We start from the raw sequence: 49,467 nt of genomic DNA on the forward strand, positions 1-49,467 counted from the left end.
GTGAGGACGACCGGGCGCTTCACGATCGCACCGGTGCCGACCATGGCTGCCTGCGGCGGAACCAGGATCGGGGTGTCGGTCAGGGCGCCCTCGGAACCGATGTTGGTGATGGTGAAGGTGCCGCCGGCCAGGTCGTTCGGCTTCAGCTTCTTATTGCGCGCGCGGTCAGCGATGTCCGCGATGGCCTTCGCCAGCTCCGGCAGGCTCAGGTCCTGGGCGTCGTGGATAACCGGGGAGAGCAGACCGTCCTTGGTATCCACCGCGATGCTCAGGTTCACGCGGTCGTGGTAGGTCATCTCCTTGGTCTCAGCGTTGTAGGACGCGTTGACGTTCGGGTGGGAGATGAGCGCCTCGACGGCAGCCTTCGCGAAGAACGGCAGGAAGGTCAGGTTCACGCCGTGGGCGTCCTGGAAGGCCTTCTTAGACTTCGCGCGCAGGTCGGCGACCAGGGTCATGTCGACCTCGTGGACCTGGGTGAGCTGCGCGGAGTTGCGCAGGGACTCCAGGGTGGTGCGTGCCGTGATCTCGCGGATGCGGTTGACCTTCTGGGTCGTGCCGATCAGCTCCTGCTTATTCGGGTCGACCTTGTGCGCGGACGCACGCGGGCCGGCCGGCAGGTTGGTCTTCGCGCCGGTGGTGATGTTATCGCCCTCGGCGGCAGCCAGGACATCCTGCTTGCGGATACGGCCGCCAACGCCGGTGCCAGTGACCTTGGAGAGGTCCACGTTGTTCTTCTCAGCCAGCTTGCGGACCAGCGGGGTCACGTACGGCAGGTTATCGCCGGACGGCTCGCCAGCGGAGCCGGACTTCTCGCTGCGGTCGGCGACGTTCGGGCGTGCGGTGGTCTCCGCAGCCTTCTCGCGCGCAGCCTCACGAGCGGACGCGGCCTTGTCCTTGCCGGAGTCCTTCTCCTCGGACTTCTGCTCGTCCTTCGACGCAGCCTTCTCGGAAGACTTGTCCTCGGACTTCTCCTTCTTCGGCTCTTCCTTCTTGGCCGGCTTAGCCTCGCCGTCGCCGATGCGTGCGATGACGTCGCCGACCTCGACGGTGTCGTCCTCGTCAGCCAGGATTTCGACCAGGGTGCCTGCGACCGTGGATGGGATTTCGGTGTCGACCTTGTCGGTGGAGACCTCGAGCAGTGGCTCGTCGACCTCGACCTTGTCGCCGACGGACTTCAGCCACTGGGTGATGGTGCCCTCGGTGACGGATTCGCCGAGCTCCGGCATGGTGACGTCCTCGCCCTCACCGGAACCCTCGGAATCGGAATCGTCAGAAGACTCGTCAGAATCCTCAGCAGCGTCCTCGTCGGAGCTGTCCGCAGCCTCGTCCTCGTCGGAGGAGTCGTCGCCCTCGTCGTCGGAGGAAGGAGCTTCATCCTCCTCGCCGATCTCAGCGATGATGGAACCGACCTCGATCGTGTCGTCCTCTTCGGCCATTACCTTCAGCAGAACGCCGGCAACAGGGGAGGGGATCTCGGTATCAACCTTGTCGGTGGAGACCTCGAGCAAAGGCTCATCCACCTCGACCTTGTCGCCAACCTTCTTCAGCCACTGGGTGATGGTGCCCTCAGTGACCGATTCGCCCAACTCGGGCATTTCGACGGACTGCGCCATGGTGTTGAAGCTCCTCTTGAAACGCGAAAACTAGCTGTGGTCGAGTTTTAAAGACCAGTTACTCAACAATTGTACGCTCTCAAGCAAGTTTCGACGCGCCCAGCCCCGACCGAAAATCCGACTGCCTAGAATAGTGAGCTGTGTTCAATCTTTTTGGCCGATCCGGCAAGAATCAGACCAAGCCACCGCGTGCGCCCGGAGACACCATTCGCGCACGTGATTTGGAGTACCTGAGCACCTGGTCCGCGCAGCATGGCGGCCAGGCAGGTGGGGTGGAGGGCTTCGTGGAACCCGAGACCCTCATCAACGAGATGTCGGTCGTTCTCGTCGACGGCTCTGGCGACTGGACGCGCCGCAAGATCGGCGGGCCGAAGGGCATCGACGTGGTCGCCAAGAAGCTCGGCATCCCCCTCTACTTCGCCGAAGAGACCGGCTACCCGCAGCGCATGCGCGACCGCATCGAGCGCGACCGGTTGATCAAAAAGCGCCTGGAACAGCGCGAACGGCGCGCCCGCATGGAGCAGGCGCGCCGCGAGGAAGAGGAGTCTTAGCCCTCCGGGGGAGACCCTGGCCCCGGGCAGTTCTAGCCCAAGGGGGACCAGGGTTTGGGGCTTAGCCCTCCTTGGTAGTCCCTGCCAGGTGGCGCAGGGTCGCCAGAATCGTGCGCACCGGCACGCCCGTGCCGCGCTTCGGGGTGTAGCCGAACGCGCCCTCGGTGTTATACGCCGGGCCGGCGATATCGATGTGCACCCACTCCACGCCCTCGGTCACGAAGTTGGCCAAGTAGTGGCCAGCCACCGACATGCCACCCCAACGGCTGGGGGAGATATTGCGCAGGTCGGCCACATCGGACTTCAGCGCCTCGCCGAGCTCAGGCGGCAGCGGCATAGCCCAGCCGTTCTCGCCGACCTCCTGGGAGAGCTCCGCCACCTTGTCGCGGAAGGCGATGGAACCCATGACACCCGGGGTGCGGTTGCCCAGCGCCACCATCTGCGCGCCGGTCAGGGTTGCGGTCTCGATGAGGTAATCCGGCTCATCCTCGCAGGCACGTGCCATCGCATCTGCCAGGATCAGGCGGCCCTCCGCGTCCGTGTTCAGCACCTCAGTGGTCAGGCCGTTGTAGTGACGCAGCACGTCACCCGGGCGGGTTGCGGTGGAGCTCGGGGTGTTCTCTGCCAGCGGAATCGTGGCGATGACCTTCATCGGCAGGTCCAGGCGCGCAGCCGCCACTATCGTGGCGACGACAGCCGCGGAGCCACCCATGTCCGAAATCATGTCCCACATATTCGCGCCCGGCTTCAGCGAGATACCGCCGGTATCGAAGGTCACGCCCTTACCGACCAGCGCGACCTGCGGTGCCTCGTTATCCGCGGACGGCTCGTGGGTCAGGCGCACCAGGCGCGGTGCGTGCTCGCTGCCCTTACCGACGCCGACGATGCCGCCGTAGCCCTTTTCCTCCAACTCCTTTTCATCCAGGATTTCGACGCCCAGCCCGACGGCCTCGGCGATCTCGCGGATCGTGTTGGCATAGGTCTCCGGGTACAGGAAATTCGCCGGGGTATTCACGAAGTCACGGGCCAGCGCAACCGCGGCGGCGTCAACCTGAGCCTGGGCCAGCAGGGCGGCGTCCGCCTCGCGGGCGAGCACCGTGATGGTGGCGGGGGAGTCGGAGGCGTCGGCGTCCTTGTCCTCGGACGCTGCACCCTGGCCAGCGGCGTCCTTGGCGGAAGCTCCCTTGAATCCAGCGAAACGGTAACCACCCAGGGCGTGACCGACCAGCGCGGCCTCCGGGGAAATCAGGCCGAGGCTAGAGACGACCTTCGAACCCAGCCCCGCAGCGCGGGAGGCCACGCCCGCGAGCTCGCGGATGTCCTCGTCCGTGGACTCGTCGATATCACCCAGGCCCAGGGCCAGGATCTTCGTCGCCGGGGCCTTGCCCTCAGTGGCCAGCAGCTCGCCCGGCACCGGGGTGAGCTCCTCGCGCTTACCGGTGGCGCCCACACTGGTGAGCACGCGCCACAGGGTGATCTCCTGCTCCTTGCTCAGCAGGCCCGAACCCGTGGCGGCCAGCTCCAGGCCATTAGCGCCCTGGAACACCGGGACGATCAGCGTGTCCACCTCCGCATCTGCCGGAAGCTCCGCGACGAGGTCAATCGCCGGCATCGTGCCACGGTTCGGCAGGGCGGAATAAGTCTGGACGGGATCCAGCGCGATCGGCTGGCCTGGCTGAGTCGACATGATCGAAAATCAATCCTTTCGCAACGCAGATTCTCACTAATGCACCATCAACTGTACTCACAATTTTTCGAGGAACTATGGTTGTAAGCATGAGCGAAAGCACACCGAACACCACCGCACCAAACACCAATCTGAGCTTCACCGTCACGCCGAACGAGAACCGCACCTCCTCGGCGGATATCGCCAAGGTCCTCGAGAACCCGGGCTTTGGCGTCCACTTCACCGACCACATGGTCCTCATCGACTACGACGAGGAGATCGGCTGGCACAACGCCCGCGTCGAGCCCTACGGTCCGCTGACCATGGACCCGGCCAGCATGGTCTTCCACTACGGCCAGGCCATCTTCGAAGGTATTAAGGCTTACCGCCAGCCGGACGGCAGCATCGCCACCTTCCGCCCGGAGCAGAACGCCCAGCGCATGGCGCGCTCCGCTGAGCGCCTGGGCATGGCCCCGCTGCCGGAGGAGCTGTTCCTCGAGTCCCTGAAGCAGCTGGTCGCCATCGACCACGAGTGGGTGCCAGCGGCAGGCGGCGAGGCCGCGCTGTACCTGCGCCCGCTGATGATCGCTCGGGACGTGCACCTGGGTGTCCAGCCGTCCAAGACCTACACCTACATGGTCATCGCCTCCCCGGCGGGCGCCTACTTCACCGGCGGCATCAAGCCGGTGAGCGTGTGGCTGTCCACCGAGTACGTGCGCGCCGCGCCCGGCGGCACCGGTGCCGCGAAGTGCGCCGGTAACTACGCCGGTTCCCTCATGGCCCAGGCGCAGGCCGCCGAGCAAGGCTGCGACCAGGTTGTGTGGCTGGACGCCGTCGAGCGCAAGTGGGTCGAGGAGATGGGCGGCATGAACCTCATGTTCGTCTTCGGCGAGGGGGAGAACGCCGAGGTCATCACGCCAGAGCTCTCCGGCTCCCTGCTGCCGGGGGTCACCCGCGACTCCCTGATCCAGGTCGCCCGGGACCTGGGTTACAACGTCAACGAGCGCCGAATCTCCATCGAGGAGTGGGAGCAGGCCGCGAACTCCGGCATGCTCTCCGAGGTGCTGGCCTGCGGCACCGCCGCCGTGGTCACCCCGGTGGGCTCCGTGAAGTACGCCGGCGGTGGGTACGACATCAACGGTGCTCAAACCGGCGAGGTCACCATGCGCCTGCGCGACCACCTCACCGGCATCCAGCGCGGTGCCGTGGAGGACAAGCACGGCTGGCTGCACACCCTGGTTCCGGCTGAGGACCTGCAGTAACGCAGTAGCTCCGTAGGCGCCTCGCGCGGTGGTGGAGAGCGCTTGAGGCCCCGGGCCACCATCTTTCGGTGGGGCCGGGGCCTCAAGCGTTGGCAGATGTGGGCCCTTGGGCTGCCCGTTCTGCCGTGCAGCCGGGCGTAGCGCTGATCAGGGGAGTGCGGCTAGGCCTCGCCCTCGGCGAACTGCGTGGCCAGGCGCAGGTGCGGCAGCGCGAGCAGCGTGCCCGCGCCCTGGCCCAGGCCGATACCGGTCGGCAGGATTGGGCTTAAGCCCAACGCACCGAGCGCCGGCACGATCGCCGGTTCCGTGCCAGGGGAGGCCGGCTGCCACCAGTCGCGAGCGGTGGGGGCAAGCATCTGCGCGCACAGCGCGGCCGCCGCGCAGCCCGCTCCGTCGAAGATCACCGGCGTGCGGCGGATCGCGGCCTGCGCGAGGACCCCGGTCAGCACCCCGATATGGGGCGTTGCCGCCCGGGCGAGGATCTCGCGGGGCTCGGTGCGCACATCCCGCACCGCGAACATGCCATCGCGGATCTGGGCAACCTTGCGCCGCCAGCCCTGGTCATCAATGCCGGAACCCCAGCCGATGACCTTGACCGGCTCGATCCCGCAGATCGCGCCGATGATTGTCGCGGCCGCGGTTGTAGTGCCCGGACCGAAGTCGCCGAGCAGCAGCAGCTCCGTGCCCTTATCCGCCTCCGCGTCCGCGAAGGCCGCACCGGCCGCCAGCCACTCCTCGATGCCGAACTCCGCCCCAGGGGATTCCGTCTCGGTGGAAAGCTGATCGGCGGCCGCGGCGTTGGCGTCGATAAACTCCACCCGAACATCCTGGGCCACCGCAGCGGCGGCGACGGGGGAACGACCCGAGGCATACAGCTCGCCCACCTGGGCCAGAGAATCCTCGGGAAGAATGGACACGGCAGGCGTCGTGGCTGGCTCACCAGCGACGACCGCCAAGGTCACGCGCCCCAGCGCGGCGGGCAGCTCCCGGCCCTGGCAGGCCGCCAACCAACCACCCCAGGCGGCCAGCTCCCCCAAACTCGCACGGCCACCGCCGGCAGCCATCGTCGTCGCCTCCAACCGGCGGGTCGCCTCTGCAACCCGCGTCGGATCGACTGCTTCCACGGCCGAGAAGTCCACTGCCATCTAGCGAACGTCCTCGCCGATCTCCACCTGCGGGGCAGGGTTGCGCATCTTGCGGATCATCGTCGCGCGGCCGAAGGCGTACATGCCCAGGCCGAACTTACCCAGCGTGGTATCCGGGTACTTCTCGCGCACCAGGCGGTTGACCTTGCGGCCCAGCATGATGCCCTCGATGACCATGAGGATCAGGATGCCGAACATCACCAGGGAAGCGGTGTTCGCCAGCATCGGCTTGCGCAGGCCGATCACCATGATTAGGACCACGACCAGCGCGATTGGCATGAAGAAGTTGCCGAGGTAGCGGTGGGAATCCACCCAGTCGCGGACGAAGCGGCGCTCCGGGCCCTTATCGCGGTCCATGAGGTAGCGCTCGTCGCCGGCCATCATGCGCTCGTTGATGTGGCGGCGCTCGGCCTCTCGCTCCCGGCGCTCCTTGGCCTTGAGCTCCTTGTACTCCTCCTTGGACATGGAGGTCTTGAGCTCCTTGCGGCGCTTGCGGGCCTCGGCTGGGGTCTCCGGGCCCTGATAGGGACCGCGGCGCACGCCGGCCTGGCGCTCCTGCTCGTTGCGCTTCGGGGTCGGCCGGCCCTTCGGCGGGGTGAAGGCCTTGTTGCTCGGCTGCTTGTCCTCAGCTTCCGGGGTGGCCTCGGCGGATGCTGCGACGGTGCTGGCGGCAGCGTCGGTGGATGTGCTCTTCTTACGCGACTTTTTCACGCCTCTTAGGCTAGAGCAGAATCAGGGGGCTATCAAAAGGATGGAATAGTTTTGCGGTGCTGCCCGTTGTAACGGAGGACGGAGCGTGAAGTTGTGGAATTCGCACCGCTTCGCGAGTAACCTAAACGAGCATCGAAACCATCCTTAATGAGGAGGAAATATGACTGCCCCAGAGAAGGTCACGGGTGTCGAGCTGACCGACGCCGCTGTGTCCAAGGCAAACTCCCTGCTGGCCCAGGAGGGTCGCGACGACCTGGCGCTGCGCATCGCGGTTCAGCCAGGTGGCTGCGCTGGCCTGCGTTACCAGCTGTTCTTCGATGACCGCTCCCTGGACGGGGACCTGAAGGACGAGTACGACGGCGTGAACCTGGTCGTCGACCGCATGTCCGCCCCGTACCTGATGGGCGCGAAGATCGACTTCGCGGACACCATCGAGTCCCAGGGCTTTACGATTGATAACCCGAACGCCAGCGGCTCCTGCGCCTGCGGCGACTCCTTCTCCTAAGCCGAAGAAGCCCCCTCGACCCCGCGGCTGCGGGGTAGCGAAAGAGGGAAGACGGCGAAAACGCCGCGGCCCCACGATGAGTGGGACCGCGGCGTTTTGTATTGCAGGGGGAGGTTCAGCAGCCAGAGGAGCCTGACCGAAGGGCTGGACCTATGCGCCGGGGAAGCAGCCGCTGGCGCCGGGGAGGAGCTTTAGGGCCGGGGGGATTGCCCTAGACCCCGGATTCCCCGGGACGCAGCGGTCTTAGATCTTCACCGGGTAGTCCTGCTCGCTGATGCCCGGGTCGATGCGCTTCTCCACGAAAATGCCGTGCCAGATCATGAACGCCAGCACCGTCCACATGCGGCGGGAGTGATCCGGGCCGGAACCGGAGTTCATCGCCGTGCGGTGCTCCTCGAGCATCGCCAGCACCTCGGCCTTGTTGAAGATGTGATCCGTCTGGGAATCCTCGATGTGCTTCTTCGCCCAGCCGTAGAGCTCCTCGCCGGCCAACCAGTGGCGGATCGGCACCGGGAAGCCTAGCTTCTTGCGGTTGAGCACGTGCTCCGGAACGATGCGCTCCATCGCCTTACGCAGCGCGTACTTCGTCGTCCCGTGGGAGATTTTCATATCGATCGGGAGGGTCTCCGCGACGTCGAAAACGACCTTGTCCAGGAACGGGACGCGCAGCTCCAGGGAGTTTGCCATCGTGATCTTGTCCGCCTTGACCAGGATGTCCCCGCGCAGCCAGGTGAACAGATCCAGGTGCTGCATGCGAGCCACCGGATCCATGTCCTTCGACTTCGCGTAGATCGGGGCGGTCACCTCGCGGTGATCCCACTCCGGGCGCACCTCGCGCAGCACGCGCTCCAGCTGCTCGTAGTTGAAGGAGCGGGCGTTACCGTAGTAACGCTCCTCCATGGACATCGTGCCCCGCTGCAGCAGCGACTTACCGCGCACGCCCTCCGGCAGTGCGTCGCCCAGCTTCGCCAGCACCTTATTAATAGGGCTAGGAATCTTCTCGAACGGGGCGAGGCTCAAAGGCTCCTTATAAATGGTGTAGCCACCGAAGAGCTCGTCCGCGCCCTCGCCGGAGAGCACAACCTTCACGTGCTTGCGGGCCTCCGCTGCCACGAAGTACAGCGGCACCAGCGCCGGGTCGGCGACCGGGTCGTCCAGGTACCACATGATCTTCGGCACCGCGTCGGCGAACTCTTCTGGGCTGACCACCTTGACGATGTGCTCCGCGCCGATCGCCGCAGCAGACTCCGCAGCGACGTCCACCTCGGAGTAACCCTCGCGCTGGAAACCGGTGGTGAAGGTCAGCAGGTCCGGGTTGTGGCGCTTCGCCAGGGTAGCGATGGCTGTGGAGTCGATGCCGCCGGAGAGGAAGGAGCCCACCGTGACGTCCGCGCGCATGTGCTTGGCCACGGAATCCTCCAGGGCCTCGGCGATGCGCTGGAAGAGGGCATCCTCGCCGCCCGCCGGGACCTTGGCCACCGGGAACTTCGGCTCGAAGTAGCGCTCCTCCTCGATGGTGCAGCCGCCTTGCGCGCCCTCCGCTGGGGGAGTGACGAACGCGCGGGAGCCGGACTCCAGACGGAAGATGTTCTTGTGCAGACTCTCCGGCTCCGGGACATACTGCAGATCCGTGTAGTGAGCAATAGCCCGCGGATCCAGATCGAGGTTCAGGCCGATGGCGTCCGCAAGGGAAAGAATGCACTTCTTCTCGGAGGAGAAGACCGTCGCCTTATCCGTCGACGCCAGGTACATCGGCTTGATGCCGAACGGATCCCGAGCGAGGAACAGGCGGCGCTCCACCGAATCCCAGATCGCGATGCCGAACATGCCACGCAGGTGGTTGACCACATCGGCGCCCCAGTGGTGGAAACCAACGACGATCGGCTCACCGTCGCCACCGGTATTAAAGGAATAACCCAACTTCTGGAGCTCCTCGCGGAGCTCGACGTAGTTGTAGATCTCGCCGTTGAAGGTCATGGAGTAGCGGTTCGGCTGATCCGAAGGGCCCCACTGCAGCGGCTGGTGGGAGTGCTCCAGGTCGATGATGGACAGGCGGTTGAAGCCGAAGACCACATCGTCGTCATTCCAGGTGCCGCTATCGTCCGGACCACGGTGACGCATGCACGGCAGCGCCTCAGCGACCGGGTCGGTGAAGGTGTTGGCAGTGCCGTCGGCGGACAGTAAACCAAGTAGGCCACACATAGGGTGCTTTACTACTCCTGAATCATCGGGGACTATATAAACTGACGCGCGGGGCAGAAGCGGTCGCGAGCCAGGTCGGTTAGACTACAAACTACGCGCTCGGGGGCGCTCGTCCTAGCTGGCGCGCGGGGCAGAAAACGGGCAAGTTGCCCCGGACGGGGGGAGGGGCTCACAGGAAACCCCCAAAAAGTGGCACCCACCGCAACGAATAGTGGCAATTCGCTGTATATGGTCTAAAGTTCTCTAGTGAAGCAGTCTTGGGCGCAACAAGCGTGCGCTTACCACGAGCGATAACGCCGAAAAACCCAAGGCTATGAACGTGTGAACGAGGAAGGCATAATCGCGTGGAACAGCGAAAAGTGCACGGTATGACTCGCCGTATTGCTATGGCAGGGACGCTCGGCCTGTCCGGCCTCGCCCTTGCTGGTTGTAACGTCGCGCCCCCGGAGAACGGCTTTTTCCATGCTCTCCGCATGGGCTGGCCGATGGGTATCACCCCGGAGGCTGAGCAGATGGGCAACTACTGGGTCTGGGTCTGGGTGACCGCCTGGATCATCGGTATCATCATGTGGGCCCTGATGTTCTTCGTCATGGGTCGCTACTCCAGCAAGGCTCGCTCCCGTCGTGGTGACAACGAGGAATTCCCACGTCAGACGGGCTACAACGTCCCGCTCGAGCTGGTGCTCACCACCGTTCCGGTTCTGATCGTCATGGTCCTGTTCTTCTTCAACATCCAGACCCAGGACAGCGTTACCGCCCTGGATAAGGACCCGAAGGTCAAGGTCGACGTCACCGGCTACCAGTGGAACTGGAAGTTCGGTTACGGCGAGATCAACGGCGAGCTGCTGGGCGGCCAGGACTACGAGGGTGTCGACAAGGAAGCTCAGCAGCGCGCTGAGGACTCCAAGTACGAGATCCGCTCCAACACCAACCACGGTGTCGGTCCGATCCACGGCCGCTCGAAGGAAGACTACAGCTACCTGAACTTCAACAAGATCGAGACCGTCGGCTCCACCGACGAGGTTCCGGTCCTGGTTGTTCCGTCCAACACCGCAATCGAGTTCAACCTCGCTTCCGCGGACGTTGCACACTCCTTCTGGATCCCAGAGTTCCTCTTCAAGCGCGACGTGTTCCCGCACCCGGAGGCAAACCAGTCTGAGCGTCGCTTCCAGATCTCCGAGATCAAGGAAGAGGGAGCATTCGTCGGTCGCTGTGCCGAGATGTGCGGTACCTACCACTCCATGATGAACTTCGAGCTGCGCGTCGTCTCCCCGGAGAAGTTCGCGGACTACGTCAAGTTCCGTCAGGACAACCCGGAGGCCCCGAACTCCGAGGCTCTGAAGTCCATCGGTGAAGCTCCGTACTCCACCTCTACCCACCCATTCGTTTCCGACCGCACGGCTACCCGTGAGGCCGGCGAGAACATGACGGACCGCAACGCCGCCTAAGGGCACCGCGCGAGTTCCTAACTAGAGAAAGAGGTAAAGATGACTTCCGGAGCAAAGCTTTTCTACGGCCTCGCCGTGTTCTTCTTGGTCATGGACGTCGCGTACATCCTGGGCACCAAGTACCTGGTCGAGACCAACCGCGTGCTGGGTACCGAGTGGGCTGGTGTCACCGGCTTCACCCTGGCCCTGCTGCTGTCGCTGATGCTGGCGGTGTACCTGCACCTGACCGACAACAAGACTGACATCGGCCCGTCCGACTGGGAGATGGCTGAGATTGAGGACGGCGCTGGCGTGCTGGGCTTCTTCTCCGCTGGTTCCATCTGGCCGCTGCAGCTGACCATCGCAGTCATGATGGTTGCTTACGGTCTGGCCTTCTGGCACTTCTGGCTGATCGTGGCCGGCGTAATCTTCCTGATCTGGGGTGCTGTCATGATGAACCTCCAGTACGGTGTCGCTCGCGACGACCACTAAACGCTTAAGCGTTCACACGCTTTAAGTCCGCGGCCGGGATCCCTCGACGGGAACCCGGCCGCGTTCTGCATTTCGGAACCTGGCCCTGAATTTCCAGGTTCCCTGGGACTCGATGTTGGCAACGTCGCTGTGCTCGATTCGATGGCCAGGTTTGATTCGAGGGGTCGTCCTGCGCGCGAAGTTCGACAGTCAGTGCCCGGGGAGTACCTGTACCGAAAAGCAATGAAAAAGACCCCAGGGTCAGGCTTTAAAGCTTGACCGAGGGGGTTAATGGGGAGTGATGAGGCTCCTAGCGGGCGATCATCGCTTCCATCTTCTTCAGGGCTGCACCGGATTCCAGGCTCTCGCGGGCGCGGTCGATGTTCCGCTTGAGTGTGGCCTGCAGGCCATCTTCCTCCCAACCCTCGACGGTGGCCAGCGCTGCGGCGGCGTTAAGCAGGACGGCGTCCTTAATCGCGCCCTCGAGCTCGCCGCGGAAGAGCTTGCGGGCGATCTCGGCGTTGTACTCGGCATCTCCGCCGCGCAGGGCGTCCTCCTCGTAGAAGTCGAGGCCCAGGGAACGCGGGTTGATGATCTCCTCGCCGGTCTGGCCGTGGGCATCCACCGTGACCACGTCGGTTGGGGCGCACACGCTGATTTCGTCCATGCCGTCCATGCCACGAACGACGAGCACGCGGCTGCCCTGGTGGGCGAAGGCGCCGCCGATGATCGGCATGAGATCCTTGAACGCGCAGCCGATGAGGCCGAAGCCGGGCTTTGCCGGGTTGGTCATGGGGCCGAGCAGGTTGAAGACGGTCGGAACCTTCAGCTCGCTGCGCACCGGGCCCGCGAAACGCATGGCCGGGTGGTAGGCCTTCGAGAACAGGAATGCGAAGTGAGTCTCCTTTAGGTCCTCCGCTACGGCCTCGGGGGAGCGTTCGATGTTCACGCCGAGCGCCTCGAGCATGTCCGCGCCACCACACTGGGAGGAGGCCTTGCGGTTACCGTGCTTGACCACGTTGGTGCCCGTGCCCGCGACCACGAAGGAGGCCATCGTGGAGATATTGACGGTATTGCGGCCGTCGCCGCCGGTGCCCACGATGTCCACGATCTTGTCCACGCCCGAGAAATCCACCGGGGTGGCGAAGGAGCGCATGGCCTCCGCTGCAGCGGCGAGCTCCGCGGCGGTGATGCCCTTCACCCGAAGGCCAAAGGCAAAGGCGGAGATCAGGACGTCGCTGGCGCGCCCAGCCATGATCTCGTTCATCGCCCAAGCGGTCTGGGACTCACTGAGCTCCTCGCGGCGGCCCAGACGGTCCAGCAGGCCCGGCCAGGTGAAGTAGGACTCCGGAAGCTGCTCGGCGCCCAGTGCATGAGCGGTAGAGGTGAATGTGCTGTGTTCGGTTGACTCTGTTGCCACCTGTTGGCTCCCTTCCAAAGCTGTTTCCTTTAAATAATACGGAGGAGGTTAGTGTTGCCTGTGAGCGGGTGGCGTGGATCACCACTGTGAACCAAATCTCGGCGACTTCTGCGGGGGAGAGGTGAGGTGCGAGCGCGCTCCGGAGGCATGGCTCGAGCCCAAGATGGGGGAGGGGATGGTGCATTGCTGGCTGAATCCTGTGAACAAAATCGGGCCTTTGCTCAGCAGGAAACCGCTGCCGCTCATGCGCTGACCAGCCACGATGAGGTGCGTCGGATAGCGGTTCCCAAAAGTTCCGGCTATCCCCCAAAGGGGGGGTGCTGGCAGGTTTGTCCAAGGTTTGACCTGCTGTTTTCCAGTCCGCTTTGAGCTTTCACGCGTGGGGAATCGACTATCTGCCAGAAAACAGCCATACTTAGACACGTGACAAGCGCAGTTGAAAACCCAGGTATGGCAGCACCACATCGTGTTGCGACGCTGAACCGACCGAACATGGTCAGCGTCGGCACGATCGTGTTCCTGTCTCAAGAATTGATGTTTTTTGCTGGCCTGTTCGCGATGTACTTCGTGTCCAAGGCCAACTCGGGAGGCAATTGGCCATCCGAGCCAACCGAGCTGAACGTGCCTTTCGCGGCGACGATTACGATCATCCTGATCTCCTCGTCCGTGACTGCGCAGTTCGGCGTGTTCGCGGCTGAGAGGGGGGATGTCTTCGCTCTTCGTCGTTGGTACGCACTGTCGGCGTTGCTGGGAACCGTGTTCCTTATCGGTCAGGGATACGAGTACTTCCACTTCGTCCAGACTGGAACCACGATCCCGGGCTCCGTTTACGGCTCGGTGTTCTTCATCACGACCGGTTTCCACGGCGCACACGTGCTGGCCGGTGTGATTGCGTTCCTCGTTGTGTTGCTCAGGACGTTCAAGTCCAAGTTCACCCCGGCGCAGGCAACCGCTGCCGTCGTCGTGTCTTATTACTGGCACTTCGTCGACGTTGTCTGGATCGGCCTGTGGATCACGATTTACTTCGTTCAATAGGCCGTTAGCGCCAACTCAGGTTGGCCGACAGCCCATCGCAATTCCATTGACGAGTTAAAGGGAACAAGATGGATACCTCTAACAACAACGCGAGCACCGGTGCAGCAACCGGCGCACAGCGTTCCCCAGGGGCCGCACGGCGGCGCCGCAAGCTCCGCAAGGTGCTTGCCGGGGCATTCGCTCTCGTCGTCGGACTGACCGGCGCGGGATTCCTGGCTAATGCCCTCACTCCGGACCCGAACACTGCTACGGCACAGCAGGACGAGACCGCACTGGTCCAGCAGGGTAAGGAAATTTACGAAGTGGCATGTATCACCTGCCACGGTGCCAACCTCCAGGGCCAGGAGGGGCGTGGTCCTTCGCTGATCGGTGTCGGCGAGGGCTCCGTGTACTTCCAGGTCCACTCCGGCCGCATGCCGATGCTGCGCAACGAGGCGCAGGCAAAGCGTAAGCAGCCGCGTTACTCCGAGCAGCAGACCCTGGCTCTGGCGGCATACGTCAACGCCAACGGTGGCGGCCCGGGCATCGTCCGCAACGAGGACGGCTCCATCGCCATGGAGTCCCTCCGCGGTAAGAGCACCGCCGACGGTGAGATCAACCCGGCCGACGTGGCCCGCGGTTCCGACCTCTTCCGTCTGAACTGTGCCTCCTGCCACAACTTCACTGGCCGTGGTGGCGCACTGTCCTCCGGTAAGTTCGCTCCGACCCTGGACCACGCGAACGAGCAGGAGATCTACCAGGCCATGCTGACTGGCCCGCAGAACATGCCGAAGTTCTCTGATCGCCAGCTGACCGCTGACGAGAAGAAGGACATCATCGCCTTCGTGAAGAACGCGAAGGAAACCCCGAACCCGGGTGGCTACGGCCTCGGCGGTCTGGGTCCCGTTAGCGAGGGCATGCTGATGTGGTTCGGAGGCATCATCGTGATGATCGCCTTCGCGATGTGGATTGGAACCCGGTCATGAGCGAATTGAAGAATAAGTACACTGATGCCGAGCTGGCACAGATGAGCGAGGAAGACCTCGCCCGCCTCGGCACCGAGCTGGACGGCGTGACCGTCGCTTACCGCAAGGAACGCTTCCCGATCGAGAACGATCCGGCTGAGAAGCGTGCCTCCCGTCGGGTTGCCACCTACCTGATCCTCTCCATCGTCCTCGGCCTGGCATTCGTTGCCATCTACCTCTTCTGGCCGTGGGAGTACAAGCACATGGATGAAGAGGGCCTGTGGTGGTACACCTTCTACACCCCGCTGCTGGGTATTACCTCTGGTCTGTCCATCACCCTGCTGGGCATGGGTGTTGCGGCCTACACCAAGAGCTTCATTCCGGAGGAGATCTCCGTTCAGACCCGCCACGACGGCCCGTCTGACGAGGTCGACCGCCGCACCCTCGTGGCCCTCCTGAACGACTCCTGGAAGACCTCCACCCTCGGCCGCCGCCCGGTTATCGCTGGCCTGGCCGCAGGTGGTGCCGCACTCGCTGGTCTCGCGATCATCCTCCCAATGGGTGGCATCGTGAAGAACCCGTGGAAGCGCGGCGCAATGGGCATCGCCGGCGACGGCACCCTGTGGACCACCGGCTGGACCCTGCACGAGCAGGGCGAGAAGCTGTACCTGGCCCGCGACACCGGCGCCGTGGCTGAGAACCACGACGGCCACTGGAGCACCAAGGGCATCTCCCGCCTGGTCCGCGTCCGTCCGGAGGACCTGGACGCTGGCGCCATGGAGACCGTCTTCCCAATGACCGAAAGCATGGTCAACGACGGCGACAAGTACGACTCCAAGGCAGAGGTCTACGAGGACCACATGCACTCCATCCACGGTTCCCGCAACGCGGTCATGCTGATCCGCCTGCGCCACGAGGATGCTCTGCGTGCTGTCCAGCGTGCCGGCCAGGAAGACTTCCACTACGGCGACTACATTGCGTTCTCCAAGATCTGTACGCACATTGGTTGCCCGACGTCCCTGTACGAGCAGCAGACCAACCGTATTCTTTGCCCGTGCCACCAGTCCCAGTTCGACGCACTGCAGTACGGCAAGCCGGTCTTCGGCCCAGCCGCACGTGCACTGCCAGAGCTGCCGATCACGGTGGACGAGGAAGGGTACCTCATCGCCAAGGGCAACTTCATCGAGCCTGTTGGCCCGGCATTCTGGGAGCGTAGGTCATGACCACTAAGCAACAAGGCCGCCTCGCGCAGGCCGCAAACAACATCGATGAGCGCTACACCGCGTCTGGGGTAATCCGCCCGCAGATCAACAAGGTGTTCCCGACTCACTGGTCCTTCATGCTCGGTGAGATCGCGCTCTACTCCTTCATCATTCTGATCCTGTCGGGTGTTTACCTGACCCTGTTCTTCGACCCATCCATGTCGAAGGTCATTTACGACGGCGCCTACGCACCGCTCAACGGTGTGGAGATGTCCGCCGCTTACCACACGGCTCTCGATATCACCTTCGAGGTGCGTGGCGGCCTGTTCATTCGCCAGGTCCACCACTGGGCAGCACTGCTGTTCTCCGTGTCCATCATGGTTCACATGATGCGCATCTTCTTCACGGGTGCATTCCGCAAGCCACGTGAGGCCAACTGGGTTATCGGCTGCCTGCTTCTGCTGCTGTCGATCGCCGAGGGCTTCATGGGCTACTCCCTGCCGGACGACCTGCTCTCCGGTGTGGGTCTGCGAATCATGTCTGCAATCGTGATCTCCCTGCCGATCATCGGCACCTGGATGCACTGGATCATGTTCGCCGGTGACTTCCCGGGCGACATCATCATCCCGCGCCTGTATATCGCGCACGTGCTGCTGATTCCTGGCATCCTGCTGGCTCTGATCGCCGCTCACCTGGCTCTGGTCTGGTTCCAGAAGCACACCCAGTTCCCTGGACCGGGTCGCACCGAGAACAACGTTGTCGGTGTCCGAATCCTCCCGGTCTTCGGCGTCAAGGCTGCTTCCTTCGGCCTGATCACCTTCGGTGTCGTGGCACTGCTAGCCGGTGTCTTCCAGATTAACGGTATTTGGAACATTGGCCCGTACAACCCCTCCCAGGTCTCCGCTGGTTCCCAGCCGGACGTCTACATGCTGTGGACTGATGGTGCAGCCCGTGTCATGCCGGCATGGGAGCTGTACCTCGGTAACTACACCATCGCCTCTGTCTTCTGGGTTGCTCTGCTGCTCGGCCTGCTGGTCGCGCTGCTGGTCGCCTACCCGTGGATCGAGCAGAAGATGACCGGCGACACTGCACACCACAACCTGCTGCAGCGTCCGCGCGACGTCCCCGTCCGCACCGGCCTCGGCGTCATGGCGCTGGTCTTCTACGCCCTGCTGACCGTCTCTGGTGGTAACGACCACGTCGCTCACTTCTTCGACATCTCGCTGAACGTGATGACCTGGGTCGGCCGCATCGGTCTGATCGTGCTGCCTCCGATCGCGTACTTCGTCACCCACCGCATCTGCGTTGGTCTGCAGCGTCGCGACCGAGAGATCTTGGAGCACGGTATCGAGACCGGTACCATCCGTCAGCTGCCGTCTGGCGAGTTCATCGAGGTCCACCAGCCGCTCGGTGGCGTCGACGAGCACGGCCACGCCATCCCGCTGGAGTACCAGGGCGCATACGTGCCGACCCAGCCGAACGACCTCGGTGCGGCTGGCAAGCCGGGCCGTGGTGGCTGGTTCAGCCCCGACTCCCCGGAGATCGCCGAGAAGGCCCAGGAGATCGAGCACCGCAACGCGCTGGAGCGCAAGCAGATGTTCGAGCGTCTCCAGGAGGCCAACCGTGCCGAGCTGGAGTCCCGCAACGAGGACTAAACGCCACAAGGCGCACAGCTCGCTTGAGTACCGGCGCTAGTTCCAACTGCCACTAGCCGCCGGGAAAGGCTAAGGGCGGGGCCCACGTAGTAAACGTGGGCCCCGCCCTTTCTTTATGCCCTATTTAAAGCTTCCGCGGGGTCGGCCTGAGGCCGGCACGGCTGCCGAAGCACAAGAGGGGGTGCGGTGAACGCCCACTAACGCTGTGGGGGCTCTTGTGCGATTGTGTAGAGCCGATGGGTGAGGTCGAAGGTCGTGGCTGCGTCCTGCTTCGCCCGATGGGCAGGGGAGGAGGGCAACCCACAGTGCGCCGCGAGGTTCGCCAACGTATATCGCCCCACTGCCGCCCGGGGGATGAGCTCTCGAGCGGTCGCCGCCGTGCACAACGCCTGCGGGAGGCACTGGTCTTGCAAAGCCCGTGCCGCATCCGTGTGCCCCAGGCGAGCGTATTCCGCCGCGAGGAAGCCGACGTCGAACTTCACGTTGTGTCCCACGACCGTCCTATTCACTAGGTGGGGTAGGAGGTCCTGAGCGACCTCGGCAAAAGTGGGTGAGTTGGCGACATCATCGTCTCTAAGCCCGTTGATGTTGCTTGACTCCGCAGGAATGCTGCACTCGGGGTTGAGGAGGCAGTGGAACCTCCCGACAATGCTTCCATGCTCTACGGCCAGGACAGCGATCTCGATGACCCTATCTGTGCCAGGCTCCAGCCCGGTGGTTTCCAGGTCCACCACCGCACAGCGTTCCAACGCTGCTGCCAACGCTGCCTCAAGGCGTGGGCGCGGGTTCACCGACGAGCCATCGTCACGATTGCCGCCGGGTTCGGTATTGGCCGGGGGAGTGCTCATAGCTAAGGAGTCTAGGCGCGTTCCCGGACAAGCCCCTTCTTTGCGTCAGTTGCAGGTGTTCGATGTCCAATTTTCTTCCCTCCAAACCGTGTTTCCAGCGCCACAAAGCAGGCGATCCGGAGGGGTGTGAGCAAGATCACATTACTGGGATTTCGCCGCCATGCCTGCGGTGCTGGCGCTGGCGGTCGGGCGGTAGTGCAAATGCAAGAACGCAGGTAGCGGGCTTATTACGGTTTGGTAACTTTTACGTGTTCGCGGAGTGAAGTTCCCAGGTCCACGGCCGCGATTGGCATGAAATCAGAAGAATTTTCACAATTGTGGCCGTTTCGGTGGACAGGACTCGTGATCGTTTCGTAATCTTTCCGTGATCTTAAAGCAGAGGGCAACAGCCCCGCCGGCAAACATCCGGAGAAAAGAAACCGAATAAGAGCTCCCCTCAAGGGAGTAGTGAAAGGCGAGAATTTCTATGGGTAAGCACCGTAAGCAGGGCAACACCGTCCGCAACGCAGTCGCATTCGCAGCAGCAGGCGCAGGCCTCGCAGCCCTGGCCCCGGCCACCGCTACCGCCGCGCCGGTCACCGTCCCGGACACCGACTTCTCTGTCGAGGCGCCGGACCACATCGCCAAGCAGGTGCAGCCGCACATCGATAACGCTCACCGCCAGGCAGTGAACGCAGGCCTCGTCAAGCAGGCTCAGGTTCCGACCAACGTCGCGAAGAAGGCAGCCCCCGCTAAGGCTTCTCACGTCAGCATCGGCCAGAAGATTGCTGACCACGCCATGAGCAAGGTCGGCGCTCCGTACGCCTGGGGCGCTGCTGGCCCGAACGCTTTCGACTGCTCCGGCCTGACAAGCTGGGCCTACAAGCAGGTCGGCAAGAACATCCCGCGCACCTCCCAGTCCCAGGCCGGCGGTGGCAAGCCGGTCGCTATCAAGGATCTGCGCCCGGGTGACATCGTCTCCTACTACGGTGGCGCATCCCACGTGGCTATCTACATCGGCAACGGCAAGGTCGTCCACGCCGTCAACTCCGGCACCCCGGTTCAGGTCAACGACCTCAACTACATGCCGGTCAACAACGCAGTGCGCTTCTAAACCTTCCAGCGCGCAGATCGACCGCCGGAGTGGCCCAGAATGCGGCCTCCGGCGGGTTTCTTGTTTCCTTCAGTTAACTCTTGTGACAAACGAGGTGTGGCGTTACTGCGCTGCAGCTCAGCCCTCCGAAATGGCTACTCATTGCGAGCCAACTGTGGCATAATCACAAGTTGGTTGTTACGCCGGGTAGCGGTCCACCGTCGCGGGTTTCATTCCAGGTCACCACGGCTTGAATCACACCCCTGATCGCCCGGCTCATGGCCGTGACAACCCCGTCAACGGCCCTCACATCCGCTCCCACACTGTGGCTCCTCGAAGCAAAGGTTTGGAAAAAATCTTGTCTAAGCAGAAAATCACCCTCGGGACTAGTGTTTGCGCTGCTGTACTCACCGCCGCAACGATCCTGCCGACCACGCCAATCGCGCAGGCGGACCCCGCCGCGTCGACCCGAGACAACGGGGTCAACCAGGCGGACACCAAGAAGGACAAGAAAAAGCTGAGCGAGTTCGACGCCACCCAGGCTGATGTCGACAGTTTGCTCAAGAGCCCCGCGCCGAAGGACGTCGACGGTCTGATCAAGCGCCTCGAGAAGATCTCCCGCACCGCGGCGGTCACCAGCGATCTCGTGGAATCCACCAAGGGTCGCATCGCCAAGCAGAACGAGGCCCTAGACAAGGCCGACCGCGACGTCCGCGCCGCCAAGGCCCAGCTTGACAAGACCCAGAAGAAGGTCGACGCGTCCCGCACCTCCGTCTCTGAGATGTCCCGCTCCGCCTACCGTGGCGCCAGCGTCGACCCGGTCTCCGCGATCGCCGGAGCATCCGGCCCGGCCGCAGCCATGGACCGCTCTGCCTACCTCACCGCCCTGACCCGCGACGCGCAGTCCCGTATGGACGCGGTCACCCAGGACCAGCAGGACGCCCACGCCGCCCGCTCCAAGGCACTGCGCACCAAGGCCCAGGCCGACCACCGTCTCAACGAGCTGCGCTACCAGGAGAAGAAGCTCAACGAGCGCACCGAGGACCTGGACCGGCTCAAGGCCGAGGTCAAGACCATCGTTGATGGCTTCTCCCCGGAGGACCGCCGCCGCTGGGTCGACCGCAACGGCCCCATCGACGTCGACGTCGACGAGTTCCTCGGCAAGCTGAAGAAGTCCGCCGGCGGTGCCGCGAAGGGCAACTACGCCGGCGCCGTCGCCGCGGCGATGAGCAAGCTCGGCGCCCCGTACAGCTGGGGAGCCACCGGTCCGGACGCCTTCGACTGCTCCGGCCTGATGCTCTGGGCCTACCAGCAGATCGGCAAGTCCATCCCGCGCACCTCCCAGGCCCAGCTCTCCGGCGGCCAGAGCGTGAGCACCTCCGACCTCCAGCCGGGTGATATCGTCGCCTACTACCCAGGTGCGACCCACGTGGGCATGTACATCGGCGACGGCCAGCTCGTCCACGCCTCCGACTACGGCATCCCGGTTCAGGTTGTTCCGGTCGATTCCATGCCGATCGTCGGCGCCGTCCGCTACTAGTAGGTCCCACCCGGCGTGCCGGAGCAGCAGAACAACGGCGTCCCAGCCCCGCGGGTCCTCGTCGTCACCAACGACTTCCCACCGACCCTCGGGGGCATCCAGACCTATATTCGCGACTACCTAAACGCGCTGGTCACCCACGCCGGGATCCCCGCGGAGAACATCGTGGTCTTCGCCTCCACCCAGGACGCCGACGCGGCCGCCGAGTTCGACGCGGCCGTCGACTACCGCGTCGTGCGGTGGTCCCGGAAGATCATGCTGCCCACCCCGCGGGTCGCCCGCCGCATGCGGCAGCTCATCCGCGAATACCGCATCGATACCGTGTGGTTCGGTGCAGCAGCCCCGCTCGCTGCGATGGCGCCCAGCGCCCGGGCCGCCGGGGCAACGCGGGTGGTGGCCTCCACCCACGGCCACGAGGTCGGCTGGTCCATGTTCCCCGGCACCCGGGCGGTGCTCCGCTATATCGGCCGGAACGTGGACACGCTCACCTTCGTCTCCCGCTACGTGCGCGGGCGCATCACCGGGGTCTTCGGCCCCGATGTGGCGTGGGAACCCATGCCCGGCGGGGTGGACGCCGCAAGCTTCACCCCCGATGAGCAGGTCCGGCAACGCCTCCGCCACCGCGTGGGCGTTGAGGATAAGAAGGTCATCGTCGCGGTCAGCCGGGTGGTCCCCCGGAAAGGGCAGGACACCCTCGTGGCGGCGATGCCGCAGGTCCTGCGAGAAGTTCCGGACGCCCACCTCGTGATCGTCGGCCCCGGTGATTACGCGGAGAAACTCCAACGGCGTACCGAGGAACTCCGCGTCGCCCAGCACGTGACCTTCACCGGGCCGGTGCAACCAGAAGACCTCGCCGGCTACTACAGCCTCGGGGATGTCTTCGCCCTGCCCGTGCGCACCCAGGGCGGTGGGCTCTCCGTCGAGGGACTGGGCATCGTCTTCCTTGAAGCGCAAGCCGCAGGGAGGGCCACCGTGGCCGGCAACGGCGGGGGAGCACCCGAAACTGTCATCGATGGGGTCACCGGCGAGATCGTGGACGGGCGTGACGCCGTCGCCGTCGCCACCTGCCTCAGCAGCCTCCTCAAAAACCCGGAACACGCCGCAGACCTGGCGGCAGCTGGGCAAAGGCGCGTCGCGGAGGCCTGGGACTGGCGCGTTCTCGCCCAACAACTGGAGTACGTCCTGCGGGGCGACCAGCAGCCACGGCGGCGCACGCCACCCCGCCACAGTTGGAATTCCCCGGTCAATAAGAAGTAAGTTCTATAAAGACCTCAACTCGCCAGCCGCGGGGCACAACTGCGGCAATCTCAACCGAGGGGCGAGAACCACGGCGAATACCGGTGCTGCGAGCACCGGTATTTCCACGCCTGAATCGAGAAAGGTTGCCGGTGCACAACCAGGAAGCACCAGCTGAACACCCACAGCTGACGATCGGTATGGACATCGGGGGCACGAACCTCCGCGCGGCGGTTATCGACGCCGACGGCACGATCGTCGACCTCGAGAAACTCCCCACCCCATCCGAAGCCCCGGCGCTGGAAGACACCATCGTCCGCGTCGTCGACACGCTGCGCGCCCGCCACCCGCAGGTCGCCGCGGTCGGCCTCGCGATCGCAGGCTTCCTGGCCCCAGACCTGCGCACCGTCCGTTTCGCGCCCCACCTGCCCTGGGAGGACGTCGACGTCGTCGCCCGACTCGAAAACCGCATCAAGCTGCCCATCGTCGTGGAACACGACGCGAACGCCGCCGCCATCGGGGAGCATCACCGTGGCGCGGCACAGGGGGTCGGCACGTGGACGCTGTTCGCCATCGGAACCGGGGTGGGCGGCGCGCTCATGCACAATGGCGAGCTGTACCGGGGCTCCTTCGGCACCGCGCCCGAGTTCGGCCACATCACGGTGGTGCCCGGCGGGCGGACCTGCCCCTGCGGCAAGCGAGGCTGCCTGGAGCGCTACTGCTCCGGCTCCGCGCTGCAGCTGGCCGCCCATGACCGCATCGCGGAGCGGGCCTACCCGGAATCCGTGCTCTTCACCCGCTTCCACCGGCAACCGGAGGAGATCTCCGGCCGCCACATCGTCAAGGCTGCCCGCGATGGGGACAAGCTCGGCCTCGAGATCCTCCGGGACGCCGGGGAGTGGCTTGGCCGTGGCCTGGCGATGGTGCAGGACATCCTGGACCCAGAGCTCATCGTCCTCGGCGGGGGAGTGAGCGCCGACGCTGACCTCTTCTTGGACACTGCCCGGGCAGAGATGGCGAAAAACATCGTCGGCCAAGGTCGCCGGCCCCTAGCCCGCGTCGTTCCTGCGGAACTGGGTGGGGACGCCGGTATGATTGGCGTGGCTCTACTCGCAGCGCAGGCGCTGGATTAAAGAACTTATAGCTCCGGGCCAGCCCCAGCTCGCGGCGTGCAGCCAATCACGATCGGGGCATCGATGCTCGAGGCGAACTCTAGGAAGGCAAGACTTTTCCAATGCGGAACCGGACTTACTGGTGGTTGAAGCACGTCTTCATCGGTCCGTGGCTGTGGATCTACAACCGGCCATTCACCCGCGGGCTGGATAAGCCCCCAGCGGACGGGCCGGTGATCTTCGCCTCCAACCACCTCGCTGTGATGGACTCCTTCTACTTCCCGCTGGTGAACAAGCGCCAGCTGACCTTCCTGGCGAAGAAGGAATACTTCACCACCCCAGGGGTGGTCGGCGCGATCCAGCGCTGGTTCTTCTCCTCGGTGGGGCAGGTTCCGATCGACCGCGCCGACAAGGGCTCCCAGGAGGCCGCTCTGCAGACCGCGCTGCGGGTGTTGGAGAAGGGGGACGCGCTGGGCATGTACCCGGAGGGCACCCGCTCGCCGGATGGCCGCCTCTACCGCGGCAAGACCGGCATGGCCCGCATCGCGCTGGAGTCCGGCGTGAAGGTCTACCCAGTGGCGATGATCAACACGAATAAGGTCAACCCGATCGGCTCCTGGATCCCGCGGCCCTACCGCTGCGGCGTGATCGTGGGCGATCCGATCGACCCGGCCGATTTCAAGGACGCTGGGGATGACTATCAGCAGGCCCGTGCGCTGACTGACCGTGTGATGGAGGAGCTCGCCAAGCTCAGCGGCCAGGAGTACGTGAAGGATTTCTACGCCGCGGAGGTGAAAAACTCCCTCGCTGCAGGTCAGGGCTACCCGGAGGGTTCCGCTCCCGGCGAGGGCGTGGTGTACTCTTAAAAAACGTTAAGAAGTCGCGCTTCGAACAGGGGCTTGCCGGCCATGGAGACACACCGGGGCAGGGCAGAGCCCCATGGGCATAGAGGAGCAAACATCAAGACGAGCAGTGAGCAGACCGCGGACGCGACCGCGGCGAGCAGTGCGTCGGCGCCGGCCTTGACGCCCCGCAAGGCGAACCGCGTCGAGTGGGCGGATACCGCGAAGGGCCTGTCGATCATCGGCGTGTGCCTGATGCACATCGTCACGGCGGTTCCGGACGGCACCAGCACGCCGCTGGGGATGCTGTCCTCCTTCCTCGACCCGCTGCGCATGCCGCTGTTCTTCCTCGTCTCCGGGCTCTTCGCCCACCGCGTGCTGGAACGCACGCTGGGGGACCTGTGGTACCGCCGCCTGTGGTTTCTGCTCGTTCCCTATCTGGTCTTCACCCCCTTCCAGGCGCTGATCCGCCTCTATATGGCGGGCAATGCCGACCTGTCGCACCTGATCCAGGCGATACTGTTCGGCGATCCTGGGCTGTGGTTCCTCTACACGCTGATGGTTTACAACATTGTCGCGTGGTTGCTGCGTAGCCAGCCCGCCGTCGTGGCCCTGGCGCTGTCTTTCGTTCCCATCTGTGCAGGCATGATGACCGGCTGGGTGCAGACCCAGAGCTTCCGCCAGGCCTTCATCTACATGCCGATCTTCTTTGCGGGTCTGCACTTCCGCACGTGGTTCTTTGCCCTGGCCAATAAGGCCGGCAACGCGGCGGTCATCCTCGGCACCTTCGGGATCTTTGTGGCCTGGGAGTTCGTGTACCGCTACATGGAGGCGGTGGTCTTCGAAGGTTGGGACATCGTCATCTCCAGCCAGAACGCCCTCCTCGCACTCATCCGCACCTTCACCGCCGTGCCGTTCGGCGTGGTGCTGGCCGTGTGGCTGAGCAACACCCCGCTGGTCAACCGCTTCCTGACCTTCGTCGGTGCAAACACGCTGCCGATCTACGTCAGCCACCACGCGATGATGTGGCTTTTCATGGACGTCGGCGCCCGCGGCCTGGCCGATAGTGACCCGGAGCGCTTCGGGTTCCTCGCCGAGACCTACCCGCTCATGCTCATCGGCTTTGCTGCGTGCCTGTTCGCCGGGACCCTGTTCTACAACGTCGGCAAGGTGCCCGTGCTCAAGTGGATCCTTTATCCGCCGGCTTTGCCCCGCGCGGGCGCAGTCCGGCTACACTCGACGGCGGTACAACGCCCCACGCAGCGCCAGCAGTGCGCAAGCTCCACCCAGACGCGAAGCTAGAAAGCAGTAGCAGTGCGCTATTTTTATGACACCGAGTTCATCGAAAACGGTCGCACCATCGACCTGATCTCCATCGGTGTTGTCGCGGAGGACGGTCGCGAATTCTACGCGATCTCCACGGAATTCGACGCGGGGGCGGCCGGCCCCTGGGTCAAGCGCAACGTGCTGCCGCTGCTGCCTCCGCGCTCCCACGCGGCCTGGATGAGCCGCGCGCAGATGCGCGACCAGCTCTACGACTTCCTCCTGCCGCCCGGCACGACCCGCCGCGACTGGCCCGAACTGTGGGCCTGGCTGGGGGCATACGACCACGTGGCGCTCGCGCAGCTGTGGGGGGATATGACCAAGCTGCCCCGCGAGATCCCACACTTCACCCGCGAGCTGCGCCAGCTATGGGAGATGGCCGGCAAACCGCAGCTCCCGGAGGCCCCGTCCAAGGCCCACGATGCGCTGGTGGACGCCCGCTTCAACGCCGTGAAGTACCGGCTGAGCATGGCTGCGCTGAGTAAGCGCACTTAATGCGCAGCACAAGGGCAATTTCGGGTATAGTTTCAGGCATGTCTTGGACTATTGACCTCCCCATCGATGAGATGCCCGACCTCCCACCGCTGCCGAACGATATCGCAGCGGAATTTGACCAGGTTTTTGCTCGTGATGCCAAGCAGCAGCCGAGCTGGGACAAGGATCATGCTTATCGTGTCCGGAGGATTCTCGAGTCCGTCCCGCCGATCGTCGTCGCCCCGGAGATCCGTCGCCTGCGCAAGCAGCTCGCCGACGTCGCCCTGGGCAAGGCCTTCCTGCTGCAGGGCGGTGACTGCGCCGAGACCTTCGAGTCCAACACCGAGCCGCACATCCGCGGCAACATCAAGACCCTTCTGCAGATGGCGGTCGTCCTGACCTACGGGGCGTCCACCCCCGTGGTGAAGATGGCCCGCATCGCCGGCCAGTACGCGAAGCCGCGTTCCGCCGACCGCGACTCCAACGGCCTGCTGAACTACCGCGGCGACCTCGTCAACGGCCACGAGGCCACCGAGGAAGCCCGCGCCCACGACCCGTCCCGCATGGTGCGCGCCTACGCGAACTCCTCGGCGACCATGAACCTCATCCGCGCGCTGACCAGCTCGGGCACCGCGGACCTGTACAAGCTGCACGAGTGGAACCGCGAATTCGTCGCCAGCTCCCCGGCGGGTGCTCGCTACGAGGCCCTGGCCCAGGAGATCGACCGCGGCCTGGAGTTCATGAGCGCCTGTGGCGTGACCTCCTCCACCCTGCACACCGCAGACATCTACGCCTCCCACGAGGCCCTCGTCCTGGACTACGAGCGCGGCATGCTGCGCCTGGCCCACGACGAGGAGGGCAGGGACGTGCTCTACAACCTCTCCGCCCACCAGGTGTGGATCGGCGAGCGCACCCGCGGGCTAGACGATGCCCACATCCACTTCGCCTCCCTGATCGGCAACCCGGTCGGCGTGAAGATCGGGCCGACGACCACCCCGGAGGAGGCCGTCCAGTACGTCCACCGCCTCGACCCGCACAACGATCCGGGCCGCCTGACGCTGATCACCCGCATGGGTTACGACAAGATCCGCGACGTCCTGCCACCGATCGTGGAGGCCGTGGAGGCCACCGGGCACAAGGTCATCTGGCAGACCGACCCGATGCACGGCAACACCTACACCAGCTCCAATGGCTACAAGACCCGCGACTTCGACCGCATCATCGACGAGGTCCAGGGCTTCTTCGAGGTCCACCGCGCACTCGGCTCCCACCCGGGCGGCGTGCACGTGGAGCTCACGGGTGACGACGTCACCGAGGTCGTCGGCGGCGGCCAGTCCATCACCGACGTGGACCTGCCGAAGCGCTACGACACGACTGTCGACCCACGCATGAACACCCAGCAGTCCCTGGAGCTGGCGTTCCTTGTCGCGGAGATGCTCCGCAACTAGGCTGCTGCCCCTGTAGCCAGCGCTGGTCAGCACCGGTAGCGCGGAAAACGTGAACCCCGGCGGAAGGAGATGATCCTTCCCCGGGGTTATTTCGTGTGCGGCCAATCGCGTGGGCGGGGTATTCAGGGGGAGCGTGGCTGCTGGGAGTCGGCCAGCGAGTCAGCCCGTGGGGAAGACCCGCGTACCGCCCAACCCCAGCCACGCCTAGAAGGTCGAAATCCGCACCGTATCGCCCTTCTGCGCCTTCCGGCCGGTGTTCGGCGACTGGCTCCACACCAGGCCGTCCTCCGGGCCCGAAATCTCGACCTCAAAGCCCGCGTCCGCCAGCTTCTCACGGGCCTTCTCCGCCCGCATCCCCAACACGAAGGGGACCGACTCGGCGTTGGAGACCTTGAACTTCACCTGCGTGTCCCGGGACGGGTCGACGACCGTGCCCGCCTCCGGTGACTGGGAGGCGACGTCGCCGCCGGAGACGTCCTCGTCATAAACCTCGCCGTCATCGACCGGGTCCAGACCCGCATCGCGCAGCTCGGCGATGGCCTCGGACTTGCTGAGCCCCGTGATGTCCGGGACCTCCGTGGCATTGTTGACCACGATGGTGACCTCGGACTTGCTCGGTACCTCCGTGCCCTTCGAGGGCGTGGTGCGCAGGACGGTGTTCGGGTCGGCGTCGGGGTCGAACTCCTTGATCGTCTTGCCCACCTTCAAACCGGCGGACTCCAGGGTCTTCTTCGCCCGGTCCAGCTTCTGACCCTCCACGCCCGGCACCCGAACCGGCTTCGGCCCGCGGGAGACGTGGATGGTCACCGTGGACCCGGTGCGGACCTCGCTGCCGGGAGAGGGGGAGACCTCGGCGACGGTGCCCTTCTTGGCGTCGTCGGAGTAGACCTCCTCGCCGATCTCGGCGACGAGGGTGCGGGACGTCAGCTTGGCGGAATAGGTCTCCGCCGTGTCCGTTTCACCAGGGATCGGGACGGTCGGCGCCCCGAGGCTGACGAGCACCGAAACCTGGCTTCCCTTCGGTGCTCGCTCACCAAAAGGGGGATCGGTCCCCATCACTTCCTTCGCCGGGTGGTCGTCGGAGAATTGCTCATCCGCCTGGGAGACGAAGCCCGCGTCCTCCACCTTGACGACCGCCGCTTCCCGGTCGAGGCCGATGACCGAGGGGATCTGGCCGTAGCGGCCGGAGGTCAGCCACCAGCCACCGAGCCCGATCGCGATGACCAGCGCGGTGATGATCGCGGTCCACAGCAGACCCTTGACCGTGGAGCGGTTGCTGAGCTTCTTTTTTGGCGCCGGTGGGGGCGCGGGGCGGTGTTCGGGCGCCGGGTAGCCCGCGGGAGCAGCGGGATAGTGCTGTGGCTCTGCGTAGCCCGGCGCCTGCCCATACCCCTGGGGCTGGGCTGACTCGGCCCACTGGTTATAGCCCTGGTCAGCCTCTTGGGAGTAATTCCCGTAAGGGTCGACCAGCGCGGTTTCCGAGGTTTCGTGAGCCTGGTCCGGAGCCCCGTAGCGGGTCTCCGCCGTGTCCCCGGACTCATGGGAGCCCGCCGTGGGGTCGAGCGTGACTGCACGGGTGGACATCGCCTCGTCGTCCCAGGCGAGACGGTCGGTGAAGCTCGAGCCTGCCAGGGCGTGCTGCACGGCGGAATCCGCGGGGACGGGCACCCGGAACGCCGGAAGCTGGAGTTCCGCGGCAGTCTGGCGGACCGCGGCGAGGAACTCGGAACCGTCCGTGTAGCGATCCTCTGGTGCTCGCTGGCAGGCCCGCAGCACCAGATCGTCGATCTCCGGCGGCACCCCGTCGATGATCTCGGAGGGGGCGGGGACGTCCTGGGTGAGCCTGCTCAGCGCCGTCTCGACCGGGCTGCCGCCGCTGAAAGGCGTCTCGCCGGTGAGCAGCTCGTAGAGCAGCACCCCGGCGGAGTAGACATCGGAGGCCGCGCCCAGGGACTGGCCCTGAACCTGCTCCGGGGATAGGTAGGCGACGGTGCCGATGACCTGCCCGGTGGCGGAGGTGCGCGCCGCCTCACCCGAGCCCGTCGCAACCGCCCGGACCAGCCCGAAGTCTGCGAGCTTGACCTGGTGATGGGCACTGATCAGCACGTTATCCGGCTTGATGTCCCGGTGGATCATGCCCGTGGTGTGGGCAACCGATAGCGCGGTGAGCACCGGCTCCATGACCGAGAGCGCTGCGTGCGGCGGCATCGGGCCACGCTCCCGGAGCAGTTCCCGCAGCGAACCGCCGTCCACGAGCTCCATGACGAGGAAGACGAACGGGCCATCCTCGCCCTGGTCGTAGACGTTGACCAGATCCGGGTGCGTGAGCTTTGCGACAGCCCTGGCTTCCCGCTCGAAGCGGGTGCGGAAGGTTGGATCGGTCGCAAGCTCCGGGTTCATGATTTTCACCGCGACCTCACGGTCCAGGCGAGTGTCCACGGCGTGGTAGACCGTCGACATTCCGCCCTTGGCGATCTTGGCGCCCAGGTGGTAGCGGTCGTCGAGGTAGCTGCCGGGTTGCGGTTCCATCACTTTTACTGCCGATAATCCTTGCTTATTGTTCTTCTTACGCTCTTCCCCGTTGCCCATATGTGCCCGCTACGTAGGCCATTGGGCGGTACGCAGGGCACCGAACGCAGGGGAGGGGCAGGTCGGACTCACACCGTGCCGGGCCGGGCGCAGTAAGCGCCCTAAAGGCTCAAGTGTGCCTTGAAGGTGTCAACGATTCTAGCCTGTCACAGTCGAATACAATGGCAGCCATGAGCAACTCCACACAGCCGGATCCGCAGTCTTCCCACCCAGAAGCCACCCCAGCAGCCAAAAGCCGCTCCGATCGCGGCCGCGTGACCAGCGGCGTATTGCAGGAAGCCGCCGGCGGCCTGCCCGCGGGCGAGGAGCTGCTGAGCATCCCCGAGGCCGCCCAGCGCATGGGGGTGGGGCAGAGCAAGATCCTGGATTTGGTGCAGAAGAAAAAGATCCTCGACACCAAGATCGACGGGGTGCGCTACCTCCCCGCCCGCTTCTTCGACGAGGACGGCCAGGTTACCCGCTTCCTCCCCGGTGTGGTGGCCCTCCTTCTCGACGGCGGCTACCAGCCCACGGAGATCCTGGAGTACCTCTTTACTGAGGACGACTCCCTGCCTGGTCGGCCGGTTGATGCGCTGCACGGGCACCTGGCTCGCGAGGTCCGCCGCCGGGCGCAGGCGATGGCTCTGATTTAGCGGCCTTCGGCCACGGCTCGGCCTGCCCTGCGGGCATGCCGGGTGCGAAACCAAGGGTGGCGCGCAGCGCGAACCACATCACCACGCCGATGGCGATGACCCACCACAGAACGTAGAGGCGGTTGTTGCCACCGCCGTCGAACATGAAGCACAGCACCGCGCTCAACCAGGCCACAATGAAGACCGCCCGGCGGTCGCGGATGCACACGCCCACGATCACCAGCGGGGCGACGTAGTACCAGGGCAGCACCACCGAGTTGAACACGCAGGTCACCGTGTAGGCCAGGGTCGCACCCAGCAGGGCGCGGCGGACGTCGTGACGGAAGAGCCACCACACCACGACCAGACCGATCAGCATGATGACCATCGAGATCGGCCGGAAGATGCCGACCAGGACATTGAAGCCGATGTCGTCGTTGATGCGGGAGATGAAGGGCTCCAGGGTGCTGGCCAACATCGTGGGGGCGGCCAGCGGGTTGATCACCTTCGAGTTGCCGGACATCTCCGCGATCCAACCCCACGTCTGCCCCGAGGCCCAGGTGATGGTGAACATCACGGCCACCACCACAGCCACGGAGCTGACCCCCGTCCACAGCAACGTGACGAAACGGGCGGCAGTTTCCTTGAACCAACCACGGGGAGCTGGCCCGGCGATGCGGGCCACGGCGATCCAAATCAGGAAGGGCAAGGCGATCGCGCCGGTGGCCTTCAACGCCACTCCAGCGGCGATCAGCACGCTGCCCAGCAGCAGCCCGGCGACAGGGCGCAGCCGCAGGCCCGCCAGAATGCCGAGCATCACGAGCGCCATCATCATCGACTCGGTGTGCAGCCCGCCGATGAGATGCACGATCACTAGGGGATTGGCCACGCCCAGCCACACCGCCAGGTCGGGGTCGCTGCCGAGTTCGGCTGCTAGACGGCGCACCACCCAGATCAGCGCCACGAAGGCCACCAGGGTCAGAAACTTGAATACGAAGATCCCGGCGGTGACGTTATCCCCGGTGATCGTGGTGACCCCCTTGCCCAACCACAGGTGGCCGGGGCCGTAGGGGGTGGTGGTGTTGCGCCAGTCAGCAGAGACCTCGTAGAGCATGGGGCCCCGGTTGGCCGCCGCACCCACCCGGTAGGCATCCAGCCCTTCCTTCGCCAGCGCCCCCTGCATCAAATAGGAGTAAATATCGCGGCTCATCAACGGTGCTGCCAGCACCATCGGCCCGACCCACGCGGCGATCGCGCGCTGTGGCAAGGAGCGCCCGCCCCGGAGCACGAGCCCGCCGACGATCGCCCAACTGAGCACCAGCAGCGCAATGCCCACCCACAACACGACGGAGAAGATCCCCGCCATGTGTCCGAAGGTCAGCCAATCCAGGCCGAGGGCTTGCATGATGCCGCCGCGTTCGCGGGTAGCGCCCACCGTGTAGGAACACAGCGTGAGAACCACCGAGCCGATCAGCCCCATGCGGATCGCACTGCCCATGCTTTGCGCCCGCAGCCACGCGGAGGGGTGGGCGACGACGGGGTGCTCAGTGAAAGGTCGGCTGGTCGCCGCTGCCTTATCCTGCGACTCCTGCAACTGCGTGCTCATCGGATGGAACCTCCGCCAATAATCCTGCGTGCCGCCAAAGAGCCGGAAAGCAGCGTGGTCGGCACACCCACACCCGGGGTGGTGGACGAGCCAGCCAGAATCACGTTCTCCAGGCCCGCCACCGGATAATTCCGTGGCCTAAAGGGGCCGGTCTGCGCGACGGTGTGGGCCAGCCCGAATGGGGAGCCCCCGCCATGGCCCTGCTGCTGCCAGAACAGAGGGGTATCGATCCGGGCCACGGACAGGTGTTCCCGCAGGCCAGTGAAGCCGCGACCCTCCAACACCCCCAGCAGCTCCTGGACGTAGTTCTCGGCGATCGCCTCCCAATCTACGCCCGCCCGGTCCAGGTTCGGCACCGGAGCGAGGATGCTCACCGGCTCGACCGTTCGGCCGTCCTCGGTGCGGACCAGCCGCTCGGGGATCGTCCCCGCCGGGCGGGTCAACAGCAGAGACGGGTCCGACATCAGTCCCGCTCGACCGCGCGAGGCAGTGAGCTCGGCGAAGGTTTCATCCCACGCCTCACCGAAGCTGATGTTGTGGTGGTAGCCGCCCTCGTCTGAACCCGGCCATGCCGCGGTCGTGTCCACCGGGACGGTGCCGTGCACCACGACCGCGGAGGGGGACCAATTCGGCTTCCGGCCCGCCAGATGTGCCGGGGAGCCCAGTAGTTCCTCCACGACGGGCAGGTCCGCGGTGGCGACGACGGCATCCGCGGCCAGCTGCTCGCCGTCGGCTGTTCGGATACCCGTGGCGCGCGAACCATCGTGGATGATGCGCTCCACCCGGGTGCTGCAGCGCAGCTCCCCGCCGGCCAGGCGGAAGGCTCGGGCCAGGACCTCAGGCACGTCCCCCATGCCGAAACGCGGGTAGAACACGCCCATGGTCGTGTCCATGTGGGAGATTACCCCATAGACCGCCCGGGCCTTCGCCGGGGCCACGCCAGCGTAGAGGGCCTGGAAGCTGAACACCCGGGCCAGCTCTTCGTCCCCCAGGTGGCGGGAGGCGCGCTTACCCAGGCTGCCGAACGCCCCGAGCTCCACGAGATCCGCCATGTCATTCGCGGTGGCAGGGGTCGCCACGGCGTCGAGAAGGGAATCGAAATCCGCGCCGATGAAGGACTCGAAGGAGGCGTCGAAGATCCCCCCGATCCACTGGCGGTGCTGGCGGTATCCCCGTGCAAGCCGGTCGACATCCGCGCTGTCGGCGCCGTACTTCCCGGCGGCGAAGCGGCGCACCTCGTGCTCCATCGTGTCGCCGTCCGGGTAGACATTCAGCTCGCGGCCACTGGCGAACATCGCGTGATACGCCGGGCGCAACTTGCGGTAACCCCAGCCGACCTCCTCGGCATCCACCCCCAGGTGCAGCAGGAGGTTATCCACCAGATCCGGCATCGTCAGCACCGTCGCGCCGGTATCGGCATAGAACTCACCGTGGTCACTGCGCAGCTGCTCCGTCCGGCAGCGGCCCCCGACCTCGGGATTCGCCTCAACCAGCGTCACCTGCTTGCCAGCGGCCTGCAGCCGGCACGCGGCCGCCAAACCGGATAGCCCCGCACCCACGACAACCACGGATTCGACATCCCCGGGGACCCGATCGCGGGTCGTTGGGCGGGTGGTCGGAACCACCATCCGGCGCGTAGCCGCGAGGACCTGGCGAGGGGAGGGGATCGCGCTAAAAATCGGCATGCCCTAGAACCTCCGGTCGCTCAGCAAGCGTGCGAAGGCGACGAGCTCCTCGCTGATGCTGTCCTCCAGCCAGGAGTCCTCGACCAGCGAGATTGCCCGCTCGGACAGGGCGTTGATCTTGTCCTCGATCTGCTGCGCCGCCCCGCAATCCTGAATGATCTGGCGCATCCGGTCGATCTGCTCCGCAGTGTGCTCCGCCGCGCCGGGAAGCGGACCGAAATCTTCCCGTAGTCGGGCCAGCTGCTTCGGGGTGCACTTCGCGAAAGCGGTATTCACCAACACCGTGCGCTTGCCGGTGCGCAGATCATCTCCGCTCGGTTTGCCGGTCACGGCCGGGTCGCCGAAGACGCCCAGCTGGTCGTCCCGAAGCTGGAAAGCCTGCCCCACCAGCGTGCCGTACTCCAGGAGAAGCTTGATCGTGCGCTCATCGGCGCCTGCCAGGGCCGCTCCGATGTGCAGCGGTCGGGCGACGGTGTAGCTGGCGGTCTTGAAGTTGATCACCTGCATGGCATCGGCGATCGACTCGCTCCCGTTGTTTTCCAGGGCGATGTCCAGCTGCTGGCCGGCGATCACCTCGGTACGCATCGCGCGCCACGGACCCCGCACCCGCTCGACAATCGCTGGGCTCAGTCCCGAGGTGGCGAGCAGGTCATCTGCCCAGCTCAACGCGAGGTCGCCCGCCAGAATGGCCTGGCTGATGCCGTAGTGTTCCGAGGATCCAAACCAGTCGCGCTCGCGGTGTTGGCTTTCGAACACTCGGTGGGTGGTGGGGTTGCCTCGGCGGGTATCGGACTCGTCGATGATGTCGTCGTGGATCAGCGCACAAGCCTGAACGAACTCGAGAGCGCTGAGGGCCAGCAGCACGGTCGCCGGGTCGACGTCCTGAATGCTGCTGTCATCCGCCCCGCCGCCTTCCAGGCCGGCGCGGAAACCAGCCCAAGCGAAGGTTGGTCGGACGCGCTTGCCACCGCCCATGACGAAGCCCCGCAACACTGCCATGGCGTCGTTGAACTCGGGCGCGATCGCGGAAAACTCCGCCGCACTGTGGTCAAAGTAGGCGTCCAGGGCACGGTCGACAGCAGCCGGAACGTCCTTCAGCGGTGAGCGCAGGTCCCAACCGGCCAGCTGGTTCGCAACCGGCGGCTGGGAGATCGTCGACAGGCCATGCGGGGAGGACGGAGTGGTCACAGGAAGCACACCTTTCGGGGCTGCGGGGCAGGGCGGGGCGTGGATGCTGAGTGAGCAGCGCACGAAGCGCCCTGCTTTGAAGGTTCGATCTTGTGCCTCATAGTCTAAAGGTCGCTGCAGACACCGGCGAACAGACGCAACCGGGGTGGGTGCCGGATAGGTCAGTGGGGGTGGGCGAACCCGACGGCACGCGAGTGTTAGCCCAGAACGCAACCTAGACAGAGATGTCTACTATGATTTCCTTCATGTCTGCATCCAACCCCCACGGTCACCACGAGAAGGTCTCACCACTGCTGGGCACACCACCACAGCCCACGCTGCAGGTGCCAGTGAGCGAAGCTATCCGCGGCTACAGCCCCGGTAAGATTCCGTTCTCCGTCGAATTCATGCCCCCGCGCGACGACGCTGCCCAAACCCGGCTGTGGAACGCTGCGGAGGCCTTCCACGACCTCGGCGTGAGCTTCGCCTCCATCACCTACGGGGCCGGTGGCTCCACCCGGGAGCGCACGATGGAGGTCGCCCAGCAGCTGGCCGCCAAGCCACTGACCACCCTGATGCACCTAACCCTGGTGGACCACTCGGCCGACGAGCTGCGCGCCATGCTCCAGGACTACGCCCGTCGCGGCATGACGAACGTGCTCGCGCTTCGCGGCGATCCGCCGGGGGACCCGCTGGGGACATGGCAGCCCACGCCCGGCGGGCTGAACTATGCCTCCGACCTCATCGAGCTGATCCGCAACACCCCGGAGTGCGAAAAATTCGATATCGGTATCGCCAGCTTCCCGGAGGGGCACTACCGAGCCGAGGGCCTGGAGCAGGACACGCAGGTGACCCTGCACAAGCTCCGGCTGGGGGCGGACTACTCGATTACCCAGATGTTCTTCGACGTGGAGAATTACCTCCGGCTGCGCGATAGGCTCGCCGCCGCCGACCCGATCCACGGGGCAAAGCCTGTGATTCCGGGACTCATGCCGATCACTTCGATCCGTTCCGTGCGCCGCCAAATGGAACTGGCGGGTGGCGAGGTTCCCGTGAAGATCCTGGAGCGCCTGGAGAAGGCCGCTGCTGGCGATGAGGTTGCCAACCGTGATGCGGTCCGCGAGGTCGGTATCGACATCACCACCGAGATGAGTGAGCGTCTCATCGCAGAGGGTGCGCCGAACCTGCACTTCATGACCATGAATAACGTGCGGGCGACCCAGGATGTGCTGCACAACCTGGGGATGGCGCCAGCATGGGGGCCGGGTTACGGCCAGGACATGGTTCGCTAGCTCACCGGCGACGCCTACCGGTGTGTTCGCCCCGTGGGGTGGGGCAGCTGCTGGGCGAGTCTGCCCCGGACCGGCGCGTGGGGGCTAGCGTGCCACCCGGTCCGCGTCTGACGCTGGTTCCCTCACCGCAGCGGGGTCACCTGCGGAGTCGCGCAGGCGCTTGCGAAGGATCCCGAAGGGGCGGGGATCGCCGGGGAAGCGGTGTTCCCGCAGCAGGTCGGTGAAGCCCAAGCTGCGGTAGAGGTGCCACGCATGATTGTTCTCGCCGGGCACCTCCGGAGTGGAGAGCATTGCGTCGCGGGTGGGCAAGATGCCTAGGACCTCCGTTAACAGCCGGGTGCCGATGCCGGAGCCCTGAAATCGCGGAAGAACATGAATCTCCGAAATCTCGGTATAGCTCGACAGGGTCTCGGTGACGTCCTCCGGCGGCATGCCCGCAGCCAGCAGGCCGTAGCTGACCTGCTGGTACCACCACGTTCCTCGGCTTCCTTGGAAGCCAAAGCAGACACCCACGATCTTCTGCGCATGGTCGGCTGGATCCGGTTCTTCCGCCGGTGAGTGCAAGAGCGCCACCAGGCTCGTGAAGTGTGGGTGGTTGGCGTTGCTGAGCCACAGGCTGCGCCGTTGTCGAAATGCCTCCGGCGGATATCCCATGGCCTTGAGGTGCAAAGCAACGAGTTCATCGAGGCGTCGCAGGAAGAGTGCGCGGCTGATGGGTGCGAGGGAGACGAGGTGATCCTGGTCGGGTTGCGCGATGGGCTGGCTCATAGGGATATCGTCCCACGTATTAAGCGCGAGGGTGTGCAGTGGGGGACACTAAAGCATGGTTAGAACGCGTGTTCGAATAGTGAACGCGGTGTCTGCTCCGAGCTTTAACGTCAGAGGTGCAAATTGCGAAACGGAAGTTCTCGAAAGGTGGGAGTGGCGATGGCTGTGATGTCGAAGACGAGGGGGACGTTGCGTCCCAATCCGGCGGAATTTTTGATGCGCGCGGAAGCGCAACTCGTGTTAGCGAATGAGGCTTATGACCAGGGGGATCTGCCACGGGCTGTTGTCTACGCCTATCGCGCCGGGCTGCGTGCTGCAGGTGCTGTTATCGACGCCGAGCGACCGGCTCGTCGCAGGCTTCCGGCCGGTTCGGCGTGGCTGCGTCTCCGGGCGGTGCGACCTGACCTCGGCGGCTGGGCTGACTCCTTCGAGCAGCACGCCAGGCTGGCGGAGCGGGCAGATATTGGACTCGAGCGCGATGTAGCAGACTCTGCGTTTCAGGAGGTGTACTCGGATTCTGTCGAACTCCTGGAGCGTGTGCGAATGGAGCTGGGCCTTGGCCTGCAGGCCGCTTAGGGCTTTGGGGCTGACTTAATCCTGCTCATTGGTTAGAGTGGGGAATTGAAGAGTAACTAAAACATGGGGAAGCCTCGCTGCGGCGGGGTGGCTTCCAGCAGACTGCGGCGTTGGCGCGATCTTCCGCCGGAGTAAATGAAGATCTGAAGCGCGCTACAGTGGGTTATCAGGTCGTGTGCTGCGTTGTTGTGGCCACGCGGAGGATCAGTAGAGGGAAACGAGGACTGTCATGGCTCTCTCGGAACAAGAAAAGCAGATGCTCGCAGAGATCGAGCGGGCTTTGATCGCGGAGGATCCGCGCTTTGCTCAGGGCGGGGATGACTCGGCGCCGTCGGGGGTGCGCTTCGACATCCGTTCGATCTCGCTGATCATGCTCGGCATCTGTCTGCTGGTCGGTGGTGTCGCTCTGGCGCAGGTCTCCCTGTGGTTCGTGGTTCTGAGCGTTGCGGGCTTCCTGGTCATGCTGGGTGGCGGAATGATCGCGCTGAATAACGGCGATTCCCCGGCTCCAGCGAAGAGCGCGAAGTCTCGTCGTGTTTCCGCCGGTGGGGCGGTCCGGCAGGGGGATGGCGGTTTGGGGGACCGCATGGAGAATAAGTTCCGTAAGCGTTTCGAGCGCTAGGCCCTGCCGGTGAAGTAGCGGGACTCAGCCCGGGAGCCCTCGCCACATGGCGAGGGTTTTTTCGTGCCTTTTTCCGAATCCCCACTTTCACCCACTCTCGGTCTATTGGGGCTCGAAATGGTGGGTTTTAGGGTGAAAGCCACCGAGAAGAGTGTCATTTTCGGGGTATGTGGACCAGTTTTCGATGGTGAAAAGCTCACGCTCCCCACCTGGCTGCCTGGTGAACCTGCAGGTTGTTTCGCTAGCTTGAGAAAAACACGCCTAAATACGCCCACTGGGTGGTTATGGTGGCGCAAGGTGGGGTAAAGTGGGGCATGTTGGTGATTGAGGGGGCTTCCTGGGTATAGGTAGCCCACGGGTCCAGACCGGACGCACCGCAAGAGCCACGGATAACTTCACAGCGAAAACATGGCATGGCTGCACGAGATACCGGCGAAAGGGGTCACAAGACATGTTCTTTGGCACCTTCACGCCGAAGCTCGACGATAAAGGGCGACTCACCCTTCCTGCGAAGTTCCGCGAGGAACTCAAGGACGGCCTGATGGTCGTCAAGGGGCAGGATCACAGCCTCGCGATCTACCCCCGCGAGGAGTTTCTCCTCCGGGCCCGCAAGGCCGCGGCCGCGAGCCGTAGTAACCCGCAAGCTCGCGCTTTCGTGCGAAACCTCGCGGCAAGCGCGGACGAGCAGGACCTCGACTCGCAGGGGCGCATTTCCGTCTCCGCAGCGCACCGCGAATACGCGGGGCTGAAGAAGGAGTGCGTTGTCATCGGCTCGGTGGACTTCCTCGAGATCTGGGATGCCCAGGCCTGGGAGGAGTACAGCGCAGCCCACGAGGCAGATTTCGCCGCAGGCGACGACGAAGCCTTCGCGAATTTCCTCTAGCCCGCCATGCCACATCGACCGGCCACGAACACGCCGGCGAAGCCCGTGATGTGTGCAGGCCCTTGCCTGAGCGGAAGACGTGACCGTTTGATGCACTTCCCCAACATCAAGCCCACGCCCGCGCAGGTAAGGCCCTGTTCATATCAACCCAAGGCAACACCCCAAACAGTTTGACGGCGCCCGCCCCACAGGCAGGCGCCCACCCCAAGTAACCCACCGACGAGCCAAGAGGAGCGTGACCGTGGCAGCGAACACCCCCCACGATCCGAGCAGCCCAGGCCACGTTCCCGTCATGCGGCAGCGCATGGTGGAACTCGTCGGTATCGGTGTGACCGCAGGCAGCGCCCCAGCTCAGCCCATCATCGTGGACGGCACCCTGGGAGCCGGAGGCCACACCGAAGCCTTCCTCGAGGCCTACCCCAACGCCATCGTCATCGGACTGGACCGCGACCCCAACGCGCTTGCTGAGGCCCGCGCCCGTCTCGAGCGCTTCGGCCAGCGCTTCTTCAGCTACCAGACTCGCTTCGATGGCATCGGTGAGGCGCTGGAGCACTTCTCCGAGGATCCTGACTTCCCGGTCGACATCCGTGAGCAGGGGATCTCCGGGTTCCTGTTCGACCTCGGGGTGTCCTCCATGCAGCTGGACCAGGACGACCGCGGTTTTGCCTACCGCGTCGACGCCCCACTGGACATGCGCATGGACCCCAGCAGCCGACTGACTGCGGCGGAAATCCTCAACACCTACGAGCACGGCGAGCTTGCCCGCATCCTCAAGCGCTATGGCGATGAGAAGTTCGCGGGCAAGATCGCCTCCGCCGTCATTCGCGAGCGCGAGAAGCAGCCTTTCGAAAACTCCGCGCGCCTCGTGGACCTGCTCTACGCAACCATCCCAGCCGCGGCACGACGGACCGGCGGGCACCCCGCCAAGCGAACCTTCCAGGCCCTGCGGATCGAAGTTAACGCGGAGCTGGAAAGCCTCGAGCTCGTCATCCCAGCAGCCTTCAGCTGGCTCCGTGTCGACGGCGCCGGGGTCTTCATGAGCTACCAGTCCCTCGAGGACAAGATCGTCAAGCAGCAGCTCAAGGGCATGACTGAGTCCACAACGCCGCCAGGACTGCCGGTCGAGCTGCCCGGCACCGAACCGGAGTTCGAGCTCCTCACCCGCGGGGCGGAGAAAGCCAGCGAGCAAGAGATTGCTGAAAACTCCAGATCTGCCCCCGTGAGGGTCCGGGCAGCCCGGCGAATAGGCGCCCACTCCTCGGGGGCTGACGGGCCACGCTACCCGTTGGCGTCGCCACACTAAGTGGCCCGAATAGCCCGATAGAAACCTCAACAACAACCGCGCACCGCACCACGAAGCCCACAACGAGCCCGAAGAACCAGGCAAAGGACAGGATATGACCACTCCCGGAATGCTGAAGGAGCACCCCAGGACTGCCGCCAAGGCCGAGCGAGCAGAGCTGCGCACCAGCGCGCCCCGTTCGTTCAAGCGGCAGCCGGCCAAGCCTCGTCGCAGCCTGCACCGCGCTCCGGCCTACCGCGGCCGCCTCGGTTCGCAGCAGCGTGTCTCGGAACGCGGCCGCCGCCTGCAGCCCATCAAGCAGGAAAACTCCCGGGTCTTCCGCTTCGTGGCCTTCGTCGTCGCCGCGTGCATCATTGGCACCGCCGCCGTCATGCTGCTCGCCGGCATGACAACGGAAAAGACCTTCCAGATCACGGACGCGGAGGCCAAGTCCAAGACGCTGGCCAACGAAATCACCACGCTGGAGCGAGACGTCGAAAAGGCGAAGTCTGCGCAGAACCTGTCCGCGAAGGCCGCCGAGCTGGGCATGGTCGTCCCGGGGCAGGCAGGCATTCTGGAGACCAAGGGCGACAAGGTTGACGAGCGTCGCGACGCCGATAACTCCAAGGACCGCGGGATCGTCGACGTCACCGGGAATAAGCGAACTCGCGAGGCAACCTCCTCCCCGGAGGAGACCCGCAACGTCCCGGGGCTGGCACCGTCTAGCCCGGCGGGTGCGGAAGCAGCCGGCAACATGAACTCCGGGGACCTGCCTTATGCCAACCAGAACCAAGGCGCGCCAGCTCCGGTCGCGGACAACGGCGAGCAGCCGGCGCAGCCAGAAGCGCAGCCCGCACCGGCGGCACCCGCTGAAGCGAATCCGGCCCCGCCCGCCGCGCCGCGACCGTAACTGGCCGCACAGCGCCTAAGATTCTAAGCGCTAAAACTTCCGGGACACCGCCGCGTCCCGGCCAGTGAAGATCTGCGTCTCCAACCCAAGAACCATGCCGATCTTGCAACTGCGAAGACAAAGATCGAGGAGGACACACACCGTTGGCTCAGCAGTGGAACCGTCGGCCGGCAGACGGCTCGCGGAATACGCGAGCGCTGCTGCTCCTCGACAACAGCCCGCAGCGCTATAACAAGCGCCTGCGGCTGTCCCTGTTTGCCGTCGTTATCGTCGTCCTCGCGCTCATCCTGCGCCTGACCTGGGTCCAGCTCATCGCAGGCCCAACGCTCGCGGAACACGCCGCCGCCCAGCGCACAGCCGTCATCGCCGAACCAGCCCACCGCGGCGCCATCGTCGACCGCGAGGGCCGCAACCTCGCCTACACGATGGAAGCCAAGTCGCTGTCGGTGCTGCCGAATAAGCTGCGTGGCTACATGGACGAACGCCACAAGGCGAACCCGGAGGAGGTCCCGCCAGCCGACGAGCGCATCGAGCAGATCATCGAAGAACTGCCCGACATGATCCCGGCATCCGAAGGCCGGGTGAAGAAGGAAGACCTCCGCAAGAAGCTCACCGACGAGAAGGTCACCTACACCGTCCTCGTTCGCAACGTCGCCCCAGACGTCGCACAGAAGGTCACCGAGAAGTTCCCGGAGATCACCGCGGAACGCCAGGACATCCGCCAGTACCCCAACGGTGCGGTGGCCCAGAACATCATCGGCAAGATCAGCTCCGATAACCAGGGCCAATTCGGCCTGGAGCTCTCCCAGGACAGCCGACTGCAGGGCATTAACGGCTCCAAGACCCTGGACATCGCTGGCGGCCTCACTATCCCAGGCTCCGCCCGCGATGAACACCCGCCGGTCAACGGCGATAACTTCGAGCTCACCCTCGACCTCGACGCGCAGGCCTTCATCCAGCAGCAGGTGCAGCAGGCGAAGGATAACTCCAAGGCCGAGTCCGCTTCCGCCGTCGTGCTGGACGCCAAGTCCGCAGAGGTCATCGCGATGGCCAGCTCCGACACGATCGATCCCAACGGTGACCTGCAGAAGCAGCTGCGGGGGAACAAGGCTTTCGGCGACCGCAACACCGCGGAAACCTTCGAGCCGGGCTCCATCGCGAAGATCATGACGGCCGCGGCCGCCATCGAGGAGAAGAAGACCACCCCGGACGAGGTGCTGAAGGTGCCCGGTTCCATTGATATGGCCGGTGTTACTGTCCGCGACGCCTGGGAGCACGGCGTGGCCCCGTACACCACCACTGGCGTGTTCGGGAAGTCCTCCAACGTCGGCACCCTGATGCTCGCCGAGCGCGTCGGTCAGGAGAAGATGTACGAGTACTTCCGGAAGTTCGGCGTGGGCCAAGCCGCAGACGTGGGCATGCCGCACGAGGCCGCGGGGTACATGCCCGAGTTCTCCCAGTGGTCGGGCGGTACCTTCGCCAACCTGCCCATCGGGCAGGGCTTGTCCATGAACCTGCTGCAGATGGCCAGCATCTACCAGACGATCGCCAACGATGGCGTCCGCGTCCAGCCGCGCCTGATCAAGTCCATCACCAACTCGGATGGGGAGGACGTCCCGCAGCCGGTTCAATCCGAGACGCGCGCCGTGTCCGCGGAGACGGCGAAGACCGTCCGCGCCATGTTCCAGTCCGTCACCCAGAGTGACCCGAATGGTGTGCAGAACGGCACCGGTGCGGCGGCTGCGGTCGAGGGTTATCAGATCGCTGGCAAGACCGGCACCGCGCAGCAGATTGATCCGGACACCGGCGCGTACTCGAACTCCAACTACTGGATCACCTTCGCGGGCATCGCCCCGGCGGATAACCCCCGCTTCGTCGTCGCGATCATGCTGGACAACCCGCAGCGCGGCACCGAGGAAGGCGGTGGCGGCGGGGGCTCGGCTGCGCCGACCTTCCACAACATTGCATCCTGGTTGATGGATCACTACAACGTACCGCCTTCCCCGAAGGCACCACGGCTCATGCTGGAGGCTCGATAACATGGCAACCCACCAGGCCACTGACCATTCCGACCGCAACACCAGCGGGGTAACCCTCCGCGAACTCGCGGTACTTTCCGGCGGTATCGTCGCTGATAACCATCAGGACGTCACCGTCGACTCCGCTGCCATCGGTTCCGCGGACGTCCAGCCCGGCGGCCTGTTCTGCGCCGTTCCGGGGAGCCGCGTCCACGGCGCGACCTTCGCTGCTGACAGCGGGGCCGCTGCCGTCCTCACGGACGCCGAGGGGGCGGAGATCCTCGCTGATGTGGACCTCCCACTGCTGATTGTCGATAACGTCCGGCGCTGCATGGGCCCCGTTGCCGCGGCCGTGTACGGCCACCCGAGCCGGGACCTACGCGTTATTGGCATCACTGGCACCTCGGGCAAAACCACCACGACGTACCTCATCGAGCGCGCCCTGATGGCCGAGCACAGCGTCGGCATCATCGGCACCACCGGCACCCGGATGAACGGCGAGCAAATCCCCACGAAGCTCACCACCCCTGAGGCGCCGACCATGCAGGCCCTGCTGGCGCAGATGCGCGACCGTGGGGTGACCCACGTGGTCATGGAGGTTAGCTCCCACGCACTCGCACTGGGGCGGGTGACCGGCATCGAGTTCGACGTCGCGGGCTTCACCAACCTGAGCCAAGACCACCTGGATTTCCACCCGACGATGGAGGACTACTTCGAAACGAAGGCCCAGCTGTTCCTCCAAGCCCAGGCCGAGGGTGCGGAGCTGCCCGCCGCCGTTGTCTGCGTCGACGACAAATGGGGCCAGCGTCTCGCCGGCATGATTGCGGACTCCGGACACCAGGCCCTCACCGTGGGGACCGCGCACCAGTCCGGTGCAGACTGGCAGGTCAGCGGCGTTCACGTCACTCCGTCCGGACGCCAAGAGATCACCGTGGCTGCTGAGGGCAAGGAATTTAGCTACGACATCGGTCTCGTCGGCTCTTTCAACGTGGCGAACAGCCTGCTCGCGATCAGCTCTGTGGCGCAGCTGGGGGAGGACCCGCACGCCGCGGCAGCGGCCATCGCGGATGTCCAGGTGCCGGGTCGCATGCAGGCCGTGGATGCCGGGCAGCCCTTCCTCGCGGTGGTGGACTACGCCCACAAGCCGGGGGCCGTCGCTGCCGTCGTGCGGACTCTGAGCGACTACCTGCCGTCTCCGGCAGGTCGCATCGGCATCGTGCTGGGAGCTGGCGGCAACCGCGATCACGACAAGCGCCCCATGATGGGCGAGGAGGCTGCGAAGGTCGCCGACGCCGTCTTCGTCACCGACGACAACCCGCGCGACGAGGAGCCCGCCCCGATTCGCTCGATGATCCTGGACGGGGTGCGCAAGGCCGCCAAGGGCCGCGATGCAAATGGCGAGAAGGTTTTTTATGACGACTTCCCGGGCCGCGCCAACGCCATCCGAGCTGCGGTGGCATGGGCCCGCCCCGGTGATGCGATCGTGGTGGCTGGTAAGGGCCACGAGACGGGCCAGGAGGTTCGCGGGGAGATTCACCCGTTCTCCGACCTTGAGGAGCTCGCTGCCGCGCTTGAGCAGCGGCCGGACGTTGACCAACAGGCAAGCACGACGATCCGCGACTAACGAGAGGCGACGAAGCAGTGATTGAGCTTTCAGCAGGAGATATTGCCGCCATCACGGGTGGCGAATTGATTGACGGCGCCGCCGAAGAGACCCACGTGACGGGACCAGTGGAGTTCGACTCGCGCAAGATTGCGCCGGGAAGTATCTTCATGGCGCTGCCCGGGGCCACCGTGGATGGGCACGACTACGTGGCCGCCGCAGGCGAGCAGGGTGCCGCCCTGGCCATCGTGGGCCGCCCCGTGGACTACCCGGCGCTGCTGGCACCGGCCAGCCAGCGGGCCGCCGGCACCGATAACTCCGCGGTCTTCGGTTCAGATGACGAGGGCTACGGGGCGGCGGTGCTCGCCGCCGTCGACAAGCTCGCGCGCCACAACACCGACGTCCTCGCCGACGAAGAAGGCATGGTCGTCGTGGGTATCACCGGTTCGGCCGGAAAGACCTCCACGAAGGACCTGATCGGCGCGCTGCTGGGCGAGATGGGCGAGACCGTCGCCCCGCCGGGTAGCTTCAACAACGAGATTGGCCTGCCCTACACCGCGCTGCGCGCCAACCGTGGCACGAAGTTCCTGGTCTCCGAGATGTCTGCCCGCGGTGTGGGCCACATTGCCCACCTGGCCACGATCACACCGCCGAAGATCGGCGTTGAGTTGAATGTAGGTAGCGCGCACCTCGGGGAGTTCGGCTCCCGGGAGGCGATCGCCCAGGCCAAGGGCGAGCTCGTCGAAGCACTTCCCGCTGCGGAGGAAGGCGGCATCGCGATCCTCAACGCGGACGACGATGCGGTGATCGCCATGCGGCACCGCACTCGTGCACGGGTCGTGACCTTTGCGCTCGACGAGCGTTCCAAGACGGGGGAGCAGGCTGACTACTGGGCGAGTGATATTCGCTTGGACGAAGTCGCCAGGGCATCCTTCCGCCTGCACCACCCGTACGGTGAGCCGGTGGACATCCGCCTGGGCGTGTTCGGCGCCCACCAGGTCTCTAACGCACTCGCCGCCGCTGCGGTGGCGGTCGAGTCCGGGATGTTGCCGGCATCGGTGGCACGCGTGCTGGGTAATCATGTCGCCGCCAGCGCCAACCGCATGGATGTGCGAACCCGGCGCGATGGTGCGACTATTATCAACGATTCCTACAACGCCAACCCGGAGTCCATGCGCGCTGGCATCGACGCCCTGGCCTATACGGCCGGTGGTCGTCCGGAGGCCAGCAGCTGGGCTGTGCTGGGGCAGATGGGCGAGCTGGGTGAGGAATCCGCCGAGGAGCACACCGAGCTAGGCAAGTTCCTCGGCACCCGGGGCATCGACCACGCCGTGATCGTTGGCACCGGGGTCAACCAGCGTGCCATCGCCGATGCGGCGCGGGAGCACGGTGTGGATACCCGCAGCGTCGAGGATGTCGACGCGGCGGTAAATTTTGTGGATCAACATGTCAAACCCAAGGATGTTGTGCTCGTGAAGGCGTCTTACTCTGATGGTCTCTGGGCGGTCGCCGAAGGGCTTTTGGCGGACGAAGGAGCATAAGGAAAACCCATGATGCAGATCTTCATCGCGGGCGCCGTGGCGTTCCTCGCGACTGTACTTTTTACCCCGGTTCTCATCCGGAAGTTCTCGGACGAAGGCCTGGGCCAGGAGATCCGCGAGGAGGGGCCAAAGTCCCACCTGAAGAAGCGCGGCACCCCCACGATGGGGGGCATTGCCATCCTCGTGGGTATCACCCTCGGCTATATTGTCGCGGCGCTGGTTGGGCTAATCTTCACCGGCACCGGCCCCGGAGTGTCCGGCTGGCTGGTGCTGGGCCTGACCCTCGCCCTGGGCGGGGTGGGCTTCGCCGATGACTACATCAAGCTGGTCAAGGGCCGGAACCTGGGGCTCAATGCCCGGGCGAAGCTCATCTGCCAGTTGGTCATCGCCATCGCCTTCGGCGTGTTGATTCTGCAGTTCCCTGACTCCAACGACCTCACCCCGGGATCGACGTACCTCTCCTTCGTCCGGGAGATGCCAACGTTCGACATCGCCGTGGGCGGCACCGTCATCGGCATGATCCTGTTTTTGATCTTCATCAACATCGTCATCTCCGCCTGGTCGAATGCCGTGAACCTCACGGACGGCCTGGACGGGCTGGCGTCTGGTGTCACCGCCATCGTGATGGGGGCGTACGTGCTCATCACCTTCTGGCAGTTCCGCAATTCTTGCGCTGATGGGGCGGCGGCCGGGTGCTACTTCGTGCGCGACCCGCTGGACCTGGCGATGCTGGCCTCCGCCGGCTTGGGTGCCTGCCTCGGCTTCCTGTGGTGGAACGCCTCCCCGGCGAAGATCTTCATGGGGGACACCGGCTCGCTGGCCCTGGGTGGCCTTGTCGCCGGCCTGTCCATCACCTCCCACACCGAGCTGCTGATGATTATCGTGGGCGCGATCTTCGTCCTGGAGACCGTCTCTGTGGTCATCCAGGTGACCTACTTCAAGACGACCGGCAAGCGGGTGTTCCGCATGGCACCGATCCACCACCACTTTGAGAACGGCGGTTGGGCAGAGACCACCGTCGTCGTCCGCTTCTGGCTGATCGCAGCCCTGGCCGCGATGACCGGCTTCGGCCTGTTCTATGGCGAGTGGCTGACCGCCACGAGTTTCTAAACCCGCGAAAGAGGGCCCACCATGTCCACCGATTCGATCCTCAACCCCCAGTCCGCTGTCGACATCATGCGCTCGCAGACGGTCTTCGTCGCCGGCGCCGGCGTGGCGGGCAGGGGCATCGTCGCCATGCTCGAGGGCATCGGCGGAAGTTTCAAGGTTGTCGACGACCGGGCCCAGGCTGCGGATCTCAACACCGCCGAGGCTATTGCCGCGGTGTCTTCGGCTGAGACTGCGCCCGCGCTGCTGATCACCTCGCCGGGCTGGCGCCCGGACTCCGAGTTGCTGCTCGCTGCCCAGGCCGCGGGTGTGCCGGTGATCGGTGACATCGAGGCCGCCTGGCTAGCGGACCAGGTCGGGGCCTTCGGAAACCCACGCACCTGGATTGCGATCACCGGCACGAACGGCAAGACCACTGCGACTGCGATGGCCACGGCCATGCTGCAGGCAGCGGGCCTGGCCGCCATATCCGTCGGCAACATTGGCACCCCGCCTGGGGCCGCATTGGTGGCTGACGAGCGGGCGGACTACCTCGTGGCCGAAGTCTCCAGCTTTCAGCTGCACTGGGCACCCAGCTTCACCCCGGACACCGGCGTGGTGCTCAACCTCGCGGAGGACCACCTGGATTGGCATGGCTCGATGGCCGGCTATGCCGGGGATAAGCTACGTGCCCTCCGAGGACCGCGCCCGGTGGTCGCCGTGGACGAACAGCTCGTCCGCGAACTCGCTGAGGACAACGGCGTCCCGAACGTGGTGGCCTGCAGTATGCAGGATCCTGCGGAGGTGCTTGCCCAGGCACACTTCCCGCTCGTCGTCGGGGTCGTGGAGTCCGAGGCGGGGGCGGTTATCACCGAGGTCGCCACCACCGGGGGCGGTGGGCTGGAGGTCACCCCCATCGCCTCGGCGGAGGCGATTTCCCCGCCGGGTCCGGCGGGCATCGCCGATGCCGTGGCGGCCTGCGCCCTCGTGCGAGCCTTCGACGTGCCGCCAGTAGCCATTTCGCAGGCACTGCACGGCTTCGAAGTGCAGGCGCACCGCGGCCAGGTCGTGCACCTGGCAGAAGGGGTGATCTGGATTGATAACTCCAAGGCCACGAATCCACATGCCGCCATTGCCGCACTCGGCGGGCTAGAGAACATCGTGTGGGTCGCCGGTGGCCAGCTCAAGGGCGCGGAGGTCCACGACCTCATCGCCACCGTCGGGCCTGGGTTGCGGGGCGCGGTCGTGCTCGGCTGCGACCGGGCGGGGATCATTCGTGAACTGGCAGCGCAGTTCCCGGACCTCCCCGTCACGGATATCGCGAACACCGATCCGGAGGGAGCCATGGCCGAGGCGGTGGCCGCCGCCCGTAGCCTCGCGGAACCGGGGGACAGCGTTGTCCTCGCGCCCGCGGCGGCGTCTCTGGATATGTACACAGGCATGGCACAGCGCGGCGAACTCTTCGCCGCCTACGCTAGGGGCACAGTGGCCCAGGCAAGCGCCAGCGAACGGGAGGGCGAGAGC

General features: G+C 65.0%; 41 protein-coding genes. 29 read left to right on the forward strand and 12 right to left on the reverse strand.

Going from position 1 to position 49,467, the window contains the following annotated elements:
- Nucleotides 1-1,613 (reverse strand): 2-oxoglutarate dehydrogenase, E2 component, dihydrolipoamide succinyltransferase (gene sucB / locus Q1V78_RS06640; RefSeq protein ID WP_300612903.1); only part of this gene is annotated, 1,613 nt, incomplete at its 3' end.
- Between the two features lie 140 nt (nucleotides 1,614-1,753).
- Between sucB and Q1V78_RS06645 the strand changes: the two genes are divergently transcribed.
- Entirely contained in the window at nucleotides 1,754-2,164 is a 411-nt protein-coding gene (locus Q1V78_RS06645; RefSeq protein ID WP_300612905.1) for a hypothetical protein, read from the forward strand.
- A gap of 61 nt (nucleotides 2,165-2,225) precedes the next feature.
- On the opposite strand, the gene Q1V78_RS06650 is transcribed toward Q1V78_RS06645, so the two are convergent.
- A complete protein-coding gene (locus Q1V78_RS06650) occupies nucleotides 2,226-3,851 on the reverse strand; it encodes a leucyl aminopeptidase (RefSeq protein ID WP_300612907.1) in 1,626 nt (541 codons plus the stop codon).
- 77 nt (nucleotides 3,852-3,928) lie between these two features.
- Between Q1V78_RS06650 and Q1V78_RS06655 the strand changes: the two genes are divergently transcribed.
- On the forward strand, nucleotides 3,929-5,092 hold the full coding sequence (locus tag Q1V78_RS06655) for a branched-chain amino acid aminotransferase (RefSeq protein WP_300612908.1): 1,164 nt from the start codon (nucleotides 3,929-3,931) through the stop codon (nucleotides 5,090-5,092).
- Between the two features lie 161 nt (nucleotides 5,093-5,253).
- Here the strand turns inward: Q1V78_RS06655 and Q1V78_RS06660 are convergent, their stop codons facing one another.
- Both Q1V78_RS06660 and Q1V78_RS06665 read right to left on the reverse strand, forming a co-directional pair.
- Nucleotides 5,254-6,237, reverse strand: coding sequence for a nicotinate-nucleotide--dimethylbenzimidazole phosphoribosyltransferase (locus Q1V78_RS06660; RefSeq protein ID WP_300612910.1), 984 nt, complete (start codon nucleotides 6,235-6,237; stop codon nucleotides 5,254-5,256).
- Nucleotides 6,238-6,948, reverse strand: a complete 711-nt coding sequence (locus tag Q1V78_RS06665; RefSeq protein ID WP_300612912.1) for a DUF3043 domain-containing protein — start codon at nucleotides 6,946-6,948, stop codon at nucleotides 6,238-6,240.
- 160 nt (nucleotides 6,949-7,108) lie between these two features.
- Here Q1V78_RS06665 and Q1V78_RS06670 point away from each other — a divergent pair, with 160 nt between their 5' ends.
- The gene (locus tag Q1V78_RS06670; RefSeq protein ID WP_300612914.1) at nucleotides 7,109-7,453 is read left to right on the forward strand and encodes an iron-sulfur cluster assembly accessory protein; all 345 of its coding nucleotides are present in this window, start codon (nucleotides 7,109-7,111) and stop codon (nucleotides 7,451-7,453) included.
- Nucleotides 7,454-7,696: 243 nt separating this feature from the next.
- Here the strand turns inward: Q1V78_RS06670 and asnB are convergent, their stop codons facing one another.
- Complete coding sequence (gene asnB / locus Q1V78_RS06675; protein WP_300612916.1) at nucleotides 7,697-9,655, reverse strand: asparagine synthase (glutamine-hydrolyzing); 1,959 nt, start codon at nucleotides 9,653-9,655, stop codon at nucleotides 7,697-7,699.
- Nucleotides 9,656-9,999: 344 nt separating this feature from the next.
- On the opposite strand from asnB, the gene Q1V78_RS06680 reads away from it, so the two are divergent.
- Nucleotides 10,000-11,103: a cytochrome c oxidase subunit II gene (locus Q1V78_RS06680; RefSeq protein WP_300612918.1), complete on the forward strand. Its 1,104-nt coding sequence runs from the start codon at nucleotides 10,000-10,002 to the stop codon at nucleotides 11,101-11,103.
- Between the two features lie 39 nt (nucleotides 11,104-11,142).
- Nucleotides 11,143-11,574 (forward strand): cytochrome c oxidase subunit 4, encoded by a 432-nt coding sequence (locus Q1V78_RS06685; protein ID WP_300612920.1) that lies wholly within the window; start codon nucleotides 11,143-11,145, stop codon nucleotides 11,572-11,574.
- A gap of 289 nt (nucleotides 11,575-11,863) precedes the next feature.
- Here Q1V78_RS06685 and trpD read toward each other — a convergent pair whose 3' ends face one another.
- Nucleotides 11,864-12,973 (reverse strand): anthranilate phosphoribosyltransferase, encoded by a 1,110-nt coding sequence (gene trpD / locus Q1V78_RS06690; RefSeq protein WP_300612922.1) that lies wholly within the window; start codon nucleotides 12,971-12,973, stop codon nucleotides 11,864-11,866.
- Nucleotides 12,974-13,396: 423 nt separating this feature from the next.
- Between trpD and Q1V78_RS06695 the strand changes: the two genes are divergently transcribed.
- The 4 genes from Q1V78_RS06695 to Q1V78_RS06710 all read left to right on the forward strand — a co-directional run bounded on the left by Q1V78_RS06695 (nucleotide 13,397) and on the right by Q1V78_RS06710 (nucleotide 17,809).
- A complete protein-coding gene (locus Q1V78_RS06695) occupies nucleotides 13,397-14,008 on the forward strand; it encodes a heme-copper oxidase subunit III (RefSeq protein ID WP_300612924.1) in 612 nt (203 codons plus the stop codon).
- A gap of 68 nt (nucleotides 14,009-14,076) precedes the next feature.
- Nucleotides 14,077-14,973 carry a cytochrome c gene (locus tag Q1V78_RS06700; RefSeq protein WP_300612926.1) on the forward strand — a complete coding sequence of 299 codons (897 nt, stop codon included), beginning with the start codon at nucleotides 14,077-14,079 and terminating at the stop codon, nucleotides 14,971-14,973.
- Nucleotides 14,970-16,175, forward strand: a complete 1,206-nt coding sequence (locus Q1V78_RS06705) for a ubiquinol-cytochrome c reductase iron-sulfur subunit (protein ID WP_300612928.1) — start codon at nucleotides 14,970-14,972, stop codon at nucleotides 16,173-16,175. The genes Q1V78_RS06700 and Q1V78_RS06705 overlap by 4 nt, the downstream gene beginning before the upstream one ends.
- Nucleotides 16,172-17,809 (forward strand): cytochrome bc complex cytochrome b subunit, encoded by a 1,638-nt coding sequence (locus Q1V78_RS06710; protein WP_300612930.1) that lies wholly within the window; start codon nucleotides 16,172-16,174, stop codon nucleotides 17,807-17,809. Before Q1V78_RS06705 ends, Q1V78_RS06710 begins: the two co-directional genes overlap by 4 nt.
- 197 nt (nucleotides 17,810-18,006) lie before the next feature.
- On the opposite strand, the gene Q1V78_RS06715 is transcribed toward Q1V78_RS06710, so the two are convergent.
- The gene (locus Q1V78_RS06715) at nucleotides 18,007-18,657 is read right to left on the reverse strand and encodes a PolC-type DNA polymerase III (RefSeq protein ID WP_300612932.1); all 651 of its coding nucleotides are present in this window, start codon (nucleotides 18,655-18,657) and stop codon (nucleotides 18,007-18,009) included.
- 466 nt (nucleotides 18,658-19,123) lie between these two features.
- Here Q1V78_RS06715 and Q1V78_RS06720 point away from each other — a divergent pair, with 466 nt between their 5' ends.
- The 8 genes from Q1V78_RS06720 (at nucleotide 19,124) to Q1V78_RS06755 (ending at nucleotide 27,704) form a co-directional block, all read left to right on the forward strand.
- Nucleotides 19,124-19,750 carry a C40 family peptidase gene (locus tag Q1V78_RS06720; RefSeq protein ID WP_300612934.1) on the forward strand — a complete coding sequence of 209 codons (627 nt, stop codon included), beginning with the start codon at nucleotides 19,124-19,126 and terminating at the stop codon, nucleotides 19,748-19,750.
- 337 nt (nucleotides 19,751-20,087) lie between these two features.
- A complete protein-coding gene (locus Q1V78_RS06725; RefSeq protein WP_300612936.1) occupies nucleotides 20,088-21,269 on the forward strand; it encodes an NlpC/P60 family protein in 1,182 nt (393 codons plus the stop codon).
- Between the two features lie 15 nt (nucleotides 21,270-21,284).
- Nucleotides 21,285-22,526, forward strand: coding sequence for a glycosyltransferase family 4 protein (locus tag Q1V78_RS06730; protein ID WP_300612938.1), 1,242 nt, complete (start codon nucleotides 21,285-21,287; stop codon nucleotides 22,524-22,526).
- Between the two features lie 131 nt (nucleotides 22,527-22,657).
- On the forward strand, nucleotides 22,658-23,638 hold the full coding sequence (locus Q1V78_RS06735) for an ROK family protein (protein WP_300612940.1): 981 nt from the start codon (nucleotides 22,658-22,660) through the stop codon (nucleotides 23,636-23,638).
- A 101-nt stretch (nucleotides 23,639-23,739) separates the two neighbouring features.
- On the forward strand, nucleotides 23,740-24,483 hold the full coding sequence (locus tag Q1V78_RS06740; RefSeq protein WP_300612942.1) for a 1-acyl-sn-glycerol-3-phosphate acyltransferase: 744 nt from the start codon (nucleotides 23,740-23,742) through the stop codon (nucleotides 24,481-24,483).
- Between the two features lie 42 nt (nucleotides 24,484-24,525).
- Complete coding sequence (locus tag Q1V78_RS06745) at nucleotides 24,526-25,761, forward strand: acyltransferase family protein (protein WP_300612944.1); 1,236 nt, start codon at nucleotides 24,526-24,528, stop codon at nucleotides 25,759-25,761.
- 12 nt (nucleotides 25,762-25,773) lie between these two features.
- Nucleotides 25,774-26,277, forward strand: coding sequence for a polyadenylate-specific 3'-exoribonuclease AS (locus Q1V78_RS06750; protein ID WP_300612946.1), 504 nt, complete (start codon nucleotides 25,774-25,776; stop codon nucleotides 26,275-26,277).
- A 38-nt stretch (nucleotides 26,278-26,315) separates the two neighbouring features.
- Entirely contained in the window at nucleotides 26,316-27,704 is a 1,389-nt protein-coding gene (locus tag Q1V78_RS06755) for a class II 3-deoxy-7-phosphoheptulonate synthase (protein WP_300612948.1), read from the forward strand.
- 204 nt (nucleotides 27,705-27,908) lie between these two features.
- Here Q1V78_RS06755 and pknB read toward each other — a convergent pair whose 3' ends face one another.
- Complete coding sequence (gene pknB / locus Q1V78_RS06760; protein WP_300612980.1) at nucleotides 27,909-30,233, reverse strand: Stk1 family PASTA domain-containing Ser/Thr kinase; 2,325 nt, start codon at nucleotides 30,231-30,233, stop codon at nucleotides 27,909-27,911.
- A 230-nt stretch (nucleotides 30,234-30,463) separates the two neighbouring features.
- Between pknB and Q1V78_RS06765 the strand changes: the two genes are divergently transcribed.
- Entirely contained in the window at nucleotides 30,464-30,925 is a 462-nt protein-coding gene (locus tag Q1V78_RS06765) for an Rv2175c family DNA-binding protein (protein WP_231837618.1), read from the forward strand.
- Here Q1V78_RS06765 and Q1V78_RS06770 read toward each other — a convergent pair.
- Genes Q1V78_RS06770 through Q1V78_RS06780 form a run of 3 tightly spaced genes read right to left on the reverse strand, consistent with a single transcriptional unit; the run spans nucleotide 30,825 to nucleotide 35,383 of the window.
- On the reverse strand, nucleotides 30,825-32,510 hold the full coding sequence (locus tag Q1V78_RS06770; RefSeq protein ID WP_300612952.1) for an alpha-(1->6)-mannopyranosyltransferase A: 1,686 nt from the start codon (nucleotides 32,508-32,510) through the stop codon (nucleotides 30,825-30,827). The two genes, Q1V78_RS06765 and Q1V78_RS06770, sit on opposite strands and share 101 nt — an antisense overlap.
- Nucleotides 32,507-34,195, reverse strand: a complete 1,689-nt coding sequence (gene crtI / locus Q1V78_RS06775; RefSeq protein ID WP_300612954.1) for a phytoene desaturase family protein — start codon at nucleotides 34,193-34,195, stop codon at nucleotides 32,507-32,509. Before crtI ends, Q1V78_RS06770 begins: the two co-directional genes overlap by 4 nt.
- Nucleotides 34,196-34,198: 3 nt before the next feature.
- On the reverse strand, nucleotides 34,199-35,383 hold the full coding sequence (locus Q1V78_RS06780; RefSeq protein WP_300612956.1) for a polyprenyl synthetase family protein: 1,185 nt from the start codon (nucleotides 35,381-35,383) through the stop codon (nucleotides 34,199-34,201).
- Nucleotides 35,384-35,628: 245 nt separating this feature from the next.
- Between Q1V78_RS06780 and Q1V78_RS06785 the strand changes: the two genes are divergently transcribed.
- Complete coding sequence (locus Q1V78_RS06785) at nucleotides 35,629-36,654, forward strand: methylenetetrahydrofolate reductase (protein ID WP_300612958.1); 1,026 nt, start codon at nucleotides 35,629-35,631, stop codon at nucleotides 36,652-36,654.
- An 84-nt stretch (nucleotides 36,655-36,738) separates the two neighbouring features.
- Here the strand turns inward: Q1V78_RS06785 and Q1V78_RS06790 are convergent, their stop codons facing one another.
- The gene (locus Q1V78_RS06790) at nucleotides 36,739-37,422 is read right to left on the reverse strand and encodes an N-acetyltransferase (protein WP_300612960.1); all 684 of its coding nucleotides are present in this window, start codon (nucleotides 37,420-37,422) and stop codon (nucleotides 36,739-36,741) included.
- A gap of 159 nt (nucleotides 37,423-37,581) precedes the next feature.
- Between Q1V78_RS06790 and Q1V78_RS06795 the strand changes: the two genes are divergently transcribed.
- The 10 genes from Q1V78_RS06795 to murD all read left to right on the forward strand — a co-directional run.
- Complete coding sequence (locus Q1V78_RS06795) at nucleotides 37,582-37,998, forward strand: SAV_6107 family HEPN domain-containing protein (RefSeq protein WP_300612962.1); 417 nt, start codon at nucleotides 37,582-37,584, stop codon at nucleotides 37,996-37,998.
- A 229-nt stretch (nucleotides 37,999-38,227) separates the two neighbouring features.
- Complete coding sequence (locus Q1V78_RS06800; protein ID WP_300612964.1) at nucleotides 38,228-38,620, forward strand: DUF3040 domain-containing protein; 393 nt, start codon at nucleotides 38,228-38,230, stop codon at nucleotides 38,618-38,620.
- A 451-nt stretch (nucleotides 38,621-39,071) separates the two neighbouring features.
- Nucleotides 39,072-39,503: a division/cell wall cluster transcriptional repressor MraZ gene (gene mraZ / locus Q1V78_RS06805; RefSeq protein ID WP_012360462.1), complete on the forward strand. Its 432-nt coding sequence runs from the start codon at nucleotides 39,072-39,074 to the stop codon at nucleotides 39,501-39,503.
- A gap of 241 nt (nucleotides 39,504-39,744) precedes the next feature.
- Nucleotides 39,745-40,806 carry a 16S rRNA (cytosine(1402)-N(4))-methyltransferase RsmH gene (rsmH, locus tag Q1V78_RS06810; RefSeq protein WP_300612966.1) on the forward strand — a complete coding sequence of 354 codons (1,062 nt, stop codon included), beginning with the start codon at nucleotides 39,745-39,747 and terminating at the stop codon, nucleotides 40,804-40,806.
- Between the two features lie 94 nt (nucleotides 40,807-40,900).
- Complete coding sequence (locus tag Q1V78_RS06815) at nucleotides 40,901-41,695, forward strand: hypothetical protein (RefSeq protein ID WP_300612968.1); 795 nt, start codon at nucleotides 40,901-40,903, stop codon at nucleotides 41,693-41,695.
- Between the two features lie 143 nt (nucleotides 41,696-41,838).
- Complete coding sequence (locus Q1V78_RS06820) at nucleotides 41,839-43,734, forward strand: penicillin-binding protein 2 (protein ID WP_300612970.1); 1,896 nt, start codon at nucleotides 41,839-41,841, stop codon at nucleotides 43,732-43,734.
- A 1-nt stretch (nucleotide 43,735) separates the two neighbouring features.
- Nucleotides 43,736-45,337 carry a UDP-N-acetylmuramoyl-L-alanyl-D-glutamate--2,6-diaminopimelate ligase gene (locus Q1V78_RS06825; protein ID WP_300612972.1) on the forward strand — a complete coding sequence of 534 codons (1,602 nt, stop codon included), beginning with the start codon at nucleotides 43,736-43,738 and terminating at the stop codon, nucleotides 45,335-45,337.
- A 17-nt stretch (nucleotides 45,338-45,354) separates the two neighbouring features.
- Nucleotides 45,355-46,857 carry a UDP-N-acetylmuramoyl-tripeptide--D-alanyl-D-alanine ligase gene (gene murF / locus Q1V78_RS06830; RefSeq protein ID WP_300612974.1) on the forward strand — a complete coding sequence of 501 codons (1,503 nt, stop codon included), beginning with the start codon at nucleotides 45,355-45,357 and terminating at the stop codon, nucleotides 46,855-46,857.
- A 9-nt stretch (nucleotides 46,858-46,866) separates the two neighbouring features.
- On the forward strand, nucleotides 46,867-47,967 hold the full coding sequence (gene mraY, locus Q1V78_RS06835) for a phospho-N-acetylmuramoyl-pentapeptide-transferase (protein WP_300612976.1): 1,101 nt from the start codon (nucleotides 46,867-46,869) through the stop codon (nucleotides 47,965-47,967).
- Between the two features lie 21 nt (nucleotides 47,968-47,988).
- Nucleotides 47,989-49,467, forward strand: a 1,479-nt coding sequence (gene murD, locus Q1V78_RS06840; protein WP_300612978.1) for a UDP-N-acetylmuramoyl-L-alanine--D-glutamate ligase, incomplete at its 3' end; no start/stop codon positions are given.

The sequence above is a fragment of the Corynebacterium sp. genome, from assembly GCF_030152825.1.
Lineage (GTDB): Bacteria > Actinomycetota > Actinomycetes > Mycobacteriales > Mycobacteriaceae > Corynebacterium.

What these genes read in the sequence shown, in the direction of transcription:
- Q1V78_RS06650 (WP_300612907.1), bottom strand. Translation starts at nt 3,851, where the DNA reads ATGTCGACTCAGCCAGGCCAGCCGATCGCGCTGGATCCCGTCCAGACT.
- Q1V78_RS06655 (WP_300612908.1), top strand. Translation starts at nt 3,929, where the DNA reads ATGGTTGTAAGCATGAGCGAAAGCACACCGAACACCACCGCACCAAAC.
- Q1V78_RS06660 (WP_300612910.1), bottom strand. Translation starts at nt 6,237, where the DNA reads ATGGCAGTGGACTTCTCGGCCGTGGAAGCAGTCGATCCGACGCGGGTT.
- Q1V78_RS06670 (WP_300612914.1), top strand. Translation starts at nt 7,109, where the DNA reads ATGACTGCCCCAGAGAAGGTCACGGGTGTCGAGCTGACCGACGCCGCT.
- asnB (WP_300612916.1), bottom strand. Translation starts at nt 9,655, where the DNA reads ATGTGTGGCCTACTTGGTTTACTGTCCGCCGACGGCACTGCCAACACC.
- Q1V78_RS06685 (WP_300612920.1), top strand. Translation starts at nt 11,143, where the DNA reads ATGACTTCCGGAGCAAAGCTTTTCTACGGCCTCGCCGTGTTCTTCTTG.
- Q1V78_RS06700 (WP_300612926.1), top strand. Translation starts at nt 14,077, where the DNA reads ATGGATACCTCTAACAACAACGCGAGCACCGGTGCAGCAACCGGCGCA.
- Q1V78_RS06705 (WP_300612928.1), top strand. Translation starts at nt 14,970, where the DNA reads ATGAGCGAATTGAAGAATAAGTACACTGATGCCGAGCTGGCACAGATG.
- Q1V78_RS06710 (WP_300612930.1), top strand. Translation starts at nt 16,172, where the DNA reads ATGACCACTAAGCAACAAGGCCGCCTCGCGCAGGCCGCAAACAACATC.
- Q1V78_RS06715 (WP_300612932.1), bottom strand. Translation starts at nt 18,657, where the DNA reads ATGAGCACTCCCCCGGCCAATACCGAACCCGGCGGCAATCGTGACGAT.
- Q1V78_RS06720 (WP_300612934.1), top strand. Translation starts at nt 19,124, where the DNA reads ATGGGTAAGCACCGTAAGCAGGGCAACACCGTCCGCAACGCAGTCGCA.
- Q1V78_RS06740 (WP_300612942.1), top strand. Translation starts at nt 23,740, where the DNA reads ATGCGGAACCGGACTTACTGGTGGTTGAAGCACGTCTTCATCGGTCCG.
- Q1V78_RS06745 (WP_300612944.1), top strand. Translation starts at nt 24,526, where the DNA reads ATGGAGACACACCGGGGCAGGGCAGAGCCCCATGGGCATAGAGGAGCA.
- Q1V78_RS06755 (WP_300612948.1), top strand. Translation starts at nt 26,316, where the DNA reads ATGTCTTGGACTATTGACCTCCCCATCGATGAGATGCCCGACCTCCCA.
- pknB (WP_300612980.1), bottom strand. Translation starts at nt 30,233, where the DNA reads ATGGAACCGCAACCCGGCAGCTACCTCGACGACCGCTACCACCTGGGC.
- Q1V78_RS06765 (WP_231837618.1), top strand. Translation starts at nt 30,464, where the DNA reads ATGAGCAACTCCACACAGCCGGATCCGCAGTCTTCCCACCCAGAAGCC.
- Q1V78_RS06770 (WP_300612952.1), bottom strand. Translation starts at nt 32,510, where the DNA reads ATGAGCACGCAGTTGCAGGAGTCGCAGGATAAGGCAGCGGCGACCAGC.
- crtI (WP_300612954.1), bottom strand. Translation starts at nt 34,195, where the DNA reads ATGCCGATTTTTAGCGCGATCCCCTCCCCTCGCCAGGTCCTCGCGGCT.
- Q1V78_RS06785 (WP_300612958.1), top strand. Translation starts at nt 35,629, where the DNA reads ATGTCTGCATCCAACCCCCACGGTCACCACGAGAAGGTCTCACCACTG.
- Q1V78_RS06790 (WP_300612960.1), bottom strand. Translation starts at nt 37,422, where the DNA reads ATGAGCCAGCCCATCGCGCAACCCGACCAGGATCACCTCGTCTCCCTC.
- Q1V78_RS06795 (WP_300612962.1), top strand. Translation starts at nt 37,582, where the DNA reads ATGGCTGTGATGTCGAAGACGAGGGGGACGTTGCGTCCCAATCCGGCG.
- Q1V78_RS06800 (WP_300612964.1), top strand. Translation starts at nt 38,228, where the DNA reads ATGGCTCTCTCGGAACAAGAAAAGCAGATGCTCGCAGAGATCGAGCGG.
- mraZ (WP_012360462.1), top strand. Translation starts at nt 39,072, where the DNA reads ATGTTCTTTGGCACCTTCACGCCGAAGCTCGACGATAAAGGGCGACTC.
- Q1V78_RS06815 (WP_300612968.1), top strand. Translation starts at nt 40,901, where the DNA reads ATGACCACTCCCGGAATGCTGAAGGAGCACCCCAGGACTGCCGCCAAG.
- Q1V78_RS06825 (WP_300612972.1), top strand. Translation starts at nt 43,736, where the DNA reads ATGGCAACCCACCAGGCCACTGACCATTCCGACCGCAACACCAGCGGG.
- mraY (WP_300612976.1), top strand. Translation starts at nt 46,867, where the DNA reads ATGATGCAGATCTTCATCGCGGGCGCCGTGGCGTTCCTCGCGACTGTA.